This is a genomic window from Leadbetterella sp. DM7 (genome assembly GCF_040829825.2).
Taxonomy (GTDB): Bacteria; Bacteroidota; Bacteroidia; order Cytophagales; family Spirosomataceae; genus Leadbetterella.
In genome coordinates, this window is record NZ_JBFOLH020000011.1 from 57,672 (window position 1) to 115,342 (window position 57,671).

The 57,671-nt window shown below is 49.8% G+C and carries 53 protein-coding genes (2 of these 53 cut by a window edge); 27 read left to right on the forward strand and 26 right to left on the reverse strand.

Annotation, left to right across the window (positions count from 1 at the left end):
- From AB2U10_RS12940 to AB2U10_RS12950, 3 genes are all read left to right on the forward strand, one after another.
- Nucleotides 1-488 carry the 3' portion of a PhzF family phenazine biosynthesis protein gene (locus AB2U10_RS12940; RefSeq protein ID WP_367914994.1) on the forward strand. Its footprint begins 307 nt before the window's first position, so the window shows 488 of its 795 coding nt (coding positions 308-795); its start codon lies beyond the left edge, outside the window; its stop codon occupies nt 486-488.
- A 135-nt stretch (nt 489-623) separates the two neighbouring features.
- A complete protein-coding gene (queA, locus tag AB2U10_RS12945; RefSeq protein ID WP_367914995.1) occupies nt 624-1,676 on the forward strand; it encodes a tRNA preQ1(34) S-adenosylmethionine ribosyltransferase-isomerase QueA in 1,053 nt (350 codons plus the stop codon).
- Nucleotides 1,677-1,686: 10 nt separating this feature from the next.
- Nucleotides 1,687-2,367, forward strand: coding sequence for a 2-C-methyl-D-erythritol 4-phosphate cytidylyltransferase (locus tag AB2U10_RS12950; protein WP_367914996.1), 681 nt, complete (start codon nt 1,687-1,689; stop codon nt 2,365-2,367).
- Between the two features lie 77 nt (nt 2,368-2,444).
- Here the strand turns inward: AB2U10_RS12950 and pckA are convergent, their stop codons facing one another.
- On the reverse strand, nt 2,445-4,082 hold the full coding sequence (pckA, locus tag AB2U10_RS12955) for a phosphoenolpyruvate carboxykinase (ATP) (RefSeq protein WP_367914997.1): 1,638 nt from the start codon (nt 4,080-4,082) through the stop codon (nt 2,445-2,447).
- A gap of 171 nt (nt 4,083-4,253) precedes the next feature.
- Between pckA and AB2U10_RS12960 the strand changes: the two genes are divergently transcribed.
- The 4 genes from AB2U10_RS12960 to AB2U10_RS12975 all read left to right on the forward strand — a co-directional run bounded on the left by AB2U10_RS12960 (nt 4,254) and on the right by AB2U10_RS12975 (nt 8,473).
- On the forward strand, nt 4,254-5,579 hold the full coding sequence (locus AB2U10_RS12960) for a neutral/alkaline non-lysosomal ceramidase N-terminal domain-containing protein (protein WP_367914998.1): 1,326 nt from the start codon (nt 4,254-4,256) through the stop codon (nt 5,577-5,579).
- Nucleotides 5,580-5,734: 155 nt separating this feature from the next.
- Entirely contained in the window at nt 5,735-6,277 is a 543-nt protein-coding gene (locus AB2U10_RS12965) for an NADPH-dependent FMN reductase (RefSeq protein WP_367914999.1), read from the forward strand.
- A gap of 2 nt (nt 6,278-6,279) precedes the next feature.
- Entirely contained in the window at nt 6,280-7,539 is a 1,260-nt protein-coding gene (locus AB2U10_RS12970; RefSeq protein ID WP_367915000.1) for a DUF3472 domain-containing protein, read from the forward strand.
- Nucleotides 7,540-7,765: 226 nt separating this feature from the next.
- Nucleotides 7,766-8,473 (forward strand): zinc metallopeptidase, encoded by a 708-nt coding sequence (locus AB2U10_RS12975; protein WP_367915001.1) that lies wholly within the window; start codon nt 7,766-7,768, stop codon nt 8,471-8,473.
- A gap of 69 nt (nt 8,474-8,542) precedes the next feature.
- Here the strand turns inward: AB2U10_RS12975 and AB2U10_RS12980 are convergent, their stop codons facing one another.
- Both AB2U10_RS12980 and AB2U10_RS12985 read right to left on the reverse strand, forming a co-directional pair.
- Nucleotides 8,543-9,409, reverse strand: a complete 867-nt coding sequence (locus AB2U10_RS12980; RefSeq protein ID WP_367915002.1) for a DMT family transporter — start codon at nt 9,407-9,409, stop codon at nt 8,543-8,545.
- Complete coding sequence (locus AB2U10_RS12985; protein WP_367915003.1) at nt 9,399-10,184, reverse strand: TatD family hydrolase; 786 nt, start codon at nt 10,182-10,184, stop codon at nt 9,399-9,401. Before AB2U10_RS12985 ends, AB2U10_RS12980 begins: the two co-directional genes overlap by 11 nt.
- A gap of 107 nt (nt 10,185-10,291) precedes the next feature.
- On the opposite strand from AB2U10_RS12985, the gene AB2U10_RS12990 reads away from it, so the two are divergent.
- Nucleotides 10,292-11,641, forward strand: a complete 1,350-nt coding sequence (locus tag AB2U10_RS12990) for a Gfo/Idh/MocA family protein (RefSeq protein ID WP_367915004.1) — start codon at nt 10,292-10,294, stop codon at nt 11,639-11,641.
- Complete coding sequence (locus AB2U10_RS12995) at nt 11,631-12,149, forward strand: GNAT family N-acetyltransferase (protein WP_367915005.1); 519 nt, start codon at nt 11,631-11,633, stop codon at nt 12,147-12,149. The genes AB2U10_RS12990 and AB2U10_RS12995 overlap by 11 nt, the downstream gene beginning before the upstream one ends.
- A gap of 133 nt (nt 12,150-12,282) precedes the next feature.
- On the opposite strand, the gene AB2U10_RS13000 is transcribed toward AB2U10_RS12995, so the two are convergent.
- The gene (locus tag AB2U10_RS13000) at nt 12,283-12,822 is read right to left on the reverse strand and encodes a hypothetical protein (RefSeq protein WP_367915006.1); all 540 of its coding nucleotides are present in this window, start codon (nt 12,820-12,822) and stop codon (nt 12,283-12,285) included.
- A 203-nt stretch (nt 12,823-13,025) separates the two neighbouring features.
- Here AB2U10_RS13000 and AB2U10_RS13005 point away from each other — a divergent pair, with 203 nt between their 5' ends.
- Nucleotides 13,026-14,270, forward strand: a complete 1,245-nt coding sequence (locus AB2U10_RS13005; RefSeq protein WP_367915007.1) for a YeiH family protein — start codon at nt 13,026-13,028, stop codon at nt 14,268-14,270.
- A 24-nt stretch (nt 14,271-14,294) separates the two neighbouring features.
- Here AB2U10_RS13005 and AB2U10_RS13010 read toward each other — a convergent pair whose 3' ends face one another.
- The gene (locus AB2U10_RS13010; protein WP_367915008.1) at nt 14,295-15,698 is read right to left on the reverse strand and encodes a hypothetical protein; all 1,404 of its coding nucleotides are present in this window, start codon (nt 15,696-15,698) and stop codon (nt 14,295-14,297) included.
- Nucleotides 15,699-15,869: 171 nt separating this feature from the next.
- Between AB2U10_RS13010 and rbfA the strand changes: the two genes are divergently transcribed.
- Genes rbfA through AB2U10_RS13030 form a run of 4 tightly spaced genes read left to right on the forward strand, consistent with a single transcriptional unit; the run spans nt 15,870 to nt 20,975 of the window.
- Nucleotides 15,870-16,241 (forward strand): 30S ribosome-binding factor RbfA, encoded by a 372-nt coding sequence (gene rbfA / locus AB2U10_RS13015; RefSeq protein WP_367915009.1) that lies wholly within the window; start codon nt 15,870-15,872, stop codon nt 16,239-16,241.
- Nucleotides 16,241-17,461, forward strand: coding sequence for an ABC transporter permease (locus tag AB2U10_RS13020; RefSeq protein WP_367915010.1), 1,221 nt, complete (start codon nt 16,241-16,243; stop codon nt 17,459-17,461). The genes rbfA and AB2U10_RS13020 overlap by 1 nt, the downstream gene beginning before the upstream one ends.
- 60 nt (nt 17,462-17,521) lie before the next feature.
- The gene (locus AB2U10_RS13025; protein ID WP_367915011.1) at nt 17,522-19,975 is read left to right on the forward strand and encodes a M1 family aminopeptidase; all 2,454 of its coding nucleotides are present in this window, start codon (nt 17,522-17,524) and stop codon (nt 19,973-19,975) included.
- Complete coding sequence (locus AB2U10_RS13030; protein ID WP_367915012.1) at nt 19,962-20,975, forward strand: radical SAM/SPASM domain-containing protein; 1,014 nt, start codon at nt 19,962-19,964, stop codon at nt 20,973-20,975. Before AB2U10_RS13025 ends, AB2U10_RS13030 begins: the two co-directional genes overlap by 14 nt.
- 7 nt (nt 20,976-20,982) lie before the next feature.
- Here the strand turns inward: AB2U10_RS13030 and AB2U10_RS13035 are convergent, their stop codons facing one another.
- Complete coding sequence (locus AB2U10_RS13035; RefSeq protein WP_367915013.1) at nt 20,983-23,307, reverse strand: RecQ family ATP-dependent DNA helicase; 2,325 nt, start codon at nt 23,305-23,307, stop codon at nt 20,983-20,985.
- Between the two features lie 135 nt (nt 23,308-23,442).
- Between AB2U10_RS13035 and AB2U10_RS13040 the strand changes: the two genes are divergently transcribed.
- From AB2U10_RS13040 to AB2U10_RS13050, 3 genes are all read left to right on the forward strand, one after another.
- Nucleotides 23,443-24,432: a KpsF/GutQ family sugar-phosphate isomerase gene (locus AB2U10_RS13040; protein ID WP_367915014.1), complete on the forward strand. Its 990-nt coding sequence runs from the start codon at nt 23,443-23,445 to the stop codon at nt 24,430-24,432.
- Between the two features lie 32 nt (nt 24,433-24,464).
- Complete coding sequence (gene nadB / locus AB2U10_RS13045) at nt 24,465-26,099, forward strand: L-aspartate oxidase (protein WP_367915015.1); 1,635 nt, start codon at nt 24,465-24,467, stop codon at nt 26,097-26,099.
- 73 nt (nt 26,100-26,172) lie between these two features.
- The gene (locus tag AB2U10_RS13050) at nt 26,173-26,397 is read left to right on the forward strand and encodes a PspC domain-containing protein (protein ID WP_367915016.1); all 225 of its coding nucleotides are present in this window, start codon (nt 26,173-26,175) and stop codon (nt 26,395-26,397) included.
- A gap of 8 nt (nt 26,398-26,405) precedes the next feature.
- On the opposite strand, the gene AB2U10_RS13055 is transcribed toward AB2U10_RS13050, so the two are convergent.
- Complete coding sequence (locus AB2U10_RS13055; RefSeq protein ID WP_367915017.1) at nt 26,406-27,623, reverse strand: NADH-quinone oxidoreductase subunit D; 1,218 nt, start codon at nt 27,621-27,623, stop codon at nt 26,406-26,408.
- Nucleotides 27,624-27,665: 42 nt separating this feature from the next.
- Here AB2U10_RS13055 and AB2U10_RS13060 point away from each other — a divergent pair, with 42 nt between their 5' ends.
- The 4 genes from AB2U10_RS13060 to gltX all read left to right on the forward strand — a co-directional run bounded on the left by AB2U10_RS13060 (nt 27,666) and on the right by gltX (nt 31,451).
- A complete protein-coding gene (locus tag AB2U10_RS13060) occupies nt 27,666-28,229 on the forward strand; it encodes a hypothetical protein (protein WP_367915018.1) in 564 nt (187 codons plus the stop codon).
- Nucleotides 28,230-28,335: 106 nt separating this feature from the next.
- On the forward strand, nt 28,336-29,145 hold the full coding sequence (gene epsC / locus AB2U10_RS13065; protein ID WP_367915019.1) for a serine O-acetyltransferase EpsC: 810 nt from the start codon (nt 28,336-28,338) through the stop codon (nt 29,143-29,145).
- A gap of 1 nt (nt 29,146) precedes the next feature.
- Nucleotides 29,147-29,920, forward strand: a complete 774-nt coding sequence (locus tag AB2U10_RS13070) for a class I SAM-dependent methyltransferase (protein WP_367915020.1) — start codon at nt 29,147-29,149, stop codon at nt 29,918-29,920.
- A 34-nt stretch (nt 29,921-29,954) separates the two neighbouring features.
- Nucleotides 29,955-31,451, forward strand: a complete 1,497-nt coding sequence (gltX, locus tag AB2U10_RS13075) for a glutamate--tRNA ligase (RefSeq protein ID WP_367915021.1) — start codon at nt 29,955-29,957, stop codon at nt 31,449-31,451.
- 19 nt (nt 31,452-31,470) lie between these two features.
- Here gltX and AB2U10_RS13080 read toward each other — a convergent pair whose 3' ends face one another.
- The 16 genes from AB2U10_RS13080 to dinB (AB2U10_RS13155) form a co-directional block, all read right to left on the reverse strand.
- The gene (locus tag AB2U10_RS13080) at nt 31,471-31,827 is read right to left on the reverse strand and encodes a DUF2200 domain-containing protein (RefSeq protein WP_367915022.1); all 357 of its coding nucleotides are present in this window, start codon (nt 31,825-31,827) and stop codon (nt 31,471-31,473) included.
- A gap of 3 nt (nt 31,828-31,830) precedes the next feature.
- Nucleotides 31,831-32,886, reverse strand: a complete 1,056-nt coding sequence (locus tag AB2U10_RS13085; RefSeq protein WP_367915023.1) for an NAD(P)-dependent alcohol dehydrogenase — start codon at nt 32,884-32,886, stop codon at nt 31,831-31,833.
- Between the two features lie 213 nt (nt 32,887-33,099).
- A complete protein-coding gene (locus tag AB2U10_RS13090) occupies nt 33,100-33,648 on the reverse strand; it encodes a fasciclin domain-containing protein (protein WP_367915024.1) in 549 nt (182 codons plus the stop codon).
- Between the two features lie 85 nt (nt 33,649-33,733).
- A complete protein-coding gene (locus tag AB2U10_RS13095) occupies nt 33,734-33,967 on the reverse strand; it encodes a hypothetical protein (protein ID WP_367915025.1) in 234 nt (77 codons plus the stop codon).
- Between the two features lie 96 nt (nt 33,968-34,063).
- On the reverse strand, nt 34,064-34,774 hold the full coding sequence (locus tag AB2U10_RS13100; protein WP_367915026.1) for a CPBP family glutamic-type intramembrane protease: 711 nt from the start codon (nt 34,772-34,774) through the stop codon (nt 34,064-34,066).
- 64 nt (nt 34,775-34,838) lie between these two features.
- Nucleotides 34,839-35,408, reverse strand: coding sequence for a Crp/Fnr family transcriptional regulator (locus AB2U10_RS13105; protein WP_367915027.1), 570 nt, complete (start codon nt 35,406-35,408; stop codon nt 34,839-34,841).
- Between the two features lie 142 nt (nt 35,409-35,550).
- Nucleotides 35,551-35,934: a hypothetical protein gene (locus tag AB2U10_RS13110; RefSeq protein WP_367915028.1), complete on the reverse strand. Its 384-nt coding sequence runs from the start codon at nt 35,932-35,934 to the stop codon at nt 35,551-35,553.
- 65 nt (nt 35,935-35,999) lie between these two features.
- Nucleotides 36,000-36,437 (reverse strand): carboxymuconolactone decarboxylase family protein, encoded by a 438-nt coding sequence (locus AB2U10_RS13115; RefSeq protein WP_367915029.1) that lies wholly within the window; start codon nt 36,435-36,437, stop codon nt 36,000-36,002.
- 60 nt (nt 36,438-36,497) lie between these two features.
- Nucleotides 36,498-37,046 carry an OsmC family protein gene (locus tag AB2U10_RS13120; protein ID WP_367915030.1) on the reverse strand — a complete coding sequence of 183 codons (549 nt, stop codon included), beginning with the start codon at nt 37,044-37,046 and terminating at the stop codon, nt 36,498-36,500.
- Nucleotides 37,043-38,647 carry a ribosomal protection-like ABC-F family protein gene (abc-f, locus tag AB2U10_RS13125; protein WP_367915031.1) on the reverse strand — a complete coding sequence of 535 codons (1,605 nt, stop codon included), beginning with the start codon at nt 38,645-38,647 and terminating at the stop codon, nt 37,043-37,045. Before abc-f ends, AB2U10_RS13120 begins: the two co-directional genes overlap by 4 nt.
- A 231-nt stretch (nt 38,648-38,878) precedes the next feature.
- Nucleotides 38,879-39,100 (reverse strand): hypervirulence associated TUDOR domain-containing protein, encoded by a 222-nt coding sequence (locus AB2U10_RS13130; RefSeq protein WP_367915032.1) that lies wholly within the window; start codon nt 39,098-39,100, stop codon nt 38,879-38,881.
- 12 nt (nt 39,101-39,112) lie between these two features.
- Nucleotides 39,113-39,661: a DUF488 domain-containing protein gene (locus AB2U10_RS13135; RefSeq protein ID WP_367915033.1), complete on the reverse strand. Its 549-nt coding sequence runs from the start codon at nt 39,659-39,661 to the stop codon at nt 39,113-39,115.
- A gap of 1 nt (nt 39,662) precedes the next feature.
- Complete coding sequence (locus tag AB2U10_RS13140; RefSeq protein WP_367915034.1) at nt 39,663-40,589, reverse strand: Dyp-type peroxidase; 927 nt, start codon at nt 40,587-40,589, stop codon at nt 39,663-39,665.
- Nucleotides 40,590-40,707: 118 nt separating this feature from the next.
- On the reverse strand, nt 40,708-41,523 hold the full coding sequence (locus tag AB2U10_RS13145) for a KilA-N domain-containing protein (protein WP_367915035.1): 816 nt from the start codon (nt 41,521-41,523) through the stop codon (nt 40,708-40,710).
- A 77-nt stretch (nt 41,524-41,600) separates the two neighbouring features.
- Nucleotides 41,601-44,609 carry a DNA polymerase III subunit alpha gene (locus tag AB2U10_RS13150; protein WP_367915036.1) on the reverse strand — a complete coding sequence of 1,003 codons (3,009 nt, stop codon included), beginning with the start codon at nt 44,607-44,609 and terminating at the stop codon, nt 41,601-41,603.
- On the reverse strand, nt 44,599-45,762 hold the full coding sequence (gene dinB, locus AB2U10_RS13155) for a DNA polymerase IV (protein WP_367915037.1): 1,164 nt from the start codon (nt 45,760-45,762) through the stop codon (nt 44,599-44,601). Before dinB (AB2U10_RS13155) ends, AB2U10_RS13150 begins: the two co-directional genes overlap by 11 nt.
- Nucleotides 45,763-45,966: 204 nt before the next feature.
- Here dinB (AB2U10_RS13155) and AB2U10_RS13160 point away from each other — a divergent pair, with 204 nt between their 5' ends.
- Nucleotides 45,967-46,728 (forward strand): XRE family transcriptional regulator, encoded by a 762-nt coding sequence (locus AB2U10_RS13160; protein WP_367915038.1) that lies wholly within the window; start codon nt 45,967-45,969, stop codon nt 46,726-46,728.
- A 135-nt stretch (nt 46,729-46,863) separates the two neighbouring features.
- Nucleotides 46,864-48,069: an MFS transporter gene (locus tag AB2U10_RS13165; protein ID WP_367915039.1), complete on the forward strand. Its 1,206-nt coding sequence runs from the start codon at nt 46,864-46,866 to the stop codon at nt 48,067-48,069.
- 22 nt (nt 48,070-48,091) lie between these two features.
- Here the strand turns inward: AB2U10_RS13165 and AB2U10_RS13170 are convergent, their stop codons facing one another.
- Complete coding sequence (locus AB2U10_RS13170; RefSeq protein ID WP_367915040.1) at nt 48,092-49,390, reverse strand: ATP-binding protein; 1,299 nt, start codon at nt 49,388-49,390, stop codon at nt 48,092-48,094.
- 312 nt (nt 49,391-49,702) lie between these two features.
- On the opposite strand from AB2U10_RS13170, the gene dinB (AB2U10_RS13175) reads away from it, so the two are divergent.
- On the forward strand, nt 49,703-50,785 hold the full coding sequence (gene dinB, locus AB2U10_RS13175; protein WP_367915041.1) for a DNA polymerase IV: 1,083 nt from the start codon (nt 49,703-49,705) through the stop codon (nt 50,783-50,785).
- A gap of 148 nt (nt 50,786-50,933) precedes the next feature.
- On the opposite strand, the gene AB2U10_RS13180 is transcribed toward dinB (AB2U10_RS13175), so the two are convergent.
- On the reverse strand, nt 50,934-53,183 hold the full coding sequence (locus tag AB2U10_RS13180; protein ID WP_367915042.1) for a family 65 glycosyl hydrolase domain-containing protein: 2,250 nt from the start codon (nt 53,181-53,183) through the stop codon (nt 50,934-50,936).
- A gap of 195 nt (nt 53,184-53,378) precedes the next feature.
- A complete protein-coding gene (gene pgmB, locus AB2U10_RS13185; protein ID WP_367915043.1) occupies nt 53,379-54,020 on the reverse strand; it encodes a beta-phosphoglucomutase in 642 nt (213 codons plus the stop codon).
- Between the two features lie 68 nt (nt 54,021-54,088).
- On the opposite strand from pgmB, the gene AB2U10_RS13190 reads away from it, so the two are divergent.
- The 3 genes from AB2U10_RS13190 to leuS all read left to right on the forward strand — a co-directional run.
- On the forward strand, nt 54,089-55,783 hold the full coding sequence (locus AB2U10_RS13190; RefSeq protein WP_367915044.1) for an alpha-amylase family protein: 1,695 nt from the start codon (nt 54,089-54,091) through the stop codon (nt 55,781-55,783).
- Between the two features lie 58 nt (nt 55,784-55,841).
- On the forward strand, nt 55,842-57,038 hold the full coding sequence (locus AB2U10_RS13195) for an SGNH/GDSL hydrolase family protein (protein WP_367915045.1): 1,197 nt from the start codon (nt 55,842-55,844) through the stop codon (nt 57,036-57,038).
- Between the two features lie 78 nt (nt 57,039-57,116).
- Nucleotides 57,117-57,671, forward strand: the 5' portion of a protein-coding gene (gene leuS, locus AB2U10_RS13200) for a leucine--tRNA ligase (protein ID WP_367915046.1). 2,256 nt of this gene lie beyond the right edge of the window; only the first 555 of its 2,811 coding nucleotides appear in the window; the start codon lies at nt 57,117-57,119; the stop codon falls past the right edge of the window.

Here is a 57,671-nt window from a genome sequence, read left to right on the forward strand (position 1 = left end):
TGGAATTTGTAAAAAAAGACGACATCTATTACCTCGACTTCCCGGCGTTTGAGCCCGAAGAAAAAGATTTTGACTTCCCTTTTCAAAAAGTGCTGGGTATCAGTCCGGTGCAGGTGCTGCAGGCCAATGAAGATGTGATGGCGGTATTTGAATCGGAAGAAGATATTCTCCGGATCCGGCCCGATTTCAACGCCCTGGCCCGCCTGAAAGCCCGCGGACTGATCGTTACGGCGCCCGGCAGAACCGTTGATTTTGTTTCCCGCTTCTTTGCGCCCGGCCTGGGCATTAACGAAGACCCCGTAACGGGTTCATCCTTCACCAAGTTGTTCCCTTACTGGGCCAAAAAATTGAATAAAACTGTTTTTGAAGCCCGGCAAATATCCGACAGGGGCGGAAAAGTAGTAGGTGAATACAAAGGCGACCGGGTACTGATAGGGGGCGATGCCGCTGCCTACCTCAGGGGTGAAATATATGTCAAAAATCAATAGGGACGTAACTGCTTCGAATACAATATTTAAGCATTTACTTGACAACCCCTGTTCTGATTTCGTACTTTTGCGCTTATTTTCAACAAATGGGCTGCCTGACGGGTGATTACCAGGCGGCTTAATTAATGGTTCCTAATGAAATTATCATCGTTTAAATTCGATCTTCCAAACAGTCTTATCGCACAACATCCATACCAGGACCGGGACGGCGCCCGGATGATGGTGCTGCACCGCAAGACCGGAAAAATAGAGCATAAGAAATTTACAGATATTATTGACTACTTCAGCGACGGCGACGTGATGGTGGCAAACGATACCAAAGTGTTTCCCGCCCGTTTATACGGTTCCAAAGAAAAAACCGGTGCCAAGATTGAAGTTTTCCTCCTCCGTGAGCTTAACCGTGAAATGCGCCTTTGGGACGTGCTCGTAGATCCGGCCCGGAAGATCCGGGTGGGCAACAAGCTCTATTTCGGAGACAGCGACCTGGTGGCGGAAGTCATAGACAATACCACCTCAAGAGGGAGGACCATCCGTTTCCTTTTTGACGGTAACCACGAGGAAATGATGGCCACCATCTACCAGCTGGGTGAAACGCCGATTCCCAAAGACATTCTTCAGCGCGAAGTGGCCGACCACGACGAAGAGCGGTTCCAGACCATCTTTGCTACCCATGAAGGGGCCGTGGCCGCTCCTATAGCCGGCATGCACTTTACCAAAAACATTGTGCGCAGAATGGAGATTAACGGGGTCGACTTCGTGCCGCTTACCCTGCATATCGGTATCGGAACGTTCCGCCAGGTAGAAGTAGAAGACCTTACCAAGCACAAAACCGACTCGGAAAACTTTGCCATACCCGAAAAAACCTGTGAAGTGGTTAACCGGGCCCTTGATGAAAATAAGCGGGTTTGTGCCATCGGAAGCACTTCCCTGCGGGCCATGGAGTCTTCTGTTTCGGCCAATAACCGCCTGAAGCCCCTGGAGAATGCCTGGACAGATAAGTTTATCTTCCCGCCCTTCGACTTTAAAATTGCGAATGCGTTGCTGACCAACTTCCATTTGCCGGAATCGATCCTGCTGATGACTACCTGCGCTTTTGGCGGTTATGAAACAGTCATCGAAGCTTACCAGGTAGCCATCAAGGAGAAATACAAATTCTTCACGTATGGCGATGCGATGTTGATCATATAATAAGTACCGGGTGCTTCGAAAAATCGCCATCATAGTAGCCAGCGGCACAGGCAGCCGCATGGGCGGGGAGGTTCCCAAACAATTTCTTCTGCTCAAAGGGAAACCTGTGCTGGTTCATACCCTGGAGAAATTCCTGAGTATCGGCGGGTGCGAGGTTTTCCTGGCTTTGTCAGAAGCCGGTCTGGCCGCCTGGGAACCCATAGCACGGGAATACCTGCCTGACGCCCCTCTTACGCTCGTAAAAGGCGGGGAAACCCGTTTTCACTCGGTTAAAAATGCCCTGGCCGCTATTGAAGAAGAAGGGGATGCCCTGGTGGCTATCCACGACGGTGTCAGGCCTTTTGTTACCCTGAATATCCTGCTGAACTCGTTTGTGGCGGCAGAAAGCTTCGGGGCGGTAGTGGCCTGCGTAGATAGTAAAGACTCGGTGCGCATAACCGGTGACGAAGGAAACCACGCCCTCAACCGGAACCGGGTCAAGCTGATCCAGACTCCCCAGACTTTTCGCCTGTCGGTGCTGAGAGAGGCCTTTAAAGTGGCCTACGATGAGCGCTTCACAGACGATGCCTCGGTAGTGGAAAATAGCGGCAACCCCATCCACCTTATCGAAGGGAGCTACTCCAACATAAAGCTTACTACACCCGAAGACCTGGCCCTCGGCGAGCTGATCCTGGAAAACAGCGAAAGTTAAGGCACACCTGGCAGACCGGGTACTCCATTGAAAAGCAAGTCAACGGGTAAGCCATGCGGCTCACCCGTCACCCGTAATTAAACACTCACCACCCCGATCTCTTTCTCCTTCTCTCCGAATTTCTTCCCGTAATTCTCTCTGAACAGTTCCGCCAGCTTCCGGCTCTCTGTTTCGTACAGCGCCTTATCTGTCCAGGTATTGGCCGGGTTTAAGAGGTGGGAGGGTACACCAGGACAGCTCAGGGGCATTTCAAGGCCAAAAACGGGATGCGGCTGGGTGATCGTATCCTTCAGGCTGCCGTTTAAGACCGCCCGGATCATAGCCCGGGTATAGCTCAGCCGTATCCTTTCGCCCGTACCGTATCCACCCCCTGTCCAGCCCGTGTTGACCATCCATACACTCACCTCATCCCGGTCAATTCTCTCTCTCAGCATTTCGGCGTAAACGTGTGGGGCCAGTGGCAGGAAAGGGGCACCAAAGCAGGTGCTGAAGGTGGGCCGGGGCTCTTTAACACCTTCTTCGGTGCCGGCAATCCGTGCGGTATACCCGCTCAGGAAATAATACATGGCCTGCCGGGGAGATAGCCGGCTAAGTGGCGGAAGCACTCCGAATGCATCACAGGTCAGGAAAAATATGTGCCGCGGACTGCCCGCTACCGACGGGATCACCGCGTTATCGATATACGCCAGGGGGTAGCTTACACGGGTGTTTTCGGTAACTGACCGGTCGGCATAATTAATGCGGTTGCTGCCTTCAAAGAAAGTCACATTCTCTACCAGGGCATGATCTCTGACCGCCCGGAAAATCTGGGGCTCCTTTTCCGGCGACAGGTCGATCACCTTGGCATAGCACCCGCCTTCTATATTGAAAATCCCTTTATCCGTCCAGGCATGCTCGTCATCGCCTATAAGCCTCCGTTCGGCATCGGCGCTGAGCGTGGTCTTGCCCGTTCCGCTCAGGCCGAAAAACAGGGCCACGTCGCCGTCTGCCCCCTGGTTGGCGCTGCAGTGCATGGTCAGCACGTTTCTCTCCTTCGGCAGCAGGTAGTTCATTACCGTAAACATTCCCTTTTTAATCTCGCCGGTATAACCGGTACCGCCGATCAGTATGGTCTTATGCGCCAGTGAAATAACCGCAAAATTTTGCTGCCGGGTACCGTGCACGGCCGGATCAGCCCTGAAGCCGGGCGCCTGTATAATCTTCCACTCCGGGATGAAAAGCTCGCCGGGTGTTCGGCAGATAAACATGTTGCAGACAAACAGATTGCTGTCGGGCCATTCATTGAGGCAGGTAACGGCAATGCGGTAATCCGGGTCGGCTCCTGCATATACCTCCTGCTCCCAAACCTCTTCCTTTTGATCGAGGTAGCGGAGAATATCTTCCCGGAGCTTCAGAAAATAAGCTTCCTCTATCGGGATATTGAACTCGTTCCAGTCAATATCGGCGGCAGAAGCGTTCTCACGTACAAAAAACTTGTCTTTGGGGCTCCTTCCGGTGAATTGCCCGGTACGGATGACCAATGTGCCGTTTTCGCCGAGTGTGGCAACGCCCAGGCGCAGGCAATGCTGTTTGAGCTCTTCGGGGGAGAGGTTTTTGTGAATGTTCATTGTGGCTGAGATTAAATTAGGATTTAAGGCCTTTAATTGCCAATTTTGGCGGATCAAAAGGCCCTTTATCCCGGTTGATTTTATTGATGAAATATTTGTTTTGTGCAAATTTATAGAAAAATATATACGAATCTTGTTATGACAATTATTAAAATAAATTATTAATTATTTTATATATTCATATTTCAATAAATTGATATTCAGGTAAATGGGTTTTGAAGTATAGAATTGTTTATTTTGTATTGCAATTTTTTCTTAGATAATTCTAAAATTTGGTTTATGAGAAAAATTATAAAATTTCTTTTGGTAGTGCTGGCTGTGCTTCTGGTCGTGGTGCTGCTAATGGTACAGCGGATAGAAAGAACACCGTATAAGGAAACGGCCCATTATAAAGCATGGAAGAGCCAGGTGCTTGACCTGCCTGTGCAAACCGGTACCTGCCGGGTAGGGTGGGCTCTGCAGAACATCACTCCCGCTAAGCCCGTTCCCCTGGCCGGCTACGGTAAGCGGCGGGGCCGTCACTATGAATCGGTGCATGATTCGGTTTATGTGCGGTCAGTAGCTTTGGAAATGGGTGCCGGGCAGGTGTTTTTTGTATCGGCAGACCTGCTGTTTATTCCGCCTAAAGTAGTTGAAGCGCTGAAAAAGAAGCTGAAAAACCAGGGCATCCGCCTGAAAGACATTCATTTCTCCGCCACCCACAGCCACAGCAGCATCGGCGGCTGGGAGAGCACCCTTACCGGTGAATTGTTTGGCGGGAAATACGACCCTGAAGTAGTGGAGCTCCTGGCTCAGCGGTTCCTGAAAGCCATACTGGCTTCGGCACGTGATCTCAGCGAAGGAAGCGTAAGCTATTCGGAAGTGGTGGACGATGACGACGTACGGTACCGGATCAACCTGCCCGGCGGAGTGCGCGACAAGGAGATCAGGGCCCTGACCTTTACGAAAAAAACCGGTGATAAAGCCTACCTGATCACCTATGCGGCCCACAGCACAACCCTCAGCGACGGTAACCTGCAGTTGTCGAGAGACTACTCCGGCGTGCTGGTAGACTCGCTCCGGCCGGCCTTTGCCGTTTATATGGCCGGGGCCGTGGCCGGTATGGGGCCGGTAGAACGGGGAGTAACCGAATTTGATGAGGCCAGGAACGAGGGACTGAGTGTATTGTACTATTTTAACCAGCGGAAAGAAATTCCCCTGGGCGACACCCTCGTGTCGGCACTTATCCGGGTGCCTTTGCCCGAACCAACCGCCCGCCTGACCCGCCACCTGGCCTTGCGCCCCTGGGTGTTTAAACGCTTCTTCGGAGATTATGAAGCCTTTATTAAAGTAACCCGTGTGGGCAATACGCTGCTGCTGGGCATGCCGGCTGATTTCTCGGGCGAAATTATGGTGGAGCTTGATGCATACGCCCGTAAAAAAGGCCTTAACCTGGTAGTTACCAGCTTTAACGGGGGATATATTGGCTATATTACGGCCGATAAGCTGTATGACTCCGGGCATTATGAAACCGTAACGATGTCGTGGTACGGCTACCAGAACGGCGGCTATTTCAAAGAAATTTCAGAAGATATCATTGACCAGGTAGCCCTTAAAAACCGTTAATCCCTGTGTTCTTTGTGCCTTTTCCTGGTGTACTTTGTGAAAAAGCAGATTTTTACAAAGCACACCAAGTCGGTTTCACTAAGCACACAAAGTTTGGAAACGAATAGTAAAATTCTTCTTATTTTTCCGACCTTTGCGTCACATTTAGAGGAATTATGAGAATTGAAATTATTTCCGGTAGCCCCCGCCAGGGCAGCATAACTTTCCGTATAGCCCGGCACCTGCACCATGTATTTCAGGGTAAAGACGGAGTAGAAGCGGGCCTGATAGATGTTCGTGATTACGCCCTTCCCTTCGTGCAGGAAGTGTGGACTACCCCGGCTAAAGTTCCGGCTGAATTTAAAGACCTGGGCGACCGGATCTTCTCGGCCGATGCCTTCATCCTGGTTTCACCGGAATATAACGGCGGATATTCTCCCGCCCTGAAAAACCTGCTGGATCATTTCCCCAAGCAAAGCCGGAAGCCTTTCGGAATCGCCACCGGTACAGACGGTGCGCTGGGAGCCATGCGGTCGGCCCAGCAGCTTGTTCAGCTGGTAGCGGCGTTGTTTGGCGTTCTGAGCCCGCGCCTGCTCATCACACCGCACGCCGATAAGAAATTTGATAAAGAAGGTGTCCTCCTGGATAAAGATTTCCAGCCATCGATCGATATGTTTGTGGATGAATTTTTGTGGCTGGGACAGAAAATTGTGAAATAATCATGCTGAATAAAATATACCGGCTTGTGCTGTCCCTGCTGGTAGTTTCATCCGGAGCTATGTCGCAGGAGCCGGTAGCCGTGCCTCTTCAGGGAAACGCGTGGTTCTGTCACCCTACGGAGGCCGGCCAGCAAAAGTTTGACAAGACCGGTTTGCAGGGCTGGACAGAGGCAGACGGTGACGTATGTGTATTCTTTAGTGTCAATGCAACGGGTACCGTTCAGCTAGGGCTTACCGCCAGGGGCCGGACAGAGGTTTCAGTGATGCTGAACAACGAAACCCGTTCTGTAAAAATAGACCAGCCTGAATTTGCAAAAATTACGGCTGGCACTTTCAGGATAGAAGCACCCGGGTACCAGCGGGTGGTGATCAGGGGCAGAGGCGGAGCAGACATCAGTGACCTGCAGGTAGAAGGAGCTGCCCTGAGCGACGGGATCACCTACGTGAAAGACGATTTTTACTGGGGCAGGAGAGGGCCTTCGGTTCATCTCAACTACCCGATGCCTGAAGACCGCGATATCCGCTGGCTATACAACGAGATAACCGTTCCGGAGCACAACGATGTGCCGGGCAGCTATTATATGGCCAACGGCTTTGCCGAAGGCTATTTTGGCATCCAGGTCAATTCAGCTACGGAAAGGCGGATACTGTTTTCAGTGTGGAGCCCCTTTAAGACTGACGACCCGAAAAGCATACCGGAAGATCAGCGGATCATGCTGCTGAAGAAAGGCGAAGGCGTGCATACAGGCGAATTCGGTAACGAAGGCAGCGGCGGGCAGAGCTACAGGCGCTTCAACTGGATAGCCGGAAGCACCTACAGGTTTCTCACCCGGATAGAGCCGTCTTCTGTAAAGGGAAGCACAGAATACACCGCTTATTTTTATGCTCCTGAAACGGGAAAGTGGGAGCTCATTGCCTCTTTCAGAAGGCCGGCCACCGTAACCTATGCCAAACGGTTTCACTCTTTCCTGGAGAACTTTAACACGGGTACGGGGCACTTGCGGAGAGAAGTGGTCTTTTCCAACCAGTGGGTATGTGATACGCAGGGCGTATGGACAGAGCTGACCCGTGCGCGGTATACCGCCGATGCTACTGCCCGTAAAGGCAACCGGATCGACTATGCCGCCGGGGTAAAGAACGGGAAGTTTTTCCTGGCCAACTGCGGCTTTTTCTCTCCTAAAGTGCCTTTTAATACCGATTTTGAAAGAGCGGCAGGAAAAGCCGCCCCGGTGCCTGACCTGGGGGAGATTGAAAAGCTTTGAAAAGCTTTGAAAAGTTAAAAGATAAAAGTTAAAAACTAAAAGTTAAGGTACATTTGTTCATTATAATATATACTCAATGTTCCTTAACTTTTCACTTTTAGTTTTTCACTTTTCACTTTCATCTCTCCGCTCACCTGCCCGATTCACCGTTCATCCCCGTTTTGAATAAAGCCGGAAACTCCGTACCTTTAGGTTTTGTTTTATTGGAAAATAATTAAAATAACAAATGATCGGATTAGTTTTTATTGGAATTGTCTTTATGGTTATAGGCTCGCTGATTTCCAGCCGCCTGAAAAGCAAATTTGCGCAATATTCGCAGGTAGGGCTTTCCAACGGGCTCAGCGGGGAAGAAATAGCGCGGAAAATGCTGAACGATAACGGAATATATGACGTGAAGATTACCCAGGTAGACGGGCAGCTGACCGACCACTACAATCCCCTCGACAAGACCGTGAACCTGAGCTCGGATGTCTATCACGGGCGCAGTGCGGCATCTGCTGCAGTAGCGGCCCACGAGGTAGGCCACGCCGTGCAGCACGCTAATGCGTACGCCGCCCTGAAAATGCGTTCGGCCATGGTGCCGGCGGTTAATATTGCCTCGCGGGTGATGGGCATGGCCAATATGTTCCTGATGTTCGGAGGTATAGCGCTGATCTCGCAGAATAACCCGGTGGGAAATACCCTCCTGATGGTGCTGATCGTGGCTAACCTGGCGCTGGCTCTCTTTGCCCTGATCACCCTGCCGGTAGAATTTGATGCCAGCAAGCGGGCTTTGAACTGGATGGAAACCCGGAATGTGGTGTCTCAGCGCGAGCACGCCATGGCCAAAGATGCCCTGAAATGGGCCGCCATGACCTACGTGGTAGGAGCCGCCGCCGCCATGGCCAACCTGCTCTATTTTGTGATGATTTTCCTGGGCCGGCGAGACGACTAACTAAGTCAAAAACAAAAAGCAGCCACTCCTGCCTCAAAAGTTGCGGTACACCTCCATGTACCGCAACTTTTAGTTTTTAACTTTTCCGCTCCCCAGATACAATCCCCCCAAAACCAGTGCCGTACCGCCCCACGTATAGCCGCTGAGCGGTTCATTTAAAAGGAGGTTGGCATAGATGAACCCGAAAATAGGGCAGAGGAAAAGAAAATAAGAAGCCTTTACCGTGTTGGTCTTCAGAAGGTAGAGCCACAGCTGCACGGCAGCAATAGAAACGGGCAGCACCAGCCACAGGATAGAAAACCCTACCGTAGCATTCCATTGATTTTGCCCGCTCCGGTGAAAAAGCAGGGTAAGCGGCAACATAAAAATGCCGCCCAGGAAAACCTGCCAGCCGTTAATAGTAATCCTGGAAAGCGTCCATTTTACTTTTGAATAGTAGATGGTTCCTACAGAATACGACAGCATGCTCAGGAAAATAAGGAGCAGTCCGCGGGGAGTAGCATGACCCTGAAGCAATAGCGGGTAACATGCAACGATAACACCGCCCAGTCCGGTAAATACGGCCACCCATTGCCGGAGCCGGATCTTCTCCCTCAGCCAGAAAGTAGACAGCACGCTGATCAGCAGGGTATTGGTAGAAGTAGCCAGGCTGCCTATACCGGCCGATATCTCACCCAATGCCAGGATGAACAGGCTCAGGTAAAGCGTGGTGTTCAGGAAGCCGAAAATGGCGATCTGTAGCCATTCCTGCCCGTAAGGGAGGCGTTCTTTCCGGATAAGCCGGGCAAAGACAATAAGCAGGGTGCCCGCTGAAAAAAAGCGGATCTGGAACATGAGCAGCGGCTCAATATACGACAGGGCCAGCTTGGCCGCCGGCGATGCCGAGGCCCAAAGGGCGGCAAACAGCACGCCCAGCACAACAAATTTAAGATTCATGAATCAGGCTTCGGGCTGTACGGGTGGTAACGTCCCGGATCCGGGCCGGGTCGGTGGCATATATTTCGGAAAGCTTATCAACAACGAGCTCCAGGTAGGCGGGTTCGTTTCTTTTGCCCCGGTGGGGTACGGGCGCCAGGTAGGGGGCATCTGTTTCCAGGACGATTTTTTCTAAGGGAATTTCAGCAAGAAAGCGGTCGAGTCCGCCGTTTTTAAACGTAGCCACACCACCTATTCCCAGTAGAAAATGCAGGCCCGTTACCCGTTCAGCATCTGCAGGCGTTCCTGAAAAACAATGGAAAATACCCCGCAGGTCATTCCAGCCGAAATCTTCGATCAGGTCGCAGCACCGCTGAATGGCATTGAGGGAATTGTCTTTCGAATTGCGCGAATGGATACAAACAGGAAGATCGTACGCCCGGGCCAGCTCCAGCTGTTTTACAAAAGCGGTTTCCTGTTGCGGCGTAAACGCAAGGTCCCAGTAGAAATCAAGCCCGATCTCGCCGATCATGATGAACTTCCTTTTTTCGAGCTCTTCTTCCACCCGTTTCAGCTCTTCCTCATAACGCTCATTGACATAGACAGGGTGCAGCCCGATCATGGCCAGGCAGCGGCCGGGAAACTCACGCTCCAGGGCATACATGCGCGAAATGGTCTCCGAGTCGCAATTGGGCATCCATATCTGCTCTATGCCTGCCTGGCGTGCACGTTCCAGCATATCGTACTTATCGGCATCAAATTGCTCATCATAGATGTGCGCATGCGTATCAATCATTCCTCCTGCAGCTTTTCGGTACAAAATTACGCAATAAAACGTAGTTTCTGTGTTTTATTAAATCATTCTGTCGCTATATTTATCACTCCAAACTAAATAGAAAACATATGAACAGACGTAATTTCATTCAGACTACCGTAGCGGGCAGCACCATCCCGTTTATTGGGCATTCCATGCCGAATGACAAACCCAAGCTGGATAAAGTGAGACTGGGCTTTATAGGGGTAGGTCTGCGTGGAAGAAACCATCTTAACGTGGCCATCAATTGCGATGACGTAGAGGTGGTAGCCATTTGTGATATTGACCCGGATGCTATTCGCCAGGCGCAGGAAATGATCCGGAAGAAAGGGCGGAAAGAAGCCGTAGCCTATTCTAAAAACGAAACCGATTACCGGAACCTGGTAAAACGCGACGATATTGACGGGGTGGTGATCGCCACTCCGTGGGAATTGCACGTGCCCATGAGTGTAGACTCCATGCGGGCCGGCAAATACACCGCCGTGGAAGTTTCTGCCACGGTTACGCTCCAGGAATCGTGGGACCTGGTCAATACCTTCGAGGAGACCGGCAGCCACTGCATGATCCTGGAAAACGTATGTTACCGCAGAGACGTAATGGCGGTGCTGAATATGGTACGCCAGGGACTCTTCGGAGATATCCAGTACGGGCATTGCGGTTACCAGCACGACCTGCGGAACGTTAAGTTTAACGACGGAAAACAAGCCTATGGCGGTGGCGTTGAATTCGGTGAGAAAGGCTTTTCGGAAGCCCGCTGGAGAACCCAGCACTCGGTAGACCGGAACGGCGACCTTTACCCTACGCACGGGCTGGGGCCGGTAGCGCACTGGATGGATATTAACCGGGGGAACAAATTCAACTACCTGACCTCCATGGCTACCAGCGCCAAAGGGCTGCACAAATATATCGTAGACAACGGCGGACCCGATCACCCCAACGCCAAAGTGAAATTCAAGCTGGGCGATATTGTTACCACCTCTGTTCAGTGTGAAAACGGGCAGAACATCGTGATCATCCACGATACCAACCTGCCGCGCCCTTATTCCCTCTGCTTCAGAGCCCAGGGTACCGAAGGCGTATGGTTAGACGATAACAAGTCGATTTACCTGGAAGGCAAGAGCCCGAAACCGCACCAGTGGGAACCTTTCGAAAAGTATCAGAAAGAATACGATCACCCGCTGTGGAAGAAATTTGAAGAATCGGCTAAGAATGCCGGCCATGGCGGTATCGATTACTTTGTGCTGCGGGCCTTCATTGAATCGGTTAAACGCCGGGTTTCTCCGCCGATAGACGTTTACGATGCGGCAGCATGGTCGGCCATCAGCCCCCTCTCGGAAATGTCGATTGCCCGTGGAAGCTCACCGGTAGAAATTCCTGATTTTACCCGTGGAAAATGGAAAACCAATAAGCGGATCTTTGGTTTAAATAATGAATATTGACCCCGTAGATTTCCGGTTGGCTATGCCGGAAGACCTGGAAGCGATAGTGAGGATATACAACTCCACTATCGCTTCCCGCCTCGTAACAGCAGACCTTGAGCCCGTCTCTGTAGAAAGCCGGAAAGAATGGTTTCAGCGTCATACGCCACATAAAAGACCGCTTTGGGTAGTGGAAGAGTCGGGTAAGGTGGTAGGCTGGCTGGGCTTTCAGCCCTTCCACAGCCGTATTGCCTATGATGCCACAGCCGAAATCAGCCTGTACCTCGACGAATCAGTACGGGGAAGGGGCCTCGGCCGCAAAATACTGGACTTCGCAATGGAAAAAGCCCCTCAGCTGGGCATAGAGACACTCATCGGGCTTATTTTTGAACACAATATCCCCAGCATACGCCTTTTTGAAAAGGCAGGCTACTGCGAATGGGGCTTCCTGCCCGAGGTAGCCAACCTCGATGGGGTGAAGAGAGGGTTGAAGTATTTTGGGAGAAAAACAGGGGGAGTTAAAAGTTAAAAGTTAAAAACGAAAAGTGAAAAGTTATGGAACATTCTTACTTTATTATTCCATAATTTTTAGTTTTTCACTTTTAACTTTTCACTTACTTTATTATTCCATAACTTTTCGTTTTTAACTTTTAACTTTTCACTTACTTCACAACTTCCCCCGCCACATAACTCGAATCAGGTGCAAACCATAGCAGCCGCTGTACCGACCGGATTTCGTAGCCGGTGAGCTTTCCTTCCTGCGCCTCGAGGCGGATCCGGGAGCCGGTAGTGAAAAAGTAATTCTCAGATTGCCGGGTACAGCTCAGTGAGACAGGCACGTGATTCGGGCCAAACACTACGCTCAGCTCTTTCACCGGCAGGTTTTCGCCCGGTTTCAGCCGGTAAAGGGTACGTCCGCCTTCTTTCACCGAATCATAGCTCATCACAAATGAGCTCTTGTTCAGGTCGGCATCCAGGAAGAGCTTCAGCTCTTTGTCCCAGTCAATTTCACTGACCTGCTTTTTCTCGGTCTTCCCGTCGTACGTCCAGGTTTTCTCTACCAGGGGGTTGGCAGCTTTCAGATCAGTAATCAGCTGTTCGAGCCAGCTTTTTGAATCAAAATATTTCTGTATCCTGCCGGCCTCTGAAGAGCCCTGGCAGGCAGAAAAAAGTACGAAGATAAATACAAAACGGAATTTCATGGATCCTTAAAAAAATGAGGAGTACAGAAGCACTCCTCTTTTCTGAATTCTTTTTGAAACAAATAACCTGAATCAGGATACATGTTCCTACATAATCATTAAACCGGTGTAAAGATACGAAGAAAATATATAAAAATGGAAGGTTTTCATAGATATAAATTTCTTAATCCGTATTTTGGCAACCAAAACACCTGTAGCGAATAATGGCATCAAAAAGCAAAAGTATTTCGGAAGACTGGGTAGTGGTAATTACCGGTTTTTTACTGATCGGAGTGGTTCTGGCAGGATTTAAATTCGGGAGCCCTACCTTTAAATGGAACCATTTTTCCGACATCTCCGGTAACATCCTGGCGGCAGATAATCTCGCAAAAATCCTGGTACAGCTGGGTTTGGTGGGAGCTGCCGGAGCCTTGGCAGCCTTTCTGACCGGCAAAAATACAGGCCGTTTTATAGCAGGCTTCCTGGTGCTTTTTGCTTTGTCTGTTCTGGCACAGATCCTGGCCGGCAATGAGGTGGTGCAGGAATACAACCTGGAGACCGTTATTTTCAGCCTGGCCATCGGTTTGCTCATCAACAATGTTTTCGGAGTGCCTGACTGGCTGAGAGAAAGCCTCCAGAGCGAGCTTTTTGTGAAGATCGGCCTCGTGCTGCTGGGTACCTCCATTATCTTTTCCGAAATATTAAGGGCCGGAATGCTGGGCCTGGTGCAGGCCCTTGTGGTGGTGCTCTCGGTATGGTATTTTGCCTTCTGGCTGTGTAAACGTACGGGCGTTGACCGGGAGATGTCGCTGATGATCAGCAGCGCCGTTTCAATTTGCGGTGTTTCTGCCGCCATAGCTACTTCCGGAGCCATCAAGGGTGACTCCAAAAAGCTTTCTTACGTTATTTCCATGGTATTGATTACGGCTGTGCCCATGATGATATTCATGCCGTATATGGCCAGCTGGATGGGGCTTTCACAGGCCGTTACCGGGGCCTGGCTGGGCGGTAGTATCGATACCACCGGCGCCGTGGTGGCATCGGGCTCGCTGGTAGGCGATGAAGCCCTTGAGATCAGCACCATCATTAAGTTTTCGCAGAATGTGCTTTTAGGCCTGGCAGCCTTTGCCATCAGCATTTACTGGTCGGTGACCCAGGCACAGCAAACGGCCGAAAAACCTACTCTGCGCCTGATCTGGGACCGTTTCCCCAAATTTGTGATCGGCTTTGTGGCGGCATCGCTGCTGTTTTCCTTTGTATTGCCGGCAGAGAAGATAGGTGAGGCAAAATCAGTGATCAAAAGCATACAGGGCGTATGGTTTGCCCTGGCCTTTGTAAGCATCGGTCTCGAAACCAATTTCAGGGAGCTGTTCGCCCACTCCAACAAGAAACCGCTGTTTGTTTTCCTGGGGGCACAAACGTTTAACATCATCATCACCCTGGCGATGGCCCTGTTGCTGTTCCGTTAAAAAATAATATGAGCTGAGATTTCCTTATTTCAGCTCATAAATATCTTTCCCGGTTTTTTTGTATTTTTTGGCCAGCGCCGGTATATGCGAAAACACCTTGGGCATAACCTGCTCTTCGTCAATAATCACTTCGGGCATGTCTTTCGTAAAGTTATTGTAGATATTGGAAATGCTCAGGTAGTTATCGGGGTTTTCAAAGTCTTTCCGGGCCAGGTTCCAGCTCAGGTAGCCGGTAGCCATGGCATTGGAACGGTAAACATCGATATTTCTCCCGGTAACAAAAATTCTTTTGTTCCTGTAGTCTATCTCGTGCGGGGTTTCGCGCACCCGGTAATCTTCCAGCAGGTGGATAGAAATCCCGAAAATATTCTTCGCTCCCAGGTAGGATATAAAAATCACGCTGCCGAAAAACAGCATGAAAATAAACTCGGGTACAAAAAGCTTTTTGGAATGCACAAAAAAACCGGCACAGTAAAAAGCCAGCGGAATGATGAAATAAACGAGGTTAGACGGCAGGTATTTTCCTGAAAGAAGGAACGCCAGCAGGGCAAAAATACCCAGGATCAGCAGGGCCTGGTGCGAACGGTTCTGGAAGCTGTTGTACCGCTGGCCGCGCAGCACACGGGCTACTCCCAGCAGCGATAAAATTACCGGCAGGGTATAAACAATCAGGATATCGCGGATATTCAGCAGCGTAAGTTTGACAAAATTATTCAGGTTCAGAAGCCAGACCTGGGTAAAATCAGGCCCCTTATCGTTAAAATAGAAGAAAATGTACATGAAAAACAGGGGCAGCAAAAAGGCCAGGATGACCATAAAGGCCTGGCGGATGTTGATCCCCGTATACAAAAACAGCGTGAGTATAGCCCAGAAGATAAATACAAAAGCGGGGTGATGAAAAAGGGTGGCCAGGCCGAAAAGAATACCCGTTTCAAACACGTCGTCACCTATACCGTCTCTCTTTTCAATCTGGCTCAGCACCGAGTTCACTCCCAGCAGCACAAACGTATTGGCCAGCAGAGCGGGAGAGAGCTTCATGAGGTCAAAAGAAACACTCATCAGCACCACATACAGCAAAGCACCGATGTAGTTCCGCTCGTTGAACAGGTTGCGTTTGCTGATCATAAAGTTAAGCTGGAGCGCCTGCAGGTATAGCACACCGGTAGCAATGATTTCGTAGGTGGTCTGGCTATGCCCAACGGTGGCGTCAATCAATTGGTAAAAGTAAGACGACAGCGGCCCTACCTGGGTGAGCACTTCGTTATACAGGAAAAGTCCCTCGTTCAGCTTACGGCCAATGAGTATCCATTCCAGCTCGGTCGACAGCAGCGGAAGCTGAGGCGTAAAAAACAACATCCGTGTAGCCAGAATGATGATCAGAATGGACAGGATCTGAAAAACGGAATAAATTCGGAAGAATGTTAACAAGGGACGTTCTGCATTTTTATGCAAAAATATGGTTCCTTTCATGCTTATACCAAAAAATAGCCGGATATTTGTAAATTAAAGCACATAACCGTCGTTTTCTGTCCCAGGGGACCTTAACTGCTTGGAAACCAGAAGAGATGGAAGGATGTAAGATATTGTATCATAATGAATATGGAAAGTAAGCGGCAAAGGCAGGTGGGGAAACTGATCCAAAAAGATCTGGGGGATATATTCCAGCGCGAATTCAGAAGTTTATTTGCCGGTAATTTTGTGACCATTACCGATGTAAAGGTGTCTCCCGACCTCAGTGTGGCCAAAGTGTACCTGAGTTTTCTGAAAACACATAACCGGGAGGCCATATTGGACGAAATCCGCGAAAATACCAAAAAAATCAGGGGACTGTTCGGCGCAATGGCCGGTAAGCAGTTGCGCATTATCCCCAATTTCAGTTTCTTTGTTGACGACACGGCCGAATATGCCCAAAAGATTGAGCAGCTGTTTGCCAATATCCATATTCCGCCCGCTGAGGAAGAAGAAGATTGATGAACCTCCCGTTTTTTATAGCGCGAAAGTATTTTCTTTCCAGGAAAAAGAGAAGTTTTATCAACTTCATTTCCATTATCTCCATGTTGGGTGTGGGAACCGGCCTCTCCGCGCTGATCATCATACTTTCGGTATTTAACGGGCTTGAAGATCTCAACCGCCAGATTTTTAAATCGTTTGATCCGGACCTGAAAGTAAGTGCGGAAACGGTCAAGAGCTTCCTGCCCGACAGCTCCCTGCTGAAGGCCATTTCGCACGTGGAAGGGGTAGACTTTTTCACACAGGTTTACCAGGACAAAGCCCTGGCCAAAAATGAAAAGGCGCAGTCTATCGTGGAAGTCAAGGGGGTAGACAGCACGTTTTCCCGGAACGCCGAATTCAGGAAATCGCTGGCGGGCGGCGAGATGAGTGTGCACATCGGTAGCAGGCCGGCGGCATTTATCGGTGCAGCGGTTTATAACAGCCTGCAGCTGAGTGTCAATGACTTCTTTAAGCCGCTGGAAATCCTGTACCCGAAAAATCAGAAGCTGAATGTGCTGAACCCGGAAGAAAACATCAACCGGGCCGTGCTGGAAGTTTCAGGTGTTTTTATCCTGGAGCAACATTACGACAATTTTGTCTACCTTCCTATAGAGGTGATGGAAGAGCTGAACGATTACCCGGGGCGCAGAACGGCCCTGGAAGTTACGCTGAAGCCGGGAGCCGATGTGCGGAAGGCCCGGAACGAAATCCGGAAAATGCTGCCGGAAGGGCTGGTGGTGCGCGATCGCGATGAGCAGAACGCCTCTTTGCTGAAGGCCATCCGGATCGAAAAGCTGTTTATTTTTATCGGGTTGTTTTTTGTGGTGGGTATTGCCGCATTTAATATTTTCTATGCTTTGAGTATGCTGGTGCTGGATAAAAAAGATGATATCTTTACCTTGTCGGCCATGGGGGCAGATAAAGGGCTGATCCGTAAGATATTTTTTACGGAAGGCTTTATCATTTCGGGTGTGGGCATTGTGCTCGGGCTGGTTTCAGGACTGGCGGTCTGCTGGCTGCAGGTGCGTTTCGGCCTGGTGGGCCTGGGAATGGATCATGCCATCACTTCCGCCTACCCCGTACGGGTGATGAGCAGCGATGTGCTGTTTTCGGTAGCGGGCATCCTGGTGATCACCCTGCTGGCCTCATTTATCCCGGCTACCCGCGCCGCCAATTATATGTTAAATGAACAACGCTAAACCGGCCCGGCACTAATCCCCCGGAACCCGGCATTAACTATACACGGAACTATCGATTATATGAAAAAAATACTTTTTTTACTCCTCCTCTGCTCTGTGGCTGCAGCCCAGGTGAGATCTTCGGAAGAGCTTAAATTCGACCTCATCCATACCGAGCTCCATGTAGAGCCGCGGTGGGCTGACCAGACCCTCGAGGGACGGGCCGTGCTCACGCTGAAGCCCTATTTCTACCCGCAGAAAACCCTCCGGCTGAATGCCCGTGAAATGGAGATCCGTTCGGTGGCTTCGGGTAAGCAGCCTCTGAAATACGGGTACGACGGCCGATATCTCACAATAGCCCTGAACCGCGAATATACCGCTGAAGATACCCTGCAGGTAGAGATCAGGTACCTGGCCCGGCCCGAAAAGATCAGGGAAGTGGAAGGCGAGGAAAACAAAAGCGAGAAAGGCCTGTTTTTTATCAATCCGCAGGGAAAGACCAAAGGGCTGCCCACCCAGTTCTGGACACAGGGCGAAACCCAGTGCAACAGCGCATGGTTCCCCACGCTCGACAGCCCGAACCAGAACCACACCCAGGATATTTATATTACGCTGGAGAAAAAGTATACCACTTTATCCAACGGCCTCCTCGTGTCAAGCACCGACAGGGGCAACGGTCTGAAAACCGACCATTGGGCACAGAACCTTCCGCATGCGGTTTACCTGACCATGATGGCAGCGGGCGACTTTGTGAAGGTAACCGACAGGAATTTCACGCGGTTTGAAGTAAGCTATTACATGGAGCCGGAATATGCTCCCTATGCAGAGGGGATATTCGGGCGTACCCCCGAAATGATCACCTGGTTTGAAGAGCTGCTGGGCGTGAAGTACCCGTGGCAGAAATATGCCCAGGTGCCCATCCGGAAATATATCTCGGGAGCCATGGAAAATACAACGGCCACCACGCACTCGGTTTCGGTGTTAAAGAACAATCACCAGCTGGTAGACGGCCACGATGACGCGGTCATTGCCCATGAGCTTTTCCACCACTGGTTCGGCGATTATGTGACCTGCGAGTCGTGGGGGCAGCTCCCGTTGAACGAGGCATTTGCCAATTACTCCGAATTCCTGTGGGCTGGCCACAAGTACGGCAAAGAAGAAGGTGATTTTGTTTACCTGACCGATCTGCAGAATTACCTGGCGGAATCAGAAGAAAAACAGGTGCCGCTGATTCGCTACAACTACCGCAGCAGCGAGGAAATGTTTGACGCCCATTCGTACCAGAAAGGGGGCCGGGTACTGCATACCCTGCGGATGGAAGTAGGCGATAAGGCCTTCTTTGCCTCGTTAAAGCGTTACCTGGAAACGCATGCTTTCCAGACGGCCGAAATAGCTGACCTGCGTATAGCATTTGAAAAAGTAACGGGCCGCGACCTGAAATGGTTTTTTGATCAGTGGTTTGAAGGGGCGGGCCACCCGATGGTTCGCCTGACCCGCTCACTGGAAGGAAAAGTGCTTCAATTGACGGCCGAACAGGTCACTGACTCGCTCGGGAACGGTATTTTCAGAACGGCTTTGCCACTGCGGCTGATCAGCACGGAAGGAACAAAAGATACGGTGCTGCTATTGACCGGGGCTTCTGAAACTTTCCGGATACCGTTTAACGGTGAATTTAAAAATTATATCCCGAACCCTGAGGGGTATTTCCTGGGGGTGATACAGGACGACCGCACGGTTGACGAGCTGATTCATCAATACGAGGTATCTCCTGAGGTATACGCCCGGATGGCCGGCCTTGAGCTGGCCGTGCACCTTACCGGCGGCGAAGAGCCGCTGAAGGATAAGAAAATCCGGGAGCTGTTTTTAAAGGCCATGGACGATAAATTCTGGCGGGTACGCCAGATGGCCGTACAGCGTTTCAACGATTATGACGGAGACGACTTTCTGGAAGTGGAAAAAAGGCTGGAGAAAGCCATTGAGGAAGATCCGGCCACTAACGTACGGGCCGATGCCCTGTTGTCGGTAAGAAACTTCCAGAACCCGATGCACGTGGAAATGGCCCGGAAAGCCATGACCGACACCTCGTATGCGGTACGTGCCGCAGCCCTTGAAATTCTGCTGGCCGGCCGGGTTCCTGAAGCCGACAGCCTGGTAACAGCATACCGCGATGTGCACGACAGCCAGATTTTTGGCGTGATCGCCAATTATTTTGTAGCTACCGAGCGCCCGGGTATAGCCGGGTGGATGGTAGACCGGATGCAGCTGATGGAAGGAATGGACCTGTACCAGTACATGGGCCTGCTGGCCTCGTACCTGGTAATTGCTGATTCTACCGAGCTGACCATGGCCCTGCCGTTTATCCGGGAAACAGCCCTGCATGATCCGTTCTGGTTTGCCCGGATGAGCGCCGTACGGGTGCTTTACGTGGTCAAAGACCTGTCGGAAGAAGCCGCTGCTGTGTTTACGGAGGCTGTGAAAGCAGAGAAAGACGAACGACTGATTAATTATTACCAGCAAATGAATGTGGAGAGATAATCTCAATTTTCTTTCAAAACTTACTTTCAGGCGGATCAGCAATGCCTTGGGGCTGGTATTTTCCTTTTTGTTTTCACGGATCAGCCGCTCGCCGGTGAATCACTATATGCCCGTAGCCCTGGCGGTTGAGCCCACCACCTCGTGTAACCTCCGCTGCCCGGAGTGCCCCAGCGGGCTCCGGTCTTTTACGCGGCCCACCGGTATGCTGCGCAAAGAGATGTTTGAAAAGCTGATGGAGGAGATCGGCGATACCCTGCTTTATCTTACCTTCTATTTCCAGGGCGAGCCCTTCCTGCACAAAGATTTCCTGCAGATGGTGCAGCTGGCTACCCGGAAAGGTATTTATACCTCTACTTCTACCAATGCCCATTACCTGAACTATGAAAATGCGCTGGCAACTGTGCGTTCGGGCCTTGACAGGCTGATTATTTCTATTGACGGCACCACCCAGGAAGTATACCGGCAATACCGGGTAGGCGGCAGGCTGGATAAGGTGCTTGAAGGCACCCGGCATATCCTGCAGGCTAAAAAAGAGCTGGGCTCTTCTACACCTCATGTTATATTCCAGTTCCTGGTAGTGAAGCCCAATGAGCACCAGATGAACGATGTACGGCGCCTGGCCGCTGAGCTGGGGGTAGATGAATTACGCTTCAAAACGGCCCAGATTTATGATTACGAAGACGGCTCTGACCTGATCCCCGAAAATGATCATTATTCGCGCTACCGGCAGGAAGCCGGCGGGAAATGGAGCATCAAGAACCGGCTGATCGATCACTGCTGGAAAATGTGGCATTCGGCGGTGGTAACCTGGGACGGTATCGTGGTGCCCTGCTGTTTTGACAAGGATGCCGAATACCGCATGGGAAATGTATCGGAAAAAAGCTTCCGGGAAGTGTGGTATTCCGACACCTACAAAGATTTCCGGCACAGCCTCATCGGCGGCCGGAAGAATATTGAAATGTGTAAGAATTGTACGGAAGGGACAAAGATCTGGGGGTGATAACCCCTTAATTCGCCATTTCCGAAATAAACTTGATCCGCATCAGCCGGAGCTCTTCTTCGGTAACCTCTTCTTCGTAATCTTCAAATTCTTTCAGCGCAGCCCGGATATCATCCGATGAAGAGGTCATGAAATATTCGTAAATATCCAGCTGTTTCTCCTTGTCAATCACCTGGTTGATGTAGTAATCCAGGTTCAGCTTGGTGCCGGAGAAGCAAATGCTTTCAATTTCGGAAATGATCTCTTCTGCTGACATTTCCTTGGCTTCGGCAATATCTTCCAGGTCGATCTTCCGGTCAATCTGCTGGATGATAAAGATCTTGGTTTTTGACTTGTTTACTGTGGTTTTCACCATCAGGTCGTGCGTGGTCTCGATCTCGTTGTCTTCCACATACTTGTTGATCAGGTCCAGGAAAGGCTTGCCGAACTTCTGCACCTTACCCATGCCCACACCGTTCACCTGGGCCAGCTCATTGGCATTAGAAGGGTAGGTAGTGGCCATTTCTTCCAGGGAAGGATCCTGGAATACCACGTAAGGCGGTACGTTCTTTTCTTTGGCTATTTTCTTCCGGAGCGACTTCAGCAGCTCCAGCAGGGCCTGGTCAGAGGCGCCTGATCCGCCGGCATTGCCCGGTGTCTGCTGCAGCTCGTCTTCCCCGCTTCCTTCGGTTTCGTTGAGGTCATGATCTTCATGGAAAGTCACCGTATACGGGTCTTTCAGGTAGTCTGCTCCTTTTTGCGACACCTTAATCACCCCGTAATTGTCAATGTCTTTTTCCAGGTAGCCGAAAACCATCAGCTGCCGGATGATCGACACCCATTTATCGGAAGCAGACAGGCGGCCGTCGGCGTTAATATCAGCCTTGGGCTTGCGGTTAACCACAATCGCGTCTTCGTCTTCCTCCTCTTCCTCGTCTTCAAACTTGTCTTCCAGGTCAAAATACTTCAGTCCTTTACCGAAATATTCCAGCTTATCGTGCTCGTAGCTCTGAATGGCCGGATTATCTTTGGTATTGCCGGTAAGAATATCGGCAATGTGGTTGGCTGAAAAACGCTGCTCTGTTTTCAGGATGGTGCTGATCACCAGCTCCACCTCTTCCTTGCCCTTGAAGGTTTTGGTGGGCTTCTTACAGTTATCGCAGAAGCCGCAGTCCTTATCCATCTGTTCTCCGAAATAAGAGAGCAGCTGCCTTCTACGGCATACGCCCAGGGAAGAATACGCCACCATTTCCATTAAGAGCGCTTTGGCGTTGTCTCTTTCGGTAACGTTTTTATCCTTATTGAATTTCTCGAGCTTGGTAATATCGTCCAGCGCATAAAACATAAGACAGGTACCGTCCAGTCCGTCTCTCCCGCCACGGCCGGTCTCCTGGTAGTAGCCTTCCAGCGACTTGGGCGCATCGTAATGTACCACAAAGCGTACATCGGGCTTGTCGATACCCATACCGAAGGCAATGGTGGCCACCACGATGTCGCAGTTCTCGTTCAGGAAAGCATCCTGGTTTTTCATGCGCACGTCAGAATCCAGGCCAGCGTGGTAAGGCAGGGCCTTGAAGCCGTTCACATTCAGCAGCTCGGCAATTTCTTCCACCTTCTTACGGCTGAGGCAGTACACAATGCCTGACTTTCCTTTGTTCTGTGAAACAAATTTGATCAGCTGTTTTTTGGCGTTCAGCTTGGGCCGTACTTCATAATACAAGTTGGCCCGGTTAAAAGAGGTCTTGAAGATCACTGAATCATCCATGTTCAGGCTCTTTTTGATATCCAGCTGAACCTTGGGCGTGGCCGTGGCCGTCAGTGCTATAATAGGCAGGTTGTTATCAATATTCTCGATGATGTCCTTGATCTTCCGGTACTCAGGCCTGAAATCGTGTCCCCATTCCGAGATACAGTGGGCCTCGTCTACGGCTACAAAAGAGATTTTGGCCTTTTTCAGGAACTCAAGGTTATCTTCTTTGGTCAGTGATTCGGGGGCAATGTACAACAGCTTGCATACGCTGTTGATCACATCATTTTTCACCCTGTTCATTTCTGATTTATTCAGGGTGCTGTTCAGGAACTGGGCATTAACACCATAGGCGGAAAGCTGATCCACCTGGTTTTTCATCAGCGCAATAAGCGGTGATATAACAATGGCTGTTCCTTCAAGAACGGTTGCCGGAAGCTGGTAACACAGTGATTTCCCTGCCCCGGTAGGCATGATCACAAAGGTGTTTTTTCCGGAGACCACACTCTTAATAATTTTTTCCTGTTCCCCTCTAAAGTTATCGAAGCCGAAAATTTCCTTTAGGTTTTGCTTCAATCTTTGTTCTACTGATGATTCTGAAATCATATACGCTATGACTTTTATTCGATATCTGTTAAAGTATGGCTAATTTACTAAAAATAACACTTCACAAATAAATTCTCCTAAAAATATTATTTGTGAAAAGTTTTCGGATTTCTGAAGCTAATTTTGTACCTCAAAATGAGCCCGGAAAAAGTGGAGACGAAAGTAGAAAAAAATATAATTGATACCGCCAAAAAAGTTTTGCTGGATGAATCAGAGGCTATTAAATCTTTGATAAATACAATTGACAGCGGTTTTGAAGAGGTTGTAAATGTGATCCTGGGATCACGCGGGAAAGTAGTGCTCTCCGGAATCGGTAAAAGCGCCATCATTGCACAGAAAATAACGGCTACCCTGAACTCTACAGGACAGCAGGCGGTTTTCATGCATGCCACAGATGCCGTACACGGTGACCTGGGCATTATTGACGACGAAGATGTGGTGATCATCCTCTCCAAAAGCGGCAATACGCCGGAGCTGAAAGTGCTGGTGCCCCTGATCAGGCGGCTGCCTAACCGGCTGGTTGCCATGGTTTCAGATACAAGCTCTTTCCTGGCTAAAAATTCGGATTATGTGCTGAATGCGCATGTAGACCGCGAGGCCTGTCCCCTGAACCTGGCACCCACTACGTCTACCACGGTATCGCTGGCGCTGGGAGACGCCCTGGCGGTATGCCTGCTGGAAGCCCGGGGCTTCAGTAACCGCGACTTTGCCCGGTTTCATCCCGGCGGGGCGCTCGGGAAAAAGCTTTATCTTAAGGTGTCGGATATTTACCCGCAGAACGAGGTGCCGGTGGTCAGCGAACAGGCATCTATGGAAGACGTGATCCTGGAGATGACGTCGAGAAGACTGGGTACTACGGCCGTAGTAGACAGTGCCGGACGCCTGTCAGGGATCATCACCGACGGCGATCTCCGTAGAAAATTAAAGGAAAAGAAGGATATTTTTACTTTAAAAGCCATAGATTTGATGAGCAGAAATCCTAAAGTGATCTCTAAGGATGAATATGCCGTTAATGCACTCAACAAAATGCAGGAATTGAGCATTACACAATTAGTAGTGGAAGAAAACGAGAAGGTGCTCGGATTTATTCATCTCCATGATTTGTTGCGGGAGGGGCTGGTTTAACCATTAGCTGACAGCTAAAAGCTTTTATACACATGAAGAAAGTTGATTTTTTAGTCATTGGCTCGGGCATTGCGGGCCTCAGTTTTGCATTGAAGGCCGCAAAGAAAGGCAAAGTGCTGATTCTTACCAAAGTAAACGCCGATGAAACCAATACCAAATATGCACAGGGCGGAATAGCCACGGTTTTTGACCCGGTGACCGACTCTTTTGAAAAACATATCCAGGATACACTTATTGCCGGTGACGGCCTTTGCGATAAAGATATAGTAGAGATCGTGGTTTCTGAAGGCCCTGCCCGGATCAGGGAGCTGATCGACTACGGCACTAACTTCGACAAGATGGAAACCGGTGAATATAACCTTACCCGCGAGGGCGGTCACTCTGAAAACCGGATCCTGCATTACAAAGATATCACCGGGTGGGAAATTGAGCGGGCCCTGCTGGAACAGGCTTCCAAGCAGCCGAATATCGAGATCCTGACCCACTATTTTGCCGTAGAAGTGATTACCCAGCACCACCTGGGTGAAAAATCACACGGGAACGTGGAAAGCTATGGGGTGTACGCTCTGAACGTTAATACCCTGGAGGTAGAAACTATCCTTTCGAAAGTAACGGTTATGGCCTCAGGCGGTGCCGGCCAGATTTATTCTTCCACCACCAACCCGGTCATTGCTACCGGCGACGGCATCGCAATGGTATACCGCGCCGGCGGAAAGGTACGTGACATGGAGATGATCCAGTTTCACCCTACGTCATTGTATAACCCGGGAACCTTCCCCAGCTTTCTCATTACAGAAGCCGTACGGGGAGAGGGAGGTGTTCTGCGCGACAAGAACGGCCGCGAGTTTATGTACGACTATGACGAGCGGGGATCGCTGGCGCCGCGCGATATCGTGGCCCGCTCCATTGATGCTGAAATGAAAAAATCGGGGGAAGAGCACGTGTGGCTCGATATCACCCATAAGCCGAAAGAATTTATCCTGCAGCACTTCCCGAATATCTATGAGAAATGCCTGAGCATAGGGATAGACATTACCAAAGACTACATCCCGGTAACGCCGGCAGCGCATTACCTGTGCGGCGGAATATGGGTAGACGAGTTTGGGCGTACATCGATCAGGAACCTCTACGCCTGCGGTGAGTGCTCTTCTACCGGGTTGCACGGCGCAAACCGCCTGGCCTCCAACTCGCTGCTGGAAGCGGCCGTTTTTGCCAACCGGATCGCCATGAATGCGCTCGAAATAATTGACTCGCTGGAATATGAGAACCGGGTGCCCGACTGGAACGAATTCGGGGCGGTGCAGTCGAATGAAGAAATCCTGGTTTCGCACAATACGCGGGAGCTGCAGAAGATGATGTCTGACTACGTGGGCATTGTACGCTCAGACTTCCGGCTTGACCGGGCAGAAACCCGTATGCGCATGCTGAAAGACGAGACCGAAGCGTTTTACCGGAAAACCAAGCTGTCTGTCAAGCTCTGTGAGCTGAGAAACCTGATTCTCTGCGCCCAGATGGTTATCCAGTCGGCGAAAAAACGCAAAGAGTCGCGGGGGCTTCATTTTAATACTGACTACCCCTATAAATTGGGCGGGGAACCGGAGAATACGGTTTTGGTCAGGGGGCATAGCAGTGCATCACGGACCGTGAGCTCCGGGTTAGGAAGTTAAATTTAACTTTCTTTTTGTTTTTATTTATAGGAATAATTCGGAAATTTGCAAATGTTTTTAGCTGAACAGATATATGGACAGGCTTAAATACTTACTTGAAAGTAATCTTTTTGGGGTTTGTACAAGGATAGGGCAGAAGCTGAATTTCTCGGCAGCCACTATACGAAAATACTTTATCTACGCCTCATTTTTTACCTTAGGGTCTCCCGTTATTATTTACCTTATTCTGGCTTTCTGGATGGAAGTGCGTAAAACCATCCGGAACAGCAACCACCCGAGCGTCTGGGAGCTGGAATAATCAATTCTTCACCGGTCTACTTCGCCCATCACCAGGTCAAGTGACCCGATAATGGCAATCAGGTCAGCTACCAGGATGCCTTTGGCAATAGCCGGCAAAACAGAAAGGTTATGGAAGGAGCAGGCCCGGCATTTTACCCGCACGGGTACGTCGCTACGGCCGTCGGTTCTGAAAAAGAAGCCCAGCTCTCCCTTGGGATTTTCGGCCCGTACATAAAAATCGGTTTCTTTGGGGCGGATCTTCTTGGGTACATACGCCTGCGGGTCGAAATCAGGAGTACGCTTATGCGCTTTGGTGAGCTTTTCGAGGCATTGGTCAATGATGCGGAGCGACTGGTGGCATTCCTGCAGGCGTACGAAATTCCGGTCCCAGCAGTCCCCGGTTTTGCCCATGGCCCCCTGTCCTGTAGGAATATCAAACTCTATCTCCGGGTAAACCGAATAGGCATCGGTTTTGCGCAGATCGTATTTCAGCCCCGAACCCCGCAATACCGGGCCGGTGCAGCCGTAGTTAATGGCCAGGTCAAGCGGTAAAACCCCTACATTGGCCGTACGGTTAATGAAGATGTGGTTGTCAATGATAATTTGTTGCAGCTCAATGAGCTTGGGGCGTACATAGGCTGCAAACTCGCGGCATTTTTCTTCGAAGCCAATGGGCAGATCGTAGAAAAGGCCCCCTATCCAGATGTAATTGTACAGCAGCCGGGCCCCGGATACCCATTCCAGCATGCGCAGAATGGTTTCGCGGTCGCGGAAAAGCCACAAAAAAGGGGTGGGAGCACCGATATCAATGGCATACGAGCCGATAGCGATAAAATGGGAGGCCAGCCGGTTCAGCTCGGCCACCAGCACCCGGATGTACTCGATGCGTTTGGGCAGGGTACCTTCTATGCCCAGCATCTTTTCCACGCCCATGGCGTAGGCGTGCTCGGAATTCATGGAGCCCAGGTAATCCAGCCGGTCTACATAGGGAATAACCTGGTTAAACGGGAGCGATTCGGCATGTTTTTCAAAGCACCGGTGCAGGTAACCCAGATGCGGAACAACTTCACGGATCAGCTCACCGTCTGACACGACCTCCAGGCGGAGCACACCGTGGGTAGAAGGGTGCTGCGGGCCGAGATTCAGGATCATTTCCTCTTCGGCCAGATCTTCTTCTTTAAATTTGACCGGTTCAGAGTCTGTTAAATATTCAGCCCTATATTTGTATTCAATTATTTTCTGCATCCTTGCAAATTTAATCATACTCTTCGTTTAAAACCTATTGAAATGCATGAAATAGAACCTTTTTATAACTGGAACCGCTACTACCTTCCGTACGAAGATAAGAGAAGCCCGTTTTACGGGAAAGAGCAGGCGGTAAACTATGAAAATGCAGTATACGGGTATGTTATTCACCCCGATTGGGACTTTATAGGCTCTGAAACGCTGTACGTGAAACTTTTAATGGTAAATTACCAGCTGAAGTATGCCGTTATAGAGCTTTTCGGAGAGTGGAACGACACCCTGCACAACGATATCATGTACCTGAAGCGGGGAGTGATTGACAAGCTGCTGAAAAACGGGATCCGGCAATTTATACTGATCGGCGAAAACCTGTTCCAGTTTCACGGGGGCGAAGATGATTATTACCAGGAATGGTTTGAAGACGTGGAAGACGGCTGGATCGCCGTATTGAACCTGCGTAAATTTGTGATGGAAGAAATTGAAAAATACAAGCTGGATTACTATATGCACCTGGGCGGAACCCTGCAGATGGAAAACTGGCGTACCCTTAAGCCGGATGTGTTTTTCGCGCTGGTTTCCACGCTGATTCAGCGGCGGCTGGGGTGAGGGGGGAAAGTGAAAAGTGAATAGTTAAAAGTTAAAAGTGAATAGTTAAAAGTTAAGGTGGGGTTGGGAACGGGAAGCCGTTATTGTGGGGTTAAAATTTATACAGATGAAAGAATTTATCAACTACTTGTTTGAGAAGCACCAGAATGTGCCCGATATCCCGCCATCGGAAGTGATTTCGGGCTGGGCGCTGAAGGTGTTTAACCTGCTTTTCCCGGAGCGGAGCAAAGATTTTTTCAGGAGCGTGGATGAGGTGGAAGGAGAGTTCTGGAATATCGGCGATGAGCTGAAGTCAATCCTGGATGCCACTGCCGAATGCCGCGGCTGCGGAGCGGAAGAGAAAGCCGCGCTGCTGGTGGAGGAGATCCCTGAGCTTTACCGCCTGCTCTCTACCGACCTGGATTCTATCCTGAACGGTGACCCGGCAGCCCGTTCCAAATTTGAGATCGTGCGGGTATACCCGGGCTTTTTTGCCATCTTTTTCTACCGGCTGGCACATATCCTGCATCGCCTGGAGATCAGCTATATTCCGCGTATTCTCACAGAATATGCCCATTCCCGAACGGGTATCGACATTCACCCGGGCGCCCGTATCGGCGAACATTTCTATATTGACCACGGAACAGGCGTGGTGATCGGCGAAACTACCGAGATCGGGAAAAACGTGAAGATCTACCAGGGGGTGACCCTGGGGGCTTTGTTTGTGGAGAAATACATGGCCAATACCAAGCGACACCCCACGGTAGAAGATAACGTGATCATTTATGCCGGGGCCACCATCCTGGGCGGGAAGACGGTTATCGGCGAAAACAGCGTTATTGGCGGGAATGTCTGGCTGACCAGGAGCGTTCCGCCCAATTCTACGGTATATCATAAGCCGGAAATCCAGGTGATCAATAACGAAAACAGCCTCTGAGGTGCTCATTAATTACCAGGAATACCAGGCCATGTTTGAGGTGGAAGACCGGATGTGGTGGTATAAAACCCTTCACGACCGGGTCATCCACGAAATAAAAGCCGCTTCACCCGCTTACCGCGACCTTCATATACTGGATGCCGGCTGCGGCACCGGTGGACTGCTGACCCGGCTGCAGGCTGAGGGAATGACCCGCCTCCGTGGGTTTGACTACAATGCGTACGCAGTAGAATTCTCGGAGAGCCGGGGCCTGCCCGTCAGCCGGAAAGACATTACGGCCCTTGATTACCCCGCTGAATCGTTTGATGTGGTGATCTCCAATGATGTGCTGTACCAGTTCGATGACCCGGAGCTGACAGATGCCCTGCGCGGCATTTACCGCGTATTGAAGCCGGGCGGGCTGTTCATTACCAACAACAACGCTTTCCGGGTTTTCGGAGGAATACATGATTTGGCCGTTGGAAGCAAACGGCGCTTTGTAAAGGCTGACTTCGATCGCTTCCTGGCTCTTTTTCCCGGTTTCCGGGTAGAAAAAGCTACGTACTGGTCGCTGCTGCTCTCGCCGCTGATCCTGGGCGTAAGGCTCTTTCAGAAGCTGCAGCTCAGGCTGGGATGGATACGGGCAGAAGAGGTGCGGTCTGATGTGTCGCTGCCTTCACCGGCAATCAATGACTTCCTTTACCGGGTTTGTACGCTGGAAAGGAGGCTGTTAAGACGGGCTCCCTTCGGAAGCTCCCTTTTTTTGGTTATCCGGAAAGACGATGTATCACAATAACCCTTAATTTTGCACTTTGTTTGAAATTTGAGATATGAGTGTCAGAGTAAGATTTGCTCCCAGCCCTACGGGCCCCCTGCACATTGGCGGTGTTCGTACGGCTTTGTATAATTATCTTTTTGCCCGTAAAATGGGGGGTAAAATGCTCCTCCGGATAGAAGATACCGACCAGACGAGGCTGGTTCCGGGTGCGCAGGACTATATCCTGGAAGCCCTGCAATGGATAGGAATAAGCATTGATGAAGGCGTGGGGTCAGGAGGAGAGCTGGGCCCGTATGTGCAGTCGGAGCGAAAAGACATCTACGCCCGCTATGCACAGGAGCTGCTGGATAAAGGACAGGCCTATTATGCTTTTGATACCCCCGAAGAGCTGGATCAGATGCGGAAAGAGCTGGAAGAGGCCAAAGTAGATAACATTTCCTACAATGCCTTTACCCGCATGAAAATGAAGAATTCGATTACTCTGCCGGCCGGTGAAGTAAAAGCAAAGCTGGAAGCAGGAGAACCGTATGTTATCCGCCTTAAGGTGCCGCTGAAAGACGAGATCCGGTTTAAAGACCTCGTAAGAGGGTGGGTATCGGTGCATTCATCCACCATTGATGATAAAATCCTGATGAAATCTGACGGTATGCCTACTTATCACCTGGCCAATATCGTTGACGATCACCTGATGGAAATTACCCACGTGATCCGGGGAGAAGAATGGCTGCCGTCTGCACCTTTGCACATCCTGCTATACAAGGCATTCGGATGGCAGGCGCCCGAGTTTGCCCACCTGCCGCTGCTTCTGAAACCGGAAGGCAACGGGAAGCTGAGCAAGCGCGACGGCGTACTGGGCGATTTCCCGGTTTTCCCGCTGGAGTGGAAAGATCCCGTAAGCGGTGATATCTCCCGGGGATTCCGTGAAGACGGGTATTACCCGGAAGCCGTGATGAACTTCCTGGCCCTGCTGGGCTGGAACCCGGGCAATGACCAGGAGCTGATGAGCCGGGAAGAGCTCATTGAGCTTTTTGACATTCACAATATCCAGAAGGCCGGTGCGCGGTTTGACGTGAACAAAGCCAAATGGTTTAACCAGCAATACCTGCGGAAAAAAGAGAACGATGTGCTGGCGGCCGAGCTGGATAAGGAAATCGGTAACCCGGCGCTCTCAGCCCGTATTGTAGAGCTGATGAAAGACCGGGTAGATTTTGTACGGGAAATGAAAGCAGGTGTGCCTTTTGTTTTTGAAGCACCGGCAGAATACGATAAAGAGGTAGCCGCTAAAAAATGGGATGACCTGGCCCGGAATGCCATGCCCGTGATTACCGCGGCACTGGCTGAAGTAACCGATTTTGCTTCGCAGCACATCCATGATGCCATTTTCGGGCAGCTGGAAGCAGCAGGAATCAAACCGGGCAAGGTGATGCAGGCATTGCGGCTGGCCGTGACCGGTGAAGGCAAAGGCCCTGACCTGATGCTGATCATGGAAATACTGGGAAAAGAAGAAACGGTAAGAAGAATCGGCAGGGCAACAGAAGTGCTGGGATAAGCACTGTCGCCCTGCCGGGCTATTGTTCTCCGCGCAGGATCTTCTCCATTTTCCGGCCTTTGGCCAGCTCGTCTACCAGCTTATCGAGGTAACGGACTTTCTGAGTCAGCGGATTTTCAATATCTTCTACGCGGTAGCCACAGATCACGCCGGTGATCATGCGGGCATAGGGGTTTAAAGAAGCCTGCTGAAAAAAAGCCTCAAAGGTGGCTTTTTGCGTTATCTGCTCCTGCAGCCGGCGATCGTCAAAGCCCGTGAGCCATTGAATGACCCGGTCCAGCTCTTCTTTTGTTCTGCCTTTCTTTTCTACCTTCTGAATATACATGGGGTAAACCGAAGCAAAGGTCATTTTGGCTATCCGCTCGTCGTGATCCATGTCTTATTGCTTTAAGCTGCCCATATCTATTACAAAACGGTATTTTACGTCGCCTTTTAACAGGCGCTCATACGCCTCGTTGATATCCTGCATCTTAATAAGCTCTATATCGGCCGTGATGTTATGCTCACCGCAGAAATCGAGCATTTCCTGGGTTTCGGCAATGCTGCCTATAGTAGAGCCGGCAAAGTTTTTACGGGCGGGGATAAGGCTGAACGCGGCAATGGGCAGCGGATGCTCGGGCGCTCCTACCAGGGCCAGGGTGCCGTCTACCTTTAAAAGCCGCAGATAGGCGTTAACATCGTGCTGCGCTGATACACAATCCAGGATGAAATGCAGAGAAGCGGAAGCAGCCTTCATTTGTGCTTTATCGGTGGATAGAATCACGTCATCTGCCCCCAGGCGCCGGGCATCTTCGGTTTTTGAAGGAGATGTAGTGATGACCACCACATACGCCCCCATGGCTTTGGCCAGCTTAACGCCCATGTGGCCCAGGCCGCCTATGCCTACTACGCCTACTTTACTGCCCGGCCCGATCTTCCAGTGCCTCAGCGGTGACCAGGTGGTCACTCCCGCACAGAGCAAAGGGGCTGTGGCGGCCAGGTCCAGGTTTTCAGGTACACGCAGCACAAAATCCTGGTCTACCACCACCCGCTCTGAATACCCGCCGAACGTTTGACGGTTCAGGTGCTTGTCATGCCCGTTATAGGTCTGGATATTGCCCTTTTCACAATATTGCTCGCTGCCCTGCCGGCATTGCTCGCATTCGCGGCAGCTGTCTACCATGCATCCCACAGCAGCCAGGTCGCCGGCTTTGAAGCGGGTAACATCGCTGCCCACCCGGGTAATGCGCCCTACAATCTCATGACCGGGCACATTGGGATAAACCGTACCGCGCCACTCGTTACGGGCGGTATGTAAATCAGAATGACAAACGCCGCAATACAGGATGTCTATCTCCACATCTTTTGCGGTGATCCCGCGGCGGTCAATGTACATTTGTTTCAGATCTGCCTGAGGGGCGTCTGTTCCGAAAGCTTTAACAGAATAGGTATTCATGGTTTGATAAATAAGGACTAAAATAGTCAGAATATTTCAAAAACGGGACAGAGAACAGTCTGTTTTTTCAAGGATTCTGTTCAGCAGGGTGGGGATGAAGGCCCTTTTGCCAGGGCAACGGGCCGGTTAATTACTGAAAAAGCCCCGGTTTCGCGGAGAAACCAGGGCTTTTGATCTTTTTTCAGGCATTACCCGATGCGGCCCGGCCCGGGCTTACTTAGGCAGCAGAACGTCGTTGATCACATGGATAACCCCGTTTGATGTCTTAATGGTAGAGGTAATTTCACTGCCGTTTACATAGCTTTTATCCCCGTTCCGGGTAATTTTTACTTTTCCGCCAAATACCATATCGTATTCGGCCCCGTCCTGGAGCAAAGCCCCGTCTAACACGCCCACATAGGTGTGATAACCCAGTATGTTCGATAAATCGTCTTTTTTGTCGGGTTTCAACAGGCCTTCTACAGTACCTTTGGGCAGCTTGTCAAATGCGGCATTGGTGGGGGCAAACACCGTAAACGGACCGGCATTGCTGAGGGCATCTGCAAGGCCGGCTGCTTTAACGGCTGTTACCAGGGTGGTGAAGTCAGGGCTTTTTGCAGCTACCTGCACAATGTTCGGGTTGGATACATCATCTACCACTGCCGACTGTCCGGCATTGGTCTGGGCAGAACCCTCCGATGCAGCGGCCGTGGTTTCGGATTGATTATTGGAGCAGGCCGCTAATATAAATACGGCTGCCAGAGTAGAGATTGATTTTTTCATAGTACCTGTTTTTCCTACGAAATTATCTTTGATAATTAAATAAAAATATGATCTTCCTTATCATTCTCTACTGATTTATATCATGTTATGCCGTCGCGACACTTCCCTTGTTTCTGACCAGGTCTTCCTGGCAGGCCAGGAGCTCCTTTTTCAGTAAAAAGTATTTCCGTGATAACAGGAAGGCATAATTGTGCAGTGCGGTATAAAGGATGCTCAGGTTATCGTTATGGTATTCGGTTCCGTTAAAATATTCCCATGTCTGCGATGTATACTGCTCCAGGCTGTGCTTTATTTCAGGTGTTATTTCCGGTATACACACGGGGTCTGATAAAACAAATGCAATTTCCTGCTTCAGCTGATCTTCCAGCGGACTGATCGTTTGGAGGTTCCGGAATGAAACGGACCCTGTCTGCTCTTATTGAATAGCCTGCAGAACAGCTGGCATGGCAGATAAGATGATCAGCCAGTGAATGATAATGTTGAGATTCAGGTTTCTCAATAGCAGGAAAAGGATGCCGAAAACAATACCCCAGACAAAATACCAGGTGCCCCAGGTAAGCTGGTAAGCCTTGATGCCGTGCTGGAAGAAAAAGGGGATGGCGGCCAGGGTCACCGCCAGCCATTTGTTTATCCCGTTGCTGACCAGCGCCCTGATGGCGAAACCCCGGTAAACCAGCTCCTCTGCCAGCCCTCCCACTAAGCCCATGAATATAAAAATGACTCTTGCCGTTGTATCTTTGGGGCTCAGTGATACCACGGCTTTGAGCTTTTCGGGGTCTGTTGCTGCATGAGCCAGCTGGTATTCAATAAAAAATAGCAGCCCGAAAGCAAATACCAGGTAACCCAGGCAAAAATAAAGGGTTTTTTTGAAGGTGAAGGGGTAGCCTATTTCTGCCCACGACCAGCCTTCGCTGCGCAGTATTTTATAGATCAGGTATATCTGGATGATATACCAGCCGGTGACGATTACCCGGAATGTATCGGAAAAATCGAGCCCTGAACCGGTGATCAGCGTACGGTTTATGAGCAGTAAAGAAATAAGGGTGGCTATGGCCGGGAACCCGGTAAGAACTACAAGAATTTTTGATAACGGCATTTTAGGGCTGACATGTTCTTTTGGCATCATTTGAAATATTAATGGTGCAAAAATAAATGCCTGTGATACGTCGTCGCTTACCATTTGGTAAGTCTCAGATTTTTTCCGCCCTGATCCTGCTCAGGCTTTGCGGGGTAATGCCCAGGTAAGAAGCTAAATACTTGAGTTGTGTATGTTCAATTCCCTTTTTGGTTCCCATGAGCTCCAGGTACCTTTCCTTTGCCGTTTTTGTAAGCAGGTCAATTTGCTGCTGCTGCTTCGTGATAAACGAGGATTCGGCTACCAGCCTTGCCATTTTTTCTCCGTGATTTCCCGGGTTGAATGTCTGCCGGAAAACGTGGTGCGGGATGCGGAAAACCGTGGAGTCATCAAAAAGCCTGACTTCAACAGGCGTGGGCCGTTGCAGGGTAAATGACATGAAATCAAATAAAAAGTCGCTCTCAAATGCCATATCGATACAGACAAAGTTATTCTTTTTCCAGATCAGGCAGCCACCGCTTCCTTCCATAAGGATATTAAAATACTTTTCGGTGGTGTCTGCTGCTTTCAGTACGGTTTCTTTCGGGAATTGCTTTATTTCTCCGAGCTTCCCGAAATTCTCCCATACGCCTATATCCAGCACGTGGAAGGGGTCGAAAACCTGCTTTAGGAACTTTGCGATCATAACGTTTCCGGTCTTAATTCTGTGGTCCTCTCTGAGAGATGGGGAGGAACCGTGTAGGTATAACTGTCCGAACGGGTGTGTTTTTCTTTGCATCCCGCTAAATTTGAGATAAACAGGATCAGAACGAAAAGACAGAGTTGTTTCATTTTTTTCCGACTTTCTCAATGGGCCTGAAACGCAATGCGCTCCACGTGTCGTTGATAGAAATGGCCGTAACGGTCGTAATACCGAATTCTTCTCCTGTTACCCGAAGGGTATCCCTGTTGATATCGGTCTTGATTTTTGAAGTGCCTTTCGGGTAAGCAAACCACAAAACACTATCGGGCTCTATTTGGGCCAGTCCGTTATTTAAAAATGCCAGGTAGTCTTTTTGGCTGTTAATAAACACGAGGGTATTGCTACTCTTTTGGGTTGCATCAAACGATGTTCTGAAGCCTGTTTTTTTGAATTCAGCTTCCAGGTCAGCAGGGGCGTTCAGGATAACGCCACTGCCTTTGAACCTGAATTTTTTGATGATGTCCTGCATTGTTTGTTGTTATACGGGTTAATATCACTTGCCATACCTTGAACAATCCATGAAAAGCACACGGATTAGCCTATCGGTTTTTTTGTGCTTATTGCCATCCTGTTCCACGCATTTATAGTAACTACTGCCATTATGGCCTGTGCAATATAATTTTCATCAAGCAGTTTTACAGCTTCACGGTAGGTTTTATCGCTTAACCCGTTCTGGCTGATTAGAGTGACTTCTTCCGTTATGGCTAAAATAACTTTTTCTTCTTCGGTAAACAGCTCTGTTTCTTTCCAGGCGTTAAGCAGGAAGATACGTTGCATGGTTTCGCCTTGTTTTAATGCATCTGAAGTATGCATATTGAGGCAAAAAGCGCAGCCGTTGATCTGCGAAGCCCGTATCTTAATCAGTTCCAAATGTGTTTTTGACAGGCGGGAATTCCGCAGGAAGTCTTCTAATGCATACATCGCCTTGTATGCACCGGGTTCGAGTTTTTGAATATCTATCCTGTTTTCCATTGTATTGTTGTTGATGACCCTTTATGCAGTGCAGTTTTCATTCTGCCTGTACAAATGTAATCAATATTTGCGTTTTGTTTCCTGTACATTCAGCCCGTGACCTACCCGGCCGGGAGACTGTGCCTGATCAGAGTTTTTTTGCCTGACATCAACGGTTGGCTGATGATATACAGGGAAATTCACTGAATTGGCAATAAAGCAGAGCTCACGGGCTTTTTTATGTAATTCACGGGCCTTGTCTGCCATAGACGGTTCTTCAACCGTTACTGCAGGATGCAGCGTAACTTCCGTGAAATGCCCGCCGCCATTTTCGGTTTCGGCCATCGTTCCCGTTGCCTGATCTGTATAGGCCGTGACAATAACCCCCGCCTCACTGCACAGATGCAGGTACCAGAGCAGGTGGCAGGCAGATAAGGAAGACAATAAGAGCTCTTCGGGGTTGTACCTGCTTTTGTCGCCGCGAAATGCCGGGTCTGAAGAGCCCGCTATATCCTGCTTGCCATCGACCCGGATGATGTGACTGCGCTCATACGAACGGTAATCGCTTGTTCCCCGTCCGTTATTCCCCGTCCATTGAACCGTGGCCCGGTAGTGGTGTTGCTTTGTCATTGGTTTTGAGGTTGTAGTAAAATGGTTCGCTCCACCCGTATTTGCTCCAGGAATGTCTCGTCGTGAGATATGACCAGCAATGTGCCCTGGTAGTCGTTGATGGCATTGGTCAGTATCTCTATATTCTGAATATCCAGGTTGTTGGTAGGCTCGTCAAATATAATAATATCCGGCGACTGGTTGCTGATGCTCAGGCAGCACAGCATCAAACGCATCCTTTCTCCTCCGCTTAGAGCAGCACAGGGTTTGTCCCAGTCTTCTTTTGTAAATAAAAACCGGTTCAGCCTGATTTTTATTTCATGTTCCTTCAGCGAAGAAGTATTAAACTGCTGCGCCTGCTGGTAAATGGTAAGCCGGTTGTTGATCAGGGAATAGTCCTGGTCTATGTAGATAGATTTATTTTCTGCTACGAAGGCCGTTCCGGTCCGGGGTATGAGATTTCCCAGGATCAGGTGGATCAAAGTAGTTTTGCCTGAACCGTTAGGTCCTTTGATGGCTATCCGTTCTCCGCTTACTATCTGGAAATTTAAGTTTTCAGCCCATAAACCGGTTTGATTGGCATAGCCGAAATTAAGGTTGTCCGCCCTGAAAAGAATTTTCCCCCGGTGAAGCGCGGAAGGATCAAACCCGACTTTCATTTGGTCGGTTTCCGGGAGGGAAGAACGTAATTCATGGAGCTCCTGCCGGATATTCCCGATTTTTTCGGTATGAACACTTTTCAGCTTTGCGGTGCTGTTTTCTGCCTTGTTCCGTAACGTGTTCATCATGATGCGGGCAACACCCGACCGTTCCTGCTTTCCTTTCCCCCGGCTGTCTGATTTTTGCTGACGCTCCAGGGTTTCCCGTTCCTTTTCCCGGGCCTTCTTCAACGCTTTTTCCCTGCTGTGTATATCCTGGTTGAGGGCGTCGGTCTCTGCCTGCTTTTGCTCTCTGTAAAAATCGTAATTGCCTCCGTAAACTTTAATCCCGTTCCGGCTCAATTCACAAACGGGATCGAGAAGGTTCAGTAACTTCCTGTCGTGGCTTACAACAATTAACGTGCATTTGGCAGATTGAATAAAATCATACAAAAGCTGCCTGCCCGGGCTGTCGAGGTGGTTGCTGGGCTCATCCAGCAGCACCAGCGCGGGCTCATGAATGGAAATGCCGGCAAGAAAAACTTTTGTTTTTTGTCCGCCGCTTAACGTTCCCATTTTTTGCGACAGGTTCAGATCCGATAAATGCCAATGACGCAGTGCTTCGGCGCAGCGCTCTTCAATGGTCCAGTCGTCATTGAGCAGGGTAAAATTTTCTTCACTTGTTTTCCCGTTCAGAATTTCCCGCATAGCGTTTAGCTTGTCTTCTATCTGTAAGGCCTGTGCTATGGTGAGGTGGTCGAACTGCCCGAAAATCTGGGGAATAGAGTAGGGGGCAGCATCGAGGTGGATCTGCCCGTCGGAAGGCGGCAATTCTTTTGCTATAATTTTTAGCAAAGTAGATTTTCCCACGCCATTATTGCCGGTTAGCGCTATTTTGTCGTGATGATTAACGGTCAGGTAGAGGTCACTGAACAGTAAATCTTTATTGGGGTGTATATAGGATAAATTCCGGATAGTAAGCATAATTTCTTTCTTTAAACGTTAAACCATGCCGCAACCGCGCGGGGCTGTGGCTTTGATGGGTCTGAAAGAAATTATTTATCACATATTTTACGTATCTGGTTTCTGCAAATATACAATGCTGCTAAAGTTTTTTGTATTTACCTGCAAAGTAAATAGAGCCGGATGCCGGTTTTTTGCAAAAATAAGCATCAATTTTCGTCATTGCTCTTTATTTAACCCGGTTTTATTATTTCATCCGGCTGATGTTTCATGGGTTAACGCCGAGCCTTTGTGGGCAGCAATATGGTCTGACTTGCTGCTCCTGATCTCGTATTGGGGTTCTTCTTCTGTAGCATGGTGAGTATAGCCTTTGTAATCAAAGTCCTGGGTATGTATTTTGATGATGATGCCCGAAACCCTTCCGGCTTCAGAATTCCAGCTCACTTTATCGCCGATTTTAAACTTTGCTGCCATACGGATAGTATATTATAGATTGAACAAATTTTCATCAGAATAGAAAACACGGTCGCCCACTATTCTTGCGGGTGAAGTATAGGTGTGTTCTTCCGCCTTACCCGTTGCCATAATGTGCAGTACGGTCCAGCCTTTTGCTTTAAGGTAATCAGATACCATAGAGCGGTGGCAGCGCCACCAGACGGCTTCCGAACACATGTAGGCGGTAGGTTGGGTCCGGGCAATATTTTCCAGGTTTTCAACAGCTTGTTTAAAATCTGCCGTTTCCATATAATCTGCATACCCCCGGAAAGAGCTGTTCCGCCACCGGTCGTTCTTCGAGTTCTTTCGGGCTTTTCTTCTGCCGCCCAGCCCTTCCAGGTGCACATATCCGATTCCGGCGGCCTGCAAGGCGTTTTGAAGGGGTTCTTTGTTAAACTGGGGGTACTTCGCTGAGCCGGGAAATCGCCTGATGTCTGCCAACATGCCGATGCTGAAAGACCGGAGCATCAGGAGAAACTCCTCCATACTGTGGGTAGAATGCCCTATGGTATAAACGGTATGTTTGTCCTGAAGTTCCATTTTATCCTCCAAAGCTATCCAGCATTTCAAAGGTCGGTACAAAAAACAAGGTGCCTGTTCTGGCGGTGCTGAAGTCCAGGATTCTGTCGTAATTGCCTTCAGGCTGTCCTTTAAACATCTTTGTAAGCATTTCTTTAACTGTACTGAAGGTGCTTGCATAAGCAATGAAATAAGTGCCCATTTCATTGCTTGCCATGCTGCCAAACGGCATATTGTCACGTACTATCTTTTTGTCGTCACCTACATTTGCCAGAGCAGAGTGAGAGTTCGACGGCTTTACATCATCGGGCATCTCAATGTCGTTTGCTTTGCTCCTGCCAAAAACTTTTTCCTGTTCGGTAACGGGCAAAGCTCTCCAGGCCACCAGGTCGTGAATGTATTTTTGCACAAAGAGGTAGCTGCCGCCTTCGTATTTTTTGTCTTCATCTCCGATGATACCAAAAAACGCCCTGTCTTTGCCGTTGGGATTTTCGGTACCGTCTACAAAGCCCAGAATGCTCCTTCCGTCCCAATACCTGAACCCGTGCACTTCTTCCGTGCAAACGGCCACCCCCGATAATGTTTCGGAAATAGCTGCTGCCATATCAATGCAATAGCTTTTGTCGTCTGCCCGGATATGAAAATGCAGGTCACCGGGTGTGGCAACAGCCGTATGTTTCGGCCCGGCAATAGGAGAGAAGTCCGTTAATTCTTTAGGAAGTGGTTCAGGCAGATCCAGCTTTTTCCAGGCGCTGTAACTGATCCCCATCACCACGCTTGCCCTTGAGGTTACGGTACGCACCCGGGCTGAGTTGTTAAGATTACTCATTAAGGCACATATTCGCTCAAAAACGGGTTTTATGGCATCGTTTTCCCTGAAAATCCAAACCATAAAAATGGTGTTGGTGTTCGGGTAATCCAATACGTTTTGAGAATCGGTATCCGGCATATAATTTCAGCTTTTTTGATAGTTAAAGATAATAAAAGTACTTTAATGGGTAAGCTATGGTGGGGGTCAATATTTTTATAAGAATGAGATAAGAATATTCCATTTAGGATTAAAGCGCTTATTTTAGTTTTTTCGCAAGGTTACTTTCAAGCAAAGATTTCATTTGAGTAATGGCAACTTTATTGAGTTGAATCAGTCGTTCGCTTTGTGTCAACCCCTGCCGGATAAGTAATGCATTTATACTTTCCATATTGCTCAATACCACTAACTGTTCTAAGGTGGCATGATCTCTGATGTTTCCGTCTTTATTTAGGTTGTTATCTCTCCATTCTCTGGCTGTAATGCCAAAAAGAGCAACATTCAGTAAGTCTGCTTCATTGGCGTAGACAAAACCGGCTTGCTGTTTAGTGATCTCCTGTGGTATCAGGTTTTCTTTAATGGCATCTGTGTGGATATGATAGTTTACTTTGGCTAATGTGCGCTGTAAGTTCCAGTCGGATTTTAACCGGTGGTTTTCTTCATCTTTTAAGCGTTGAAACTCTTTGATGAGGTATATTTTAAATTGCGGACTAATCCACATACCAAATTCAAAAGCGATATCCGGATGAGCATAGGTCCCTCCATATCTACCTGCAGTGGCTTTCAACCCCATAGCATTGGTTTTTTCAACCCAGTCTTTTACGCTTAATTTGTAGCTGTTTAAGCCTGCCTGGCTTTTAATTGTGGCAAATTCGCCATAATTAAAATTTGGATTGTATATACTTTCCCAAATGCCAAGATATTCTACTGTGTTGCGGTTACGAAGCCAGTCGGAAATGAAGAAATCCCCATCTTTGGCTTTGAGAATATCGGTTAACGAGATATACTCCTGTTGTTTGTCGAAGATTATGGTGATTTCTCTCCCTTCTACCTGTATTGTTGTGTTCTTTGCCATAGGTTTTCTGATGAAAAGTAAATTTACAAAAAGAAACGGATGTCCGGTGTTTACCTGGTGAAATATAAAAGGTTAGTTTAATCCCGCTTCCGCACCCCTTCCGTTCTTCCGCCAAACCGCGGATGCGGCCCCAAATCCCTATGCTTATCATGTACATACCGCGGATCCTGGATGTAGGGCATACGGGCCATTTTGGTGACGGTGATAGAGGGGACGCCGAAGTCGACTTCTACGGTTCCTAAGAGCAGGTAGCACCCGTTTCCCTGGAAAGGGTATTTTTTCAGGCTGTCGGCGAAATGCGCCGTGTCAAAATATTCCCCTTCAGCGTCTGTCCAGGTGCCGAAATACATAGTGCCCTGGCGGGTGTATACGTGTTTCTGGGCAATAAGATAGGCCATCATTTTTACTTCCCTTTTGTGATAATCCGGGAGATTTCTGACCATGACGCTGCCGCGGTAGCGGGTTTGCAGGAGGTCAAAGGGGGCGCAGGAGACCGGGAAGCCCAGCAGCTCGATCTCGTCAAAGGCGTCTTCAAAAAACGACCGCTCCAGCTGGGGAAGCTTGTACTCCCGGGGCGGCTCCTGCAGCAGCATGAGCCCGCGGTCGGCGGGTTTGAAATTGACCAGTAAGAGCCGGGCGGCTACCAGCAGCTCGTTTTTGGTTTTGCCGGTAAAGCGGAAGGCGCCGATGAATATCAGGATCTGGAGGGCTTCCAGGCCGGCGGGAATACGGCGTACAAAGTCTTCGAGGGAGGTGTAAGGGCCGTTTTGCAGACGTTCCTCTACCAGCTGCTGTGCGATGGTCGTTTCCAGCCCCTGCAGGTGCATGAAGCCCAGGTAGATGGCGGTTCCGTACACGGTGGTTTCGTATTCGCTTTGGTTTACGCAGGGGTTTTCTATGCTGGCGCCGGAGCGGCGGGCCTCATGCACGTACACTTCGGTCCGGTAAAAGCCGCCCTGGTTGTTGATCACGGCAGTCATAAACTCTACCGGGTAATGGACTTTCAGGTACAGGCTCTGGTAGCTTTCCACGGCATACGAGGCGGAGTGGGCTTTACAGAAAGAAAAACCGGCAAACGACTCGATCTGGCGGTACACTTCCCGGCTGAGGTCTTCCGGGTGGCCCTGGGCGGCGCAGGAAGCCAGGAAGTTTTCCTTCACGGTTTTCAGCGTGGAGATTGCCCGTCCTTTTCCGCTCATGGCCCGCCGCAGGATGTCGCCGTCAGCTTCCGCCAGCCCGCCGTAATACAGGGCTATCTTGATCACGTCTTCCTGGTACACCATGATGCCGTAGGTTTCGCCCAGGTGCTCCCGGAAAACCTCGTGTGGATAGGTGAACCGGTCGGGGTAGTTGTGGCGGAAGATGTATTCCCGCATCATGCCGCTCTGGGCCACTCCGGGCCGGATGATGGACGATGCCGCCACCAGGGTTTTGTAGTTATCGCACTTCAGGCGGCGGAGCAGCCCGCGCATGGCCGGCGATTCAATATAAAAGCAGCCCATGGTTTTGCCCTCTGCCAGGTAGGTATTGAGGAGCGCCTGGTTTTTGGAGAGCGAGGTGTCGCGGATGTCTACGGTGATCCCCCGGTTTTGCCGGATCAGTCGCACGGCATCGTTAAGATGGCCTATGCCCCGCTGGCTCAGGATATCGTATTTCTCCAACCCTATTTCTTCGGCAATGTTCATATCCAGCTGCACAATGGGGAAGCCCTTGGGTGGCATTTCCAGCGCCGTGTAGCAGGTAAGGGGTTCCTCGGAAATAAATACGCCGCAGGCGTGCATGCTTCGCTGGTTGGGGTATTTTTCCAGAAGCATACCGTATTTGTGCACCAGCTTTACCACAGAGTTTTGATCATGGGTTTCCCTGGGCGTACCGGTGAGGGTATCCAGCTCTTCTTTGGGCAGGCCGAATACTTTGCCCACTTCCCGCACAATTGACCGGTATTTGAACTCCACATTGGTGCCGCAAAAGGCCACGTGCTCTTTCCCGTATTTGTCAAAAATATAACGAAGGATAACATCCCGTTCCCGCCAGCTCCAGTCGATATCAAAATCGGGCGGGGCCTTCCGGTTCAGGTTCAGGAAGCGTTCAAAGTAGAGGTCAAGCTCCAGCGGGCAGATGTCGGTGATGCCCAGGCAGTAGCTCACAATGCTGTTGGCTCCGCTGCCCCGCCCGATGTGCATAAAGCCCATCCGGTTACTGTATTGTACGATATCCCAGGTGATCAGGAAGTAGCTGCAGAAGTTCAGCCGGTCAATGACACGCAGCTCTTTCTCTACCCGTTGACGGGCTTCGGTGTGCCCGCTGCCGTAACGCCGCTGCAGCCCTTCATAGGCCAGCCGGCTCAGCAATTCCAGGTCTTCCTCTTTGCTTTGGGTGAAGTATTTTTTGTTTTTCGGGATTCCGAAGTCGAATATGAAGTCGCATTCATCCAGGATACCCCGGGTATTTTCAATCAGGGCAGGGAAGTCTTTGTACAGGGCGAGCAGCTCTTCTTCCGGCCTCATGTATTCGGAGGTCAGGCAGGTGTCGTCTGCCGGCAGCTTCGACAGCACCAGGTTCCGGCCCATGGCCCGGAGGATGCGGTGGAGGTTATATTCTGTTTTGGTGCGGAAAGTAACGGGTGAAAGAACGACCATTTTGTCGCGGAAAGGCTTTAATTCGGGCCGGATGAGCATATTCAGCTGTTCGGGCCGGATACCCGGGTATTCGTTTTCCCGCAGCTGGCCGGGCAGGTTCTCTATGGGATAGATCACGATCAGCTCCTTAAACTCCGGGGCGGTTTCCGGCAGTTCGGCCCCGTCGCAGTTATGAGCGGTCAGGAGCCGGCATATTTCGCCTATGCCCTCCCGGTGCCGGGCCAGGGTAATGTAAAGCAGGCGGTTATCTTTCCGGATCTCTACGCCTGGAACCGGCTTGATTTCTGCCTTTTCACAGGCCCGGATAAAATCATAGATGCCGGTAACCGTGTTGATGTCGGTCAATGCCAGGGCCTTTACCCCGCAGAGGGCGGCCTGCTCCACCAGCCCTTCCAGGGGAATGGTGCCGTAGCGGAGGCTATGGTAGGAATGACAGTTAAGATACATATTCGCGGGAATGAAAATGAAATCCTTCGGCCCGGCCCACCGCCGATGTGCCGAAGCGGTTTTTGATCCGATCCATGGCCTGGTAGAGGGAGATCATCTCTTCGGTGTCTTCAAACAACCGGATCTGCAGGTTCCCCCTGACCAGCCCGGAAAACCGGACGCCCACCAGCCGCAACCGCATCCGCCGGCTGTACAGCTTTTCAAAAAGATCGAGGGCGCATTGGGTCAGCGGGTGGTCGGCCGAGGTATAGGGCACCCGGATCTGCCGCGTTTCGGTGTCGAAGTTGGCGTACCGGATCTTGACGGTGACGGTAGAGGTAAGCCAGCCTTCCCGCCGGAGCTGGTAGGCCAGCTTTTCCACCATCCCGCTGATCACTGAGCGCAGCATACGGAGATCAATGGTGTCGTTGCCAAACGTGTTTTCCGTAGAAAGCGACTTCCGTTCACCATAGGGCTCAACGGGCGAGTTGTCGATTCCGTTGGCTTTTTTCCAGAGTTCCGTGCCGTTTTTGCCGATCATCTGCTGCAGCACTTCTACGGGCATGTCGGCGAGTGTATGGATATGGCGTATGCCTATGCGGGAAAGGAGCCGGAAGGTAACATCTCCCAGCATGGGTATCTTTTTAATGGAAAGTGGATTCAGGAAAGGTTTTATCTGTTCCTGCGGGATCTGTATTTTTCCGGCCGGTTTGGCTTCCCCCGTACCGATCTTGGCCACGGTCTTGTTCACCGATAAGGCGTAACTGATGGGTAATCTTGTTTTTTTGCTCACACTATCCATCAGCTCCTGTGTCCATTTATAAGCCCCGAAAAAACGGTCTATCCCGCTGATATCAAGATAATGCTCATCTATGCTGGCTTTTTCCACTACCGGGGCTTTTTCTTCCAAAAGTTGTGTGACCTCCCGGGATAATTCAGAATATTTCTCCATGTCTCCCCGGATAACCCTGGCATCGGGGCATAGCCGCAGGGCCAGCTTCATGGGCATGGCGGAGTGTACCCCGAAGTACCGGGCTTCATAAGAGCAGGAAGCTACCACACCGCGGTCACCACCGCCAATAATAACGGGGATTCCCTTCAGGGTATCGTTGTCCCGCCGCTCACACGATACAAAAAATGTATCCAAATCCATATGTACAATAGCGCGGTCCATATTAGTTCCGAGTAGAGAGTTCCGAGTAGAGAGTTCTGAGTTCTGAGCCTGTCCCGTAGGGACATCACTAAATTAGCCCCTGGACGTAGTCCGGGGCTTAGTTCCGGGTATCCCATTGTCCATTAATAAACCATTTCAAATTTTTATCAAAAATGATATATTTTATATCAGAAGTTTGTATATTTGTTGCTACAAATTGTAGCAATGTCGTTACTCTCTGATAATATGCGTTATCTGCGGGCCCGGATGGGCCTGTCGCAGCAGGCCGTGGCCGATCAGCTGGTGATCACCCGTGGCCGGTATGCCAAATACGAGGACGGCATGTCGGAGCCACCCATTGAGCTTCTGGTGAAAATTTCGCGCTATTTTCATGTGAGCATCGACCTGCTCGTGTCGGTAGATATCCGGCGGGTGCCGATCCGTGAGCTGCAGCAACTGCCGGACAACCGTATCCTGCTGCCGGTGGCCGTAGATGCCGAAGGCAAAAATAAAATAGAGATCATTCCGCACAAAGCGCAAATGGGCTACCTGGCGGGCTACAGCGACCCGGAATACATCGAAAGCCTTCAGCATATCTCCCTGCCTTTCCTGTCCCATGCCAAGTACCGGGCGTTTCCGGCTACGGGCGACTCCATGCCGCCGCACAGCGAAGGCTCTTTTATCATTGGGAAGTATGTGGAATGCCGGGAGGATTTAAAAGAAGGCCGTACCTATGTTTTTATTACCCGGAACGAAGGCATCAGCTATAAACGACTGGGCAAAAAGAAACGGTATTCCCTGCTGTTGTATTCCGATAACCCGTTTTACGCACCCTATGAGGTGGATCTGGCCGACCTGCTGGAGGTATGGGAATTTGCCTGCAGTATTGCCACTACCGAACCGGAACCCGATGACCTCCGGCCGCAGACGATCCGGGAAATGTTTACCGATCTGCGCCGGGAGATCATGCACCTTAAATATGGATGAAAGAATTAACAATGGAATACCCGGAACTAAGCCCCGGGCTGCGTCCAGGGGCTAATTTAGTGATGTCCCTACGGGACAGGCTCAGAACTCAGAACTCTCTACTCGGAACTCTCTACTCGGAACTAATTTATACTAATGAAAAACCCGTTTTTGTACTATATAAACTCCTTCCGGGGGCTGTCGAAAGAGGTCTGGATGCTGGCCCTGGTGATCCTGATCAACCGTATATCGGCCATGGTGGTGCCGTTCCTGGGCGTGTACATGACCCAGTCGCTGGGTTTTTCCCTGAAAGAAACGGGCCTGGTACTGAGCTGCTTCGGCGTCGGTGCGGTGGTTGGCTCGTACGTGGGTGGTGTCTTGACCGATAAAATAGGCTTTTACCAGACACAGGTTTACAGCTTCTTCTTAACGGTTCCGGTGTTTTTGATATTACCCGGGCTGAAAACGGTTTTCAGTGTTTCAATAGGAGTTTTTATGCTGAGCGCTATCGCCGATACGTTCCGCCCGGCCAACTCGGTGGCCCTGTCGTACTATACCCCGAAAGAAAATATTACCAAAGCCTTTTCATTGAACCGGATGGCCGTTAACCTGGGCTTCTCTGTCGGGCCTGCATTGGGTGGTTTCCTGGCCGGGATTTCGTACGACTGGCTGTTTTACGGAAATGCGATAGGCGCCTTCCTGGCCAGCTGCCTGTTTGTATATTATTTCAGAAGCCGTATGCCCCGGGTAACGCACGAGCAGAAAAAGCTGGCCGGCGAGGTAGAATCGCCGTACCGGAATCTCAGGATGGTGGCTTTTATGATTTTATGCGCTTTGTACGCCGTTTGTTTTTTCCAGTTGATGAGTACGCTCCCGCTGTTTTATAAAGAAGGACATCATTTGTCGGAATTTCAGATCGGAATCATCCTGGGATACAGCGGGTTGTTTATCGTATTGTTTGAAATGCTCATTGTACAGATTGCCGGCAAGCTCCTGTCCATAGCGGATATTATTATAGGAGGAACCCTGTTTTGCGGACTGGCGTTCGTGGTTTTAAACCTGAGCTACAGCCATTGGATGCTCTATCTTTCGATCACCATCTTATGTGTTTCAGAAATACTGGCCATGCCGTATATGTCTACCGTTTTTGTTCAAAGCTCCAACGATTCGAACCGCGGGGCGTATATGGGAATGTACTCCCTGGCTTTTTCCGTCTCGCATATCTTCTCACCCTATGCCGGCACCTATACCATTGAGCACTGGGGATTTGAAACCCTCTGGTGGGCAACGGGCGTAATTACGGTAGTGACGGCCACCGGGTTTTATTTTCTGATGAGACGGAGGCGGGCAGGGAATCATTGATTTTTGATTAGGACTGAAGGTATTAGCTCAAAAACCTGTCAACAACATACAAGGGAACATTCGTCATCCAACTTTCTTTTCTATAATCGGAAAGTGAGGTTCGGATAGCGGTTTTGGGATGATATTTTTCACAAAAAAATTTAAAACTTTTGGCTCTTAGATTTTCGCCTGCTTTTACTTCTATCGGAATGATTTCGTCCTGCTCGTTCTGAACCACAAAATCCACTTCGTTTTTACTGTTTTCAAAAGGAAAATAGTAAACAGACAAATCACTGTTTAGCTTCAGTTGCTGAAAAACATATTGCTCTGTCAAGGCTCCTTTAAATTCGGTAAAAATAGTATCGCCCTCAATGATGGTTCTGGCTGTCAGTTTTGCCATTGCACCCAGCAGGCCGATGTCGTTGTGATAGATTTTGAATGTGGATAAATCCTGATAGGCAGTGAGTGGCAAAGCGGGTTTTGAAACAGCGTGTATTTTATGCAGCAGGCCCGTATCGGTTAGCCATTGGATAGCCAGTTCAAAGTCTTTTGCCCTCGAACCTTCTCTTATTATTCCATAAATGAACTTCTTGTTTTCTTTTGCCAACTGGGCAGGAATACTTTCCCAAACCATATTGATACGGGGAATAATGGCTTGTGGAGCGTGTTTGGAAAAATCATTTTGATAGGTTTTAAGGATATCGTTCTGCAATTCACGCACCTTTTTCCAGTCGCGATGCTGTGAAAAATGAAGTACTACTTCGGGCATTCCTCCTACATAAAAATAATACCGGAGATACTCTTTGAATTTTTCAGAAAAGGCAGGCAGCATGTCCCACATTTTTTCATCTAAAATACGTGCTAATCCCTCTTCTTCCACAGCCAGCAAGAACTCGTAAAACGACATCGGTTGTAATTCTAAAAAGGAAACTTTTCCCACGGGAAAAGACTCTTCAGGATGCAGATTCAGCCCTAGCAGAGAACCCGCAGCCACAATGTGATATTCGGGGGCGTCTTCGTAAAAATATTTTAGTGAAGTGATACCTTTGGGTGCTGTCTGTATTTCATCCAGTATGATAAGTGTATCATTAGCAGAAATTTTAAGGTTGGAGTAGAGTTCAAAGGCGGTAATTAATCGTTTTACATCTAAATCGGGTAAAAAAATATCTTTTAAAGCGGTTGCCCGTTCAAAATTAATATACACTGTTTGCTTGTATTTCTCTCTTCCAAACTCTTGTAATAACCAGGTTTTACCCGTTTGTCTTGCACCCAAAATAACAAGTGGCTTCCTTTTTGGATATAACTTCCATTTAATCAGCTCATTTATTTTATTTCTATACATTTTTTACAACATAAAATTGATGTAAAAATACACTTTTTTTGACATTAAAAATAAAATAATAACACTTTTTTTGACATTATAAGTTGTTGTAAATACACTTTTTCAGGCTTTAGTGCATATCCAATCCGGCGTTTTATCAGCCACATGAAAAAAATGAATGAGTAGTTGGTGCGTCACAACTCCTGCATACTGCTGTGTAGCTTACTTATATTCATCACATAGGATCTCTGTTGCCAGAGATAATAAAACAGGCCTGTTTATAAAGCGTTGCCCCTGCAAAATGGGTATCTTTGCTTGTGAAGCATTTCAGGTGTGGACAGAAAAATCATTCATATCGACATGGATGCGTTTTATGCATCGGTGGAGCAGCGGGATTTCCCGGAGTTGAGAGGAAAGCCCGTGGGCGTGGGTGGGCTTTCCGGCCGGGGGGTGCTTACTACCGCCAGCTACGAAGCACGGAAGTTTGGAGTGCGCTCTGCCATGCCTACCTGGATGGCAAAACAGAAATGCCCGGATCTGATCGTGGTCAGGCCCCGTTTCGGGGTGTACAAAGAGGTTTCTGACCAGATCCGCGGCATATTCCGGGAATATACCCCCCTTATCGAACCCCTGTCTTTGGATGAAGCTTACCTGGATGTGACCGAGAACCTCAAAAATATGCAGTATGCCACCGATATAGCCCGGGAAATCAAAGTGAAAATCTTTGAAACAACAGGCTTAACGGCCTCGGCCGGGGTCTCATTCAATAAATTCCTGGCCAAAATTGCTTCTGATCTTAACAAGCCTGACGGACTCTGCGTAATTACCCCAAAGAAAGCCCCCCGGATCATTGATGCCCTGCCCATAGAACGTTTTCACGGCATCGGGAAGGTGACGGCTGAAAAAATGCGGCAGTTTGGTGTGTATAATGGCGCTGATTTAAAGCAACAGCCCCTGGAATGGCTGACCACCCATTTCGGTAAAGCCGGAACATACTATTTCCGGGTAGCTCACGGGGAAGACAACCGCCCGGTAGATGCCTCCTCTGTCCGGAAATCGGTAAGCGTGGAAGACACGTTTGCCAAAGACACGGCCGATTTTGAAGAACAGGAAAGCCAGCTGCTGATCCTGGCACAGAAGGTATGGGAATGGGTGGAGAAGAAACAGATTTTTGGCCGTACGGTTACATTAAAGGTAAAGTTTCATGATTTCTCCATTATGAACAGGAGCAGGTCTTCTGCTGCTTATATCAAAGATTACGATAGCTTTAAGGGCCTTGCCCTCGAACTCTTTAAGCAGAGCTTTGACCCTTCGCGGCCGGTACGTCTGCTGGGGATTGGCCTGTCTAATCTGAATAACAATGACAAGCCTCAGTTCGGGCAAATGGAGCTGAGGTTTGAAGATGAGGGGAACTAAATAGTAGAATGTACAAGCCCTTCCGCAAGGGGGCAGGAGTGGTTCCCGACTACGCTCAAACTGACAGGAGCGGTTACTACCTGTCACAGCGAGCGTAGTCGGGATGCCACCCTGACCCGGTGTCCCCGGCCTGTCGAAGGGAAGTCCTTTAAATTTCCCTCACCCGGTACCCTTCATGGTCAATATAGATCTCTTTCAGACCTGACTTTGTACCCATCCGGAAGGTCAGCGATTTCCACTGCCCGGGCAGGTGCGGGTTGATCTCCAGCTCGGTGTTCCGGACACGGATGCCTGCAAAACCTTTGACCACCGACAGCCAGGTACCGGCCATGGAGGTAATGTGCAGGCCGTCTTCCGTGTCGTTATTGTAATCGTCAAGGTCAAGCCGGGAGGTGCGGAGGTACATCTCGTAGGCTTTCTCCGTTTTGCCCAGCTTACAGGCCAGGATAGAGTGCACGCAGGGCGAGAGCGATGATTCGTGTACGGTCATCGGCTCGTAGAAATCAAAATTCCGGCGGTGGGTATCTTCATCAAAATCGTCTTCAAAGAAGTAAAGCCCCTGTAAAACGTCGGCCTGTTTGATAAAACAGGAGCGTAAGATTCGGTCCCACGACCATTTCTGGTTAATGGGGCGCTCGGCGAGCTGATCCACAGTAAGCAGCTCCTTGTCGAGGAAGCCGTCCTGCTGCAGGAACACATCCCGGGAGGGGTCGTACGGGAAATACATCTTTTCAATGATGTCTTTCCAGCGGGCGGTCTCCTCTTCCTTTTTAAAGCCGGTTTTCTCCAGGATCGCCGGCAGGTTATTGACCTTCCCGAAGGCCTCCAGGGTGTATTTCAGGGTCCATACGGCAATGTAGCTGGTATACCAGTTGTTGTTTACGTTGTTTTCGTATTCGTTTGGCCCGGTTACACCCAGCATCACGTACCGCTGTTTGTCTGCCGACCAGTTCACCCGCTGCGCCCAGAAACGGGAAATGCCGATCAGCACTTCCAGCCCGTATCCGGCCAGGTAAGCTTCATCGCCGGTATAATTGATGTAGTCGTAAATGGCGTAGGCAATGGCGCCGTTCCGGTGAATCTCTTCAAAGGTGATCTCCCACTCGTTATGGCACTCTTCGCCGTTCATGGTCACCATGGGGTAGAGCGCAGCACCGTCTTTAAATCCTAGTTTCTTTGCATTTTCAATGGCCTTGGACAAGTGATTGTAGCGGTAAACCAACAGGTTACGGGCTACTGAGAAATCGCTGGATGCCAGGTAGAAGGGAATACAATACGCTTCGGTATCCCAATAGGTCACGCCGCCGTATTTTTCACCGGTGAATCCTTTCGGGCCGATGTTAAGCCGCGAGTCGGTGCCGTTATACGTTTGCAGCAGGTGGAAAATGTTGAAACGGATACCGATCTGGGCCGAAATGTCGCCTTCAATCACGATATCGCAGTTTTCCCAGGCTTTTTCCCAGGCATTGCGGTGCTCATGCAGCAAATGATGATTCTGTGACGCTGCTTCTGCCTGCTTCCGGGCGGCATCCGGCAGCTCATCGGCGGCATAATCGTTTGAATTTGAATTAAGGATAGCAACCGTTTTCCGGAGGCTTAGACCTTCATTTTGTACTACTTCCTTTTCGTATTTTAAGCCCGTATATTTTTCTTTCAAAATTTCTGAGGGGCTTATTTCTGAGGAATGGAAAGTGCTGCCGTTTTCCGATGACCGGATCAGGCTCACCTGGTTTTGCATGGCCACGGCCACGTCGAACTGAGGCACTCCGAAAGGATTGGGCCTGGTTCTGACCTGCAGGGTGGCGCTGTGGCCGGCTGTTGTTTTAGCAACTTCCAGCCAGAAACGTTCGTCGTGGTTGCTGTCTTTGTTTTTTACATCGCCGTCGAGGTACGATACCAGCGCTATCTTGCCGGAAAAGTTAAGCGCCCTGACCTCAAAATCTACCTGCCCGATGTGATCGTTGCTGATGCTGCAAAAACGTTGGGTATGAATACGGACCTGTTTTCCATCGGCCAGCTCCAGGGTGCAATAGCGCATCAGGGTGCCGGTTTCCAGGTTAATTTCCCGGTGGAACTCCAGGATGACGGCCCTGGCCAGGTCAACGGTCTCGCCGTTCACTTCCACGTCTACGCCGATCCAGTTCACGGAGTTGATCACTTTGGCGAAATAATCGGGATACCCGTTTTTCCACCAGCCCACCCGCGTTTTGTCGGGAAACCACACACCCGCCACATAGCTGCCCTGCAGGGTATGGCCTGTGAATCTTTCTTCAAAATTTCCACGCACCCCGAACTTCCCGTTGCCAAGGCTCATGATGCTTTCGGTTACTTCGTTGTATTCGGCATGGAAGCGGTCTTCCCAGATCTTCCACTCGTCGTATTTCAGATAGTTTTTCATTCAGATATATTTTCTCAAACTTACCCGAAAGATACGATGGGATAGATATTTATGAAGTGCCGCTTTGCTATTTTGTGTTTAATGGGACTCCATTGACTATAAAATGAGACGTTTCAGTCCGTATTTCAGCAGACTTTCATTAAAATTCAGTAACAAACCCAGGTTAAAGCTCTCCAGCCGCATGTAAGTGTGGGTTTATGTGAATTGCTCCGGTGTAACCCCCTCAAAACCGGGCACTACCACGTCGGCATTATTCAATACGCCGGCCTCACCGATGCCCACCGCATACATTCCTGCTGCCTTGGCGGCCTGTATGCCTGCGTATGCATCTTCGAAAACCACGCATTCCGCATTGGAAACCCCTAAAGCTTCAGCTCCTTTGAGAAATACCTCGGGATCAGGCTTGCTTTTAGACACATGATTGCCGTCAATAACGGCATCAAAATAGGACAGGATTCCTGTTTTTTCCAAAATAACCGGTGCATTTTTACTGGCCGAGCCCAGGGCTATCTGGATGCCCCCGTGTTTTGCCGCCTTCAGGAAGTCTTCCACGCCCGGAAGCACGTCAGCCGGGGTCATCCGGTTGACCAGTTCCAGGTACCAGTCGTTTTTTCGCCGGGCATACGCCTCTTTTTCCTTCTGTGTTAAGGTTACCTTACCGTGCTCCAGGATTCTTTCCAGTGAATCCATCCGGCTGATTCCTTTCAGGGTTTCGTTGAATGCTTCATCAATGTCAAAGCCCAGCTCCTGTGTGAGCCTGCGCCAGGCCTGGTAATGAAACACCGCCGTATCTACCAATACACCGTCGAGATCAAAAAGAAAAGCATGCCTTGCCATAAATTTTTAGTTATTTTTGCGAAAGTAACATAATACCGGCGATTTCTGAAGTCGCTTTTTTAGTAAATATGGATAAAATTTCGGTATATCAGGTTTTCTTACGTGTATTCGGAAATAAAAATACTACCAATAAATTTTATGGCACCCTTTCAGAAAACGGGACGGGTAAATTCGGGGATATAAATGCCGCTGCCCTGAAGGCATTCAGGAAGCTGGGTGTGACCCATATCTGGTATACCGGGGTGATAGAGCACGCTACCATGACTGATTTTTCGGCTTACGGTATCGCCAAAGACCACCCCCAGGTGGTAAAGGGAATTGCCGGCTCACCCTATGCCATTAAAGATTATTACGATGTAAACCCTTACCTGGCGCAGGATGTCAGCCAGCGCATGGCCGAATTTGAGACACTGGTTCATCGGACACATAAAGCCGGGCTGAAGGCGCTTATTGATTTTGTGCCTAACCATGTGGCCCGCCAGTATACATCAGACGTTAAGCCCGCCGGTGTAACTGATTTTGGTGAAAAAGACGATATCGCCACGGCTTTCAGCCCTTCCAATAACTTCTACTACATTCCCGGAAAGCATTTTACCGTTCCTGATGGCGTGAACCCGCCGGTGGCGTTTGATCAGCCATACACCGAGTATCCGGCCAAAGCTACCGGTAACGATGTTTTTTCGGAAGCACCCAGCATTAACGACTGGTTTGAAACCGTAAAGCTGAATTACGGGGTAGATTACCGGAACGGCCGGAAAAAATATTTTGATCCGGTGCCGGCCACCTGGAACCAGATGCTGGATATCCTGCTTTTCTGGTCGGGCAAAGGCGTTGACGGCTTCCGTTGTGATATGGCTGAAATGGTACCCGTGGAATTCTGGCATTGGGTGATCCCGAAGGTTAAGGCCCGGCACCCGGAGGTGATCTTTATCGCAGAGATTTACAACCCGGCCGAATACCGCAATTACCTGGATTTCGGGAACTTTGATTACCTCTATGACAAAGTAGGCTTATACGATGCCCTGCGGCGCCTGGTGGAAGGCCACGGCAATGTCATGGATATCACCCGTGTATGGCAAAAAGAATCGGGCCAGTTCTCCCGCAGGATGCTCCGTTTCCTGGAAAATCACGACGAGCAGCGGATCGCCTCTGACGAATTCGGAAAAACGCCGGAGTCGGCCTATGCCGCTATGATGCTGTCGGCCACACTGCATTCGGGGCCGGTTATGATTTACGCAGGGCAGGAGTTTGGTGTGAAGCCCGACAGGGCTGAGGGCTTCCAGGGAGACGACGGCCGCACCACCATTTTCGACTTCTGGGGCTTGCCCGAGGTACAATCCTGGCTGGGCAAATACACAAACGATGCCCTGGATGAGAAGACGGCGGCTGTACGGAATTATTACGAACGGCTACTCCATTTTATACAGAAAAATGAAGCCGTGTATGCCGGTGAGTTTCATGACCTGCAGTACCTGAACGGCGCCGGAAAAAGCCGGGGATACGATGAGCGCCTGATCTATTCTTACCTGCGTTTCTCCCGGAAGCAATGTTTGCTGTTTGTTTTTAACTTTGACCTCGTAAACGAAAAAAGGTTTAACCTGCAGCTGCCCCGGGAGGTATTTAAAGAGGGGCGGATCCGGATGAAGTTCAGGCCTCTTTTTGAGCCTGCAGAAAAAATGGAGATAAAAACAGAGGCAGGCATTCAGCTCGATATCACCGTACCGCCCAACGGGTTCAGGATATGGGAAATTGAAGTAAAATAAGAAGGATAGAAATAAAATTTCCGACGGCCTGAACCTGAGGAATGAATACGTAAATAAAATGACAAAGTCACAAAAATACCTGGTGGGAGCAGTTCTGGCTCTTTTAGGCGTGGTTATATTTGTTTTCCGGGCAGACCTGTTTTTCATTCCCAACCGCCCCGGCGTAACCGCCCTCTTGCAGAATTGGATCCAGCCTTACGGGTTAGGGGTTTTCATGCTGTTGCTGGGCTACCTTCTGGCCAAAAGCTTTAACCTGAAATGGTGGGTGTTTATCCTGCTTTTTGTAGCCTGGGAGCTGACCTATGTGGTGGTGCTGAATTTCGGGGCGGGTTTTCTGCCTGATAAAGCCAAGCTCACCGGCTGGTTGGGTCATTTCAAGAGAGTGGCCCTGGATAACCGTTCCATGGTCCAGTTCCAGGAAGAAACGGCACAGTACGACAAGGAATTGTTTTATACGCTGCGGCCCGGTCAATCACGCTTCAGGTCGTTTGAATTCAATACCTTGTATAACGTGAATGCATTGGGCGTACGTGACGATGCTGCCAGCCTGGAGCACCCCCGCGTGATTTTCCTGGGCGATTCCTTCACCATGGGCTGGGGAGTGGAGCAGGATCAGTGTTTCCCGGCCGTTTTTGAGAAAAAATCAGGATTGAAATGCCTGAGTACCGGTGTTTCATCGTACGGAACAGCCCGCGAAATGCGCATGCTGGCGCGCACACAGACTGACTCCCTGAAGGCCATTATTATCCAGTTTCATGATACCGACCTCGAAGAAAACAACTTTTACATTAAAAATAACCGGTTGGGCTCGCGTACACAGGCAGATTTTGATGCCCAGGTGGCCGATAATAAAAAATACGCTTCCTGGTTTCCGTTCAAATACGTAAAAACGGCATTGCTCAATGCCGTGGCGGGTATGAAAGCCCCGGATGCCACAGAAGCGGCCTTAAAGGGAAACCAGGAGGAATACCCGGCTTTCTTGTCGGAATTTTATTCTATCCTGACAGAAATCAGGGAAATAAGCGACGTACCGGTCATCCTGACCTATACCGGTAGCTTTTACACCGACCCGGGAATGATTCAGCGGTTTGAAAGATTTGGGCGACAGCTTGATGTGAAGGATATCTATTTTGTCAACCTGGGCCGGGTGCTGAATTATGAAGATTATTTCTACTTTGATGACCACATGAACGCAAAAGGCCATGAAAAAGCGGCCGATGCGCTCTGGGCGAAGTACCGCGAAGTTATAAAATGATCTTACCGGCTTATTTTTATTAGCTTTCACGCCGGATTTCCCTTAATTTTGCAGCATTTTTAGAATTAATCAGGCAAAATGGCGGAATATAATCACCGGGAAATCGAGAAAAAATGGCAAAAATACTGGGAAGAAAACCAGGTCTATAAAGTAGACATTGATCCTTCCAGGCCCAAATACTATGTGCTCGACATGTTTCCTTACCCTTCAGGGGCAGGGCTGCATGTGGGTCACCCGCTGGGATACATCGCCTCTGACATCTTCAGCCGCTACAAACGGTTGAAAGGATACAACGTGCTGCATCCCATGGGCTTTGACTCGTTTGGCCTGCCTGCGGAGCAATACGCCATCCAGACCGGGCAGCACCCGGCCGTGACCACCGCGCAGAACATCAGAACCTATATTTCCCAGCTGAAAAACATTGGCTTCTCTTACGACTGGTCAAGAGAAGTGCGTACCTCCGATCCCGGTTATTACAAATGGACCCAGTGGATCTTCAGCCGGATTTTTAACAGCTGGTACAATAAAGATACCGATAAGGCAGAAGACATCCGGACCCTTTATGAGCGCCTCGCTCAGGGCGGAACAGCGGCCGTGAATGCCGTAACCGAAGATAACCTGCCGGAGTTTACA

Bases quoted from the DNA above. Each gene is read 5' to 3' on its own strand.
- AB2U10_RS13140 (WP_367915034.1), bottom strand. From the start codon at position 40,589: ATGCCGGATACCGATTCTCAAAACGTATTGGATTACCCGAACACCAAC.
- AB2U10_RS13145 (WP_367915035.1), bottom strand. From the start codon at position 41,523: ATGGCAAAGAACACAACAATACAGGTAGAAGGGAGAGAAATCACCATA.
- AB2U10_RS13030 (WP_367915012.1), top strand. From the start codon at position 19,962: ATGTGGAGAGATAATCTCAATTTTCTTTCAAAACTTACTTTCAGGCGG.
- AB2U10_RS12960 (WP_367914998.1), top strand. From the start codon at position 4,254: ATGAGAAAAATTATAAAATTTCTTTTGGTAGTGCTGGCTGTGCTTCTG.
- AB2U10_RS13135 (WP_367915033.1), bottom strand. From the start codon at position 39,661: ATGGAACTTCAGGACAAACATACCGTTTATACCATAGGGCATTCTACC.
- AB2U10_RS13105 (WP_367915027.1), bottom strand. From the start codon at position 35,408: ATGATCGCAAAGTTCCTAAAGCAGGTTTTCGACCCCTTCCACGTGCTG.
- AB2U10_RS12975 (WP_367915001.1), top strand. From the start codon at position 7,766: ATGATCGGATTAGTTTTTATTGGAATTGTCTTTATGGTTATAGGCTCG.
- AB2U10_RS13080 (WP_367915022.1), bottom strand. From the start codon at position 31,827: ATGGATCACGACGAGCGGATAGCCAAAATGACCTTTGCTTCGGTTTAC.
- AB2U10_RS13000 (WP_367915006.1), bottom strand. From the start codon at position 12,822: ATGAAATTCCGTTTTGTATTTATCTTCGTACTTTTTTCTGCCTGCCAG.
- AB2U10_RS13055 (WP_367915017.1), bottom strand. From the start codon at position 27,623: ATGCAGAAAATAATTGAATACAAATATAGGGCTGAATATTTAACAGAC.
- AB2U10_RS12980 (WP_367915002.1), bottom strand. From the start codon at position 9,409: ATGAATCTTAAATTTGTTGTGCTGGGCGTGCTGTTTGCCGCCCTTTGG.
- AB2U10_RS13020 (WP_367915010.1), top strand. From the start codon at position 16,241: ATGAACCTCCCGTTTTTTATAGCGCGAAAGTATTTTCTTTCCAGGAAA.
- gltX (WP_367915021.1), top strand. From the start codon at position 29,955: ATGAGTGTCAGAGTAAGATTTGCTCCCAGCCCTACGGGCCCCCTGCAC.
- AB2U10_RS13110 (WP_367915028.1), bottom strand. From the start codon at position 35,934: ATGCAGGACATCATCAAAAAATTCAGGTTCAAAGGCAGTGGCGTTATC.
- AB2U10_RS13195 (WP_367915045.1), top strand. From the start codon at position 55,842: ATGACAAAGTCACAAAAATACCTGGTGGGAGCAGTTCTGGCTCTTTTA.
- AB2U10_RS13180 (WP_367915042.1), bottom strand. From the start codon at position 53,183: ATGAAAAACTATCTGAAATACGACGAGTGGAAGATCTGGGAAGACCGC.
- AB2U10_RS13120 (WP_367915030.1), bottom strand. From the start codon at position 37,046: ATGACAAAGCAACACCACTACCGGGCCACGGTTCAATGGACGGGGAAT.
- AB2U10_RS12990 (WP_367915004.1), top strand. From the start codon at position 10,292: ATGAACAGACGTAATTTCATTCAGACTACCGTAGCGGGCAGCACCATC.
- pgmB (WP_367915043.1), bottom strand. From the start codon at position 54,020: ATGGCAAGGCATGCTTTTCTTTTTGATCTCGACGGTGTATTGGTAGAT.
- AB2U10_RS13060 (WP_367915018.1), top strand. From the start codon at position 27,666: ATGCATGAAATAGAACCTTTTTATAACTGGAACCGCTACTACCTTCCG.
- AB2U10_RS13035 (WP_367915013.1), bottom strand. From the start codon at position 23,307: ATGATTTCAGAATCATCAGTAGAACAAAGATTGAAGCAAAACCTAAAG.
- AB2U10_RS13130 (WP_367915032.1), bottom strand. From the start codon at position 39,100: ATGGCAGCAAAGTTTAAAATCGGCGATAAAGTGAGCTGGAATTCTGAA.
- AB2U10_RS12995 (WP_367915005.1), top strand. From the start codon at position 11,631: ATGAATATTGACCCCGTAGATTTCCGGTTGGCTATGCCGGAAGACCTG.
- AB2U10_RS12985 (WP_367915003.1), bottom strand. From the start codon at position 10,184: ATGATTGATACGCATGCGCACATCTATGATGAGCAATTTGATGCCGAT.
- AB2U10_RS12970 (WP_367915000.1), top strand. From the start codon at position 6,280: ATGCTGAATAAAATATACCGGCTTGTGCTGTCCCTGCTGGTAGTTTCA.
- AB2U10_RS13115 (WP_367915029.1), bottom strand. From the start codon at position 36,437: ATGGAAAACAGGATAGATATTCAAAAACTCGAACCCGGTGCATACAAG.
- AB2U10_RS13160 (WP_367915038.1), top strand. From the start codon at position 45,967: ATGTCGTTACTCTCTGATAATATGCGTTATCTGCGGGCCCGGATGGGC.
- AB2U10_RS13170 (WP_367915040.1), bottom strand. From the start codon at position 49,390: ATGTATAGAAATAAAATAAATGAGCTGATTAAATGGAAGTTATATCCA.
- AB2U10_RS13025 (WP_367915011.1), top strand. From the start codon at position 17,522: ATGAAAAAAATACTTTTTTTACTCCTCCTCTGCTCTGTGGCTGCAGCC.
- AB2U10_RS13090 (WP_367915024.1), bottom strand. From the start codon at position 33,648: ATGAAAAAATCAATCTCTACTCTGGCAGCCGTATTTATATTAGCGGCC.
- AB2U10_RS13050 (WP_367915016.1), top strand. From the start codon at position 26,173: ATGGACAGGCTTAAATACTTACTTGAAAGTAATCTTTTTGGGGTTTGT.
- abc-f (WP_367915031.1), bottom strand. From the start codon at position 38,647: ATGCTTACTATCCGGAATTTATCCTATATACACCCCAATAAAGATTTA.
- AB2U10_RS13040 (WP_367915014.1), top strand. From the start codon at position 23,443: ATGAGCCCGGAAAAAGTGGAGACGAAAGTAGAAAAAAATATAATTGAT.
- AB2U10_RS13165 (WP_367915039.1), top strand. From the start codon at position 46,864: ATGAAAAACCCGTTTTTGTACTATATAAACTCCTTCCGGGGGCTGTCG.
- AB2U10_RS13190 (WP_367915044.1), top strand. From the start codon at position 54,089: ATGGATAAAATTTCGGTATATCAGGTTTTCTTACGTGTATTCGGAAAT.
- nadB (WP_367915015.1), top strand. From the start codon at position 24,465: ATGAAGAAAGTTGATTTTTTAGTCATTGGCTCGGGCATTGCGGGCCTC.
- AB2U10_RS13005 (WP_367915007.1), top strand. From the start codon at position 13,026: ATGGCATCAAAAAGCAAAAGTATTTCGGAAGACTGGGTAGTGGTAATT.
- epsC (WP_367915019.1), top strand. From the start codon at position 28,336: ATGAAAGAATTTATCAACTACTTGTTTGAGAAGCACCAGAATGTGCCC.
- rbfA (WP_367915009.1), top strand. From the start codon at position 15,870: ATGGAAAGTAAGCGGCAAAGGCAGGTGGGGAAACTGATCCAAAAAGAT.
- AB2U10_RS13100 (WP_367915026.1), bottom strand. From the start codon at position 34,774: ATGATGCCAAAAGAACATGTCAGCCCTAAAATGCCGTTATCAAAAATT.
- queA (WP_367914995.1), top strand. From the start codon at position 624: ATGAAATTATCATCGTTTAAATTCGATCTTCCAAACAGTCTTATCGCA.
- AB2U10_RS13150 (WP_367915036.1), bottom strand. From the start codon at position 44,609: ATGTATCTTAACTGTCATTCCTACCATAGCCTCCGCTACGGCACCATT.
- AB2U10_RS13085 (WP_367915023.1), bottom strand. From the start codon at position 32,886: ATGAATACCTATTCTGTTAAAGCTTTCGGAACAGACGCCCCTCAGGCA.
- dinB (WP_367915037.1), bottom strand. From the start codon at position 45,762: ATGGACCGCGCTATTGTACATATGGATTTGGATACATTTTTTGTATCG.
- AB2U10_RS12965 (WP_367914999.1), top strand. From the start codon at position 5,735: ATGAGAATTGAAATTATTTCCGGTAGCCCCCGCCAGGGCAGCATAACT.